The 53,997-nt window shown below is 61.2% G+C and carries 57 protein-coding genes, 3 tRNA genes and 4 pseudogenes (1 of these 64 only partly in view); 23 read left to right on the top strand and 41 right to left on the bottom strand.

The window, feature by feature from the left end; all coding sequences use genetic code 11:
* The 14 genes and pseudogenes from AMM33_RS13375 to lexA all read right to left on the bottom strand — a co-directional run.
* Window positions 1–825 carry the 5' portion of an ABC transporter substrate-binding protein gene (locus AMM33_RS13375; RefSeq protein ID WP_090141857.1) on the bottom strand. Its footprint begins 360 nt before the window's first position, so the window shows 825 of its 1,185 coding nt (coding positions 1–825); its start codon is at window positions 823–825; its stop codon lies beyond the left edge, outside the window.
* Between the two features lie 294 nt (window positions 826–1,119).
* Window positions 1,120–1,196: transfer RNA gene (locus AMM33_RS13370), tRNA-Arg, on the bottom strand.
* A 45-nt stretch (window positions 1,197–1,241) separates the two neighbouring features.
* Window positions 1,242–1,318: transfer RNA gene (locus AMM33_RS13365), tRNA-Pro, on the bottom strand.
* Window positions 1,319–1,383: 65 nt separating this feature from the next.
* Window positions 1,384–2,024: pseudogene (locus AMM33_RS13360) on the bottom strand (glutathione S-transferase family protein).
* Window positions 2,025–2,161: 137 nt separating this feature from the next.
* On the bottom strand, window positions 2,162–3,421 hold the full coding sequence (locus tag AMM33_RS13355; protein WP_090141808.1) for an acyl-CoA dehydrogenase family protein: 1,260 nt from the start codon (window positions 3,419–3,421) through the stop codon (window positions 2,162–2,164).
* Window positions 3,422–3,461: 40 nt separating this feature from the next.
* Window positions 3,462–4,547 carry a phosphotransferase gene (locus AMM33_RS13350; protein ID WP_090141807.1) on the bottom strand — a complete coding sequence of 362 codons (1,086 nt, stop codon included), beginning with the start codon at window positions 4,545–4,547 and terminating at the stop codon, window positions 3,462–3,464.
* Window positions 4,548–4,611: 64 nt separating this feature from the next.
* Window positions 4,612–5,331 carry a Crp/Fnr family transcriptional regulator gene (locus AMM33_RS13345; protein WP_062405217.1) on the bottom strand — a complete coding sequence of 240 codons (720 nt, stop codon included), beginning with the start codon at window positions 5,329–5,331 and terminating at the stop codon, window positions 4,612–4,614.
* A gap of 57 nt (window positions 5,332–5,388) precedes the next feature.
* The gene (locus AMM33_RS13340) at window positions 5,389–6,168 is read right to left on the bottom strand and encodes an oxepin-CoA hydrolase, alternative type (RefSeq protein WP_090141806.1); all 780 of its coding nucleotides are present in this window, start codon (window positions 6,166–6,168) and stop codon (window positions 5,389–5,391) included.
* 90 nt (window positions 6,169–6,258) lie between these two features.
* Window positions 6,259–7,779, bottom strand: a complete 1,521-nt coding sequence (locus AMM33_RS13335) for a 3-hydroxyacyl-CoA dehydrogenase (RefSeq protein WP_090141856.1) — start codon at window positions 7,777–7,779, stop codon at window positions 6,259–6,261.
* 118 nt (window positions 7,780–7,897) lie between these two features.
* Window positions 7,898–8,188, bottom strand: coding sequence for an MFS transporter (locus AMM33_RS13330; RefSeq protein WP_090141805.1), 291 nt, complete (start codon window positions 8,186–8,188; stop codon window positions 7,898–7,900).
* An 18-nt stretch (window positions 8,189–8,206) separates the two neighbouring features.
* A complete protein-coding gene (locus AMM33_RS22675) occupies window positions 8,207–8,341 on the bottom strand; it encodes a hypothetical protein (RefSeq protein WP_255350694.1) in 135 nt (44 codons plus the stop codon).
* A gap of 9 nt (window positions 8,342–8,350) precedes the next feature.
* Window positions 8,351–9,001 carry an MFS transporter gene (locus tag AMM33_RS13325; protein WP_090141804.1) on the bottom strand — a complete coding sequence of 217 codons (651 nt, stop codon included), beginning with the start codon at window positions 8,999–9,001 and terminating at the stop codon, window positions 8,351–8,353.
* A 263-nt stretch (window positions 9,002–9,264) separates the two neighbouring features.
* A complete protein-coding gene (locus AMM33_RS13320) occupies window positions 9,265–10,272 on the bottom strand; it encodes a D-2-hydroxyacid dehydrogenase family protein (protein WP_090141803.1) in 1,008 nt (335 codons plus the stop codon).
* A gap of 582 nt (window positions 10,273–10,854) precedes the next feature.
* Window positions 10,855–11,526: a transcriptional repressor LexA gene (gene lexA, locus AMM33_RS13310; RefSeq protein WP_090141801.1), complete on the bottom strand. Its 672-nt coding sequence runs from the start codon at window positions 11,524–11,526 to the stop codon at window positions 10,855–10,857.
* A 74-nt stretch (window positions 11,527–11,600) separates the two neighbouring features.
* On the opposite strand from lexA, the gene AMM33_RS13305 reads away from it, so the two are divergent.
* Window positions 11,601–12,566 carry an asparaginase gene (locus AMM33_RS13305; RefSeq protein WP_090141800.1) on the top strand — a complete coding sequence of 322 codons (966 nt, stop codon included), beginning with the start codon at window positions 11,601–11,603 and terminating at the stop codon, window positions 12,564–12,566.
* Window positions 12,567–12,630: 64 nt separating this feature from the next.
* Here AMM33_RS13305 and adk read toward each other — a convergent pair whose 3' ends face one another.
* From adk to AMM33_RS13275, 6 genes are all read right to left on the bottom strand, one after another.
* Window positions 12,631–13,287 carry an adenylate kinase gene (gene adk, locus AMM33_RS13300; RefSeq protein ID WP_090141799.1) on the bottom strand — a complete coding sequence of 219 codons (657 nt, stop codon included), beginning with the start codon at window positions 13,285–13,287 and terminating at the stop codon, window positions 12,631–12,633.
* 113 nt (window positions 13,288–13,400) lie between these two features.
* On the bottom strand, window positions 13,401–14,177 hold the full coding sequence (gene kdsB, locus AMM33_RS13295; protein ID WP_090141798.1) for a 3-deoxy-manno-octulosonate cytidylyltransferase: 777 nt from the start codon (window positions 14,175–14,177) through the stop codon (window positions 13,401–13,403).
* Between the two features lie 9 nt (window positions 14,178–14,186).
* Window positions 14,187–14,393, bottom strand: coding sequence for a Trm112 family protein (locus AMM33_RS13290; RefSeq protein ID WP_090141797.1), 207 nt, complete (start codon window positions 14,391–14,393; stop codon window positions 14,187–14,189).
* Window positions 14,394–14,445: 52 nt separating this feature from the next.
* Window positions 14,446–15,444, bottom strand: coding sequence for a tetraacyldisaccharide 4'-kinase (lpxK, locus tag AMM33_RS13285; RefSeq protein WP_090141796.1), 999 nt, complete (start codon window positions 15,442–15,444; stop codon window positions 14,446–14,448).
* Window positions 15,445–15,450: 6 nt separating this feature from the next.
* The gene (locus tag AMM33_RS13280; protein ID WP_090141795.1) at window positions 15,451–15,873 is read right to left on the bottom strand and encodes an ExbD/TolR family protein; all 423 of its coding nucleotides are present in this window, start codon (window positions 15,871–15,873) and stop codon (window positions 15,451–15,453) included.
* An 11-nt stretch (window positions 15,874–15,884) separates the two neighbouring features.
* Window positions 15,885–16,502 (bottom strand): MotA/TolQ/ExbB proton channel family protein, encoded by a 618-nt coding sequence (locus tag AMM33_RS13275; RefSeq protein WP_090141855.1) that lies wholly within the window; start codon window positions 16,500–16,502, stop codon window positions 15,885–15,887.
* Window positions 16,503–16,859: 357 nt separating this feature from the next.
* Between AMM33_RS13275 and xseA the strand changes: the two genes are divergently transcribed.
* The 3 genes from xseA to AMM33_RS13260 all read left to right on the top strand — a co-directional run bounded on the left by xseA (window position 16,860) and on the right by AMM33_RS13260 (window position 20,387).
* A complete protein-coding gene (gene xseA / locus AMM33_RS13270) occupies window positions 16,860–18,284 on the top strand; it encodes an exodeoxyribonuclease VII large subunit (protein ID WP_090141794.1) in 1,425 nt (474 codons plus the stop codon).
* Between the two features lie 134 nt (window positions 18,285–18,418).
* Complete coding sequence (locus AMM33_RS13265) at window positions 18,419–19,000, top strand: superoxide dismutase (RefSeq protein WP_090141793.1); 582 nt, start codon at window positions 18,419–18,421, stop codon at window positions 18,998–19,000.
* Window positions 19,001–19,103: 103 nt separating this feature from the next.
* Window positions 19,104–20,387: a branched-chain amino acid ABC transporter substrate-binding protein gene (locus AMM33_RS13260; protein WP_090141792.1), complete on the top strand. Its 1,284-nt coding sequence runs from the start codon at window positions 19,104–19,106 to the stop codon at window positions 20,385–20,387.
* 21 nt (window positions 20,388–20,408) lie between these two features.
* On the opposite strand, the gene AMM33_RS13255 is transcribed toward AMM33_RS13260, so the two are convergent.
* A complete protein-coding gene (locus tag AMM33_RS13255; RefSeq protein ID WP_090141791.1) occupies window positions 20,409–20,657 on the bottom strand; it encodes a hypothetical protein in 249 nt (82 codons plus the stop codon).
* 435 nt (window positions 20,658–21,092) lie between these two features.
* A complete protein-coding gene (locus AMM33_RS13250) occupies window positions 21,093–22,595 on the bottom strand; it encodes a M81 family metallopeptidase (RefSeq protein ID WP_090141790.1) in 1,503 nt (500 codons plus the stop codon).
* Between the two features lie 229 nt (window positions 22,596–22,824).
* Here AMM33_RS13250 and AMM33_RS13245 point away from each other — a divergent pair, with 229 nt between their 5' ends.
* From AMM33_RS13245 to AMM33_RS13235, 3 genes are read left to right on the top strand one after another with little or no spacing between them, the layout of a single operon-like run.
* Window positions 22,825–23,265, top strand: a complete 441-nt coding sequence (locus AMM33_RS13245) for an antitoxin PaaA2 family protein (protein ID WP_090141789.1) — start codon at window positions 22,825–22,827, stop codon at window positions 23,263–23,265.
* Window positions 23,262–23,585 carry a type II toxin-antitoxin system RelE/ParE family toxin gene (locus AMM33_RS13240; protein ID WP_090141788.1) on the top strand — a complete coding sequence of 108 codons (324 nt, stop codon included), beginning with the start codon at window positions 23,262–23,264 and terminating at the stop codon, window positions 23,583–23,585. The genes AMM33_RS13245 and AMM33_RS13240 overlap by 4 nt, the downstream gene beginning before the upstream one ends.
* 50 nt (window positions 23,586–23,635) lie before the next feature.
* Window positions 23,636–24,838 (top strand): C45 family autoproteolytic acyltransferase/hydolase, encoded by a 1,203-nt coding sequence (locus AMM33_RS13235; protein WP_090141787.1) that lies wholly within the window; start codon window positions 23,636–23,638, stop codon window positions 24,836–24,838.
* Window positions 24,839–25,083: 245 nt separating this feature from the next.
* Here AMM33_RS13235 and AMM33_RS13230 read toward each other — a convergent pair whose 3' ends face one another.
* Both AMM33_RS13230 and AMM33_RS13225 read right to left on the bottom strand, forming a co-directional pair.
* Window positions 25,084–25,347 carry a hypothetical protein gene (locus AMM33_RS13230; RefSeq protein ID WP_090141786.1) on the bottom strand — a complete coding sequence of 88 codons (264 nt, stop codon included), beginning with the start codon at window positions 25,345–25,347 and terminating at the stop codon, window positions 25,084–25,086.
* Window positions 25,348–25,454: 107 nt separating this feature from the next.
* On the bottom strand, window positions 25,455–26,132 hold the full coding sequence (locus tag AMM33_RS13225; protein ID WP_090141785.1) for a transglutaminase domain-containing protein: 678 nt from the start codon (window positions 26,130–26,132) through the stop codon (window positions 25,455–25,457).
* Window positions 26,133–26,228: 96 nt separating this feature from the next.
* On the opposite strand from AMM33_RS13225, the gene AMM33_RS13220 reads away from it, so the two are divergent.
* Together AMM33_RS13220 and cho are read left to right on the top strand one after the other, a co-directional pair.
* Window positions 26,229–27,122 carry an MBL fold metallo-hydrolase gene (locus AMM33_RS13220; RefSeq protein WP_090141784.1) on the top strand — a complete coding sequence of 298 codons (894 nt, stop codon included), beginning with the start codon at window positions 26,229–26,231 and terminating at the stop codon, window positions 27,120–27,122.
* Window positions 27,123–27,417: 295 nt separating this feature from the next.
* Complete coding sequence (gene cho, locus AMM33_RS13215; protein WP_090141783.1) at window positions 27,418–28,287, top strand: excinuclease Cho; 870 nt, start codon at window positions 27,418–27,420, stop codon at window positions 28,285–28,287.
* Window positions 28,288–28,337: 50 nt separating this feature from the next.
* Here cho and AMM33_RS13210 read toward each other — a convergent pair.
* The 4 genes and pseudogenes from AMM33_RS13210 to AMM33_RS13195 all read right to left on the bottom strand — a co-directional run.
* Window positions 28,338–28,520: pseudogene (locus AMM33_RS13210) on the bottom strand (BrnA antitoxin family protein); the annotation flags it as partial.
* Window positions 28,521–28,524: 4 nt separating this feature from the next.
* Window positions 28,525–29,052: an SOUL family heme-binding protein gene (locus tag AMM33_RS13205; protein ID WP_194945450.1), complete on the bottom strand. Its 528-nt coding sequence runs from the start codon at window positions 29,050–29,052 to the stop codon at window positions 28,525–28,527.
* Between the two features lie 268 nt (window positions 29,053–29,320).
* A complete protein-coding gene (locus AMM33_RS13200; protein WP_090141780.1) occupies window positions 29,321–29,623 on the bottom strand; it encodes a type II toxin-antitoxin system RelE/ParE family toxin in 303 nt (100 codons plus the stop codon).
* Entirely contained in the window at window positions 29,620–30,078 is a 459-nt protein-coding gene (locus tag AMM33_RS13195) for an antitoxin PaaA2 family protein (protein WP_090141779.1), read from the bottom strand. The genes AMM33_RS13200 and AMM33_RS13195 overlap by 4 nt, the downstream gene beginning before the upstream one ends.
* 140 nt (window positions 30,079–30,218) lie before the next feature.
* Between AMM33_RS13195 and AMM33_RS22480 the strand changes: the two are divergent.
* The 3 genes and pseudogenes from AMM33_RS22480 to AMM33_RS13185 form a co-directional block, all read left to right on the top strand.
* Window positions 30,219–30,311: pseudogene (locus AMM33_RS22480) on the top strand (hypothetical protein); the annotation flags it as partial.
* A gap of 15 nt (window positions 30,312–30,326) precedes the next feature.
* Window positions 30,327–30,644 carry a DUF4113 domain-containing protein gene (locus AMM33_RS13190; protein WP_228768126.1) on the top strand — a complete coding sequence of 106 codons (318 nt, stop codon included), beginning with the start codon at window positions 30,327–30,329 and terminating at the stop codon, window positions 30,642–30,644.
* A gap of 99 nt (window positions 30,645–30,743) precedes the next feature.
* A complete protein-coding gene (locus tag AMM33_RS13185; RefSeq protein ID WP_228768125.1) occupies window positions 30,744–31,862 on the top strand; it encodes a stealth family protein in 1,119 nt (372 codons plus the stop codon).
* A 6-nt stretch (window positions 31,863–31,868) separates the two neighbouring features.
* Here the strand turns inward: AMM33_RS13185 and AMM33_RS13180 are convergent, their stop codons facing one another.
* Together AMM33_RS13180 and AMM33_RS13175 are read right to left on the bottom strand one after the other, a co-directional pair.
* Complete coding sequence (locus AMM33_RS13180) at window positions 31,869–32,219, bottom strand: TIGR03643 family protein (protein ID WP_228768124.1); 351 nt, start codon at window positions 32,217–32,219, stop codon at window positions 31,869–31,871.
* Complete coding sequence (locus tag AMM33_RS13175) at window positions 32,206–32,607, bottom strand: hypothetical protein (protein ID WP_228768123.1); 402 nt, start codon at window positions 32,605–32,607, stop codon at window positions 32,206–32,208. Before AMM33_RS13175 ends, AMM33_RS13180 begins: the two co-directional genes overlap by 14 nt.
* Before the next feature lie 385 nt (window positions 32,608–32,992).
* Here AMM33_RS13175 and AMM33_RS13170 point away from each other — a divergent pair, with 385 nt between their 5' ends.
* The 5 genes from AMM33_RS13170 to AMM33_RS13150 all read left to right on the top strand — a co-directional run bounded on the left by AMM33_RS13170 (window position 32,993) and on the right by AMM33_RS13150 (window position 36,353).
* Window positions 32,993–33,946, top strand: coding sequence for a 3-hydroxyacyl-CoA dehydrogenase family protein (locus AMM33_RS13170; protein ID WP_090141778.1), 954 nt, complete (start codon window positions 32,993–32,995; stop codon window positions 33,944–33,946).
* 32 nt (window positions 33,947–33,978) lie between these two features.
* Window positions 33,979–34,806: a beta-keto acid cleavage family enzyme gene (locus AMM33_RS13165; protein WP_090141777.1), complete on the top strand. Its 828-nt coding sequence runs from the start codon at window positions 33,979–33,981 to the stop codon at window positions 34,804–34,806.
* Window positions 34,807–35,000: 194 nt separating this feature from the next.
* Complete coding sequence (locus AMM33_RS13160) at window positions 35,001–35,588, top strand: restriction endonuclease (protein ID WP_090141776.1); 588 nt, start codon at window positions 35,001–35,003, stop codon at window positions 35,586–35,588.
* Between the two features lie 37 nt (window positions 35,589–35,625).
* Window positions 35,626–35,994 (top strand): glutaredoxin domain-containing protein, encoded by a 369-nt coding sequence (locus AMM33_RS13155; protein WP_090141775.1) that lies wholly within the window; start codon window positions 35,626–35,628, stop codon window positions 35,992–35,994.
* Between the two features lie 5 nt (window positions 35,995–35,999).
* On the top strand, window positions 36,000–36,353 hold the full coding sequence (locus AMM33_RS13150) for a hypothetical protein (protein ID WP_090141774.1): 354 nt from the start codon (window positions 36,000–36,002) through the stop codon (window positions 36,351–36,353).
* A 2-nt stretch (window positions 36,354–36,355) separates the two neighbouring features.
* Here the strand turns inward: AMM33_RS13150 and AMM33_RS13145 are convergent, their stop codons facing one another.
* From AMM33_RS13145 to AMM33_RS13120, 6 genes are all read right to left on the bottom strand, one after another.
* Window positions 36,356–37,525 carry an NAD(P)/FAD-dependent oxidoreductase gene (locus AMM33_RS13145; RefSeq protein WP_090141773.1) on the bottom strand — a complete coding sequence of 390 codons (1,170 nt, stop codon included), beginning with the start codon at window positions 37,523–37,525 and terminating at the stop codon, window positions 36,356–36,358.
* Window positions 37,522–38,445, bottom strand: a complete 924-nt coding sequence (locus AMM33_RS13140; protein WP_090141772.1) for an ornithine cyclodeaminase family protein — start codon at window positions 38,443–38,445, stop codon at window positions 37,522–37,524. The genes AMM33_RS13145 and AMM33_RS13140 overlap by 4 nt, the downstream gene beginning before the upstream one ends.
* 137 nt (window positions 38,446–38,582) lie before the next feature.
* The gene (locus AMM33_RS13135) at window positions 38,583–39,644 is read right to left on the bottom strand and encodes a cyclase family protein (protein ID WP_090141771.1); all 1,062 of its coding nucleotides are present in this window, start codon (window positions 39,642–39,644) and stop codon (window positions 38,583–38,585) included.
* A gap of 349 nt (window positions 39,645–39,993) precedes the next feature.
* Window positions 39,994–40,884, bottom strand: coding sequence for a DMT family transporter (locus AMM33_RS13130; protein WP_090141770.1), 891 nt, complete (start codon window positions 40,882–40,884; stop codon window positions 39,994–39,996).
* Window positions 40,885–40,908: 24 nt separating this feature from the next.
* The gene (locus AMM33_RS13125) at window positions 40,909–41,676 is read right to left on the bottom strand and encodes an SDR family oxidoreductase (protein ID WP_090141852.1); all 768 of its coding nucleotides are present in this window, start codon (window positions 41,674–41,676) and stop codon (window positions 40,909–40,911) included.
* A 151-nt stretch (window positions 41,677–41,827) separates the two neighbouring features.
* Entirely contained in the window at window positions 41,828–42,463 is a 636-nt protein-coding gene (locus tag AMM33_RS13120; protein WP_090141769.1) for a flavin reductase family protein, read from the bottom strand.
* 154 nt (window positions 42,464–42,617) lie between these two features.
* Here AMM33_RS13120 and AMM33_RS13115 point away from each other — a divergent pair, with 154 nt between their 5' ends.
* Entirely contained in the window at window positions 42,618–43,289 is a 672-nt protein-coding gene (locus AMM33_RS13115) for a nitroreductase (protein ID WP_090141768.1), read from the top strand.
* A 166-nt stretch (window positions 43,290–43,455) separates the two neighbouring features.
* Window positions 43,456–45,777 carry an acyl-CoA dehydrogenase family protein gene (locus AMM33_RS13110; RefSeq protein ID WP_090141767.1) on the top strand — a complete coding sequence of 774 codons (2,322 nt, stop codon included), beginning with the start codon at window positions 43,456–43,458 and terminating at the stop codon, window positions 45,775–45,777.
* Between the two features lie 341 nt (window positions 45,778–46,118).
* On the opposite strand, the gene AMM33_RS13105 is transcribed toward AMM33_RS13110, so the two are convergent.
* Window positions 46,119–46,679: a LuxR C-terminal-related transcriptional regulator gene (locus tag AMM33_RS13105; RefSeq protein WP_090141851.1), complete on the bottom strand. Its 561-nt coding sequence runs from the start codon at window positions 46,677–46,679 to the stop codon at window positions 46,119–46,121.
* A 184-nt stretch (window positions 46,680–46,863) separates the two neighbouring features.
* Between AMM33_RS13105 and AMM33_RS13100 the strand changes: the two genes are divergently transcribed.
* From AMM33_RS13100 to AMM33_RS13090, 3 genes are all read left to right on the top strand, one after another.
* Window positions 46,864–47,571, top strand: a complete 708-nt coding sequence (locus AMM33_RS13100) for a CoA transferase subunit A (protein WP_090141850.1) — start codon at window positions 46,864–46,866, stop codon at window positions 47,569–47,571.
* 33 nt (window positions 47,572–47,604) lie between these two features.
* The gene (locus tag AMM33_RS13095; RefSeq protein ID WP_090141766.1) at window positions 47,605–48,246 is read left to right on the top strand and encodes a CoA transferase subunit B; all 642 of its coding nucleotides are present in this window, start codon (window positions 47,605–47,607) and stop codon (window positions 48,244–48,246) included.
* 166 nt (window positions 48,247–48,412) lie between these two features.
* Window positions 48,413–49,408 carry a helix-turn-helix domain-containing protein gene (locus tag AMM33_RS13090; protein WP_090141765.1) on the top strand — a complete coding sequence of 332 codons (996 nt, stop codon included), beginning with the start codon at window positions 48,413–48,415 and terminating at the stop codon, window positions 49,406–49,408.
* Between the two features lie 136 nt (window positions 49,409–49,544).
* Here the strand turns inward: AMM33_RS13090 and AMM33_RS13085 are convergent, their stop codons facing one another.
* From AMM33_RS13085 to AMM33_RS13075, 3 genes are all read right to left on the bottom strand, one after another.
* Entirely contained in the window at window positions 49,545–50,372 is an 828-nt protein-coding gene (locus tag AMM33_RS13085) for a ParB N-terminal domain-containing protein (RefSeq protein ID WP_090141764.1), read from the bottom strand.
* Between the two features lie 241 nt (window positions 50,373–50,613).
* On the bottom strand, window positions 50,614–52,245 hold the full coding sequence (gene ltrA, locus AMM33_RS13080; RefSeq protein ID WP_090141763.1) for a group II intron reverse transcriptase/maturase: 1,632 nt from the start codon (window positions 52,243–52,245) through the stop codon (window positions 50,614–50,616).
* A gap of 18 nt (window positions 52,246–52,263) precedes the next feature.
* Window positions 52,264–52,337 (bottom strand) — tRNA-Gly (locus AMM33_RS13075).
* A 323-nt stretch (window positions 52,338–52,660) separates the two neighbouring features.
* On the opposite strand from AMM33_RS13075, the pseudogene AMM33_RS13070 reads away from it, so the two are divergent.
* Window positions 52,661–52,906: pseudogene (locus AMM33_RS13070) on the top strand (transposase); the annotation flags it as partial.
* A 27-nt stretch (window positions 52,907–52,933) separates the two neighbouring features.
* On the opposite strand, the gene AMM33_RS13065 reads toward AMM33_RS13070, so the two are convergent.
* The gene (locus tag AMM33_RS13065; RefSeq protein WP_194945449.1) at window positions 52,934–53,986 is read right to left on the bottom strand and encodes a DDE-type integrase/transposase/recombinase; all 1,053 of its coding nucleotides are present in this window, start codon (window positions 53,984–53,986) and stop codon (window positions 52,934–52,936) included.
* Between the last annotated feature and the right edge of the window lie 11 nt (window positions 53,987–53,997).

Raw genomic sequence — 53,997 nt, 5'->3', positions numbered from 1 at the left:
GCCATCGGCTGCGGGGCCTGCGGCTTCGAGCACGCCCTCGGTCAAAAAGCCCGAGCCATACAGCGGAATCTTGCCCTTGAGGCCCGCAGCAGCGTAGTCGCGCAAGAACTTGGCCGCGCCGCCGCCTGCAAAGAAGCAAGCCACAGCGTCGGGCTTTAGCGCGGCGATTTCGGTCAGCAGCGCCTGGAACTCGACGTTGGGGAAGGGCAGGCCCAACTCCTTGATGATGGTGCCACCGGCTTTGGTATAGCTTTCTTTGAAGCCCTCGAAGGCTTCGTCGCCAGCGGCGTATTTCCAGGTGATCCAGACCGCCTTTTTGTGGCCGCGCTTGACCATGGCCTCGCCCAGCGCCATGGTGGGCTGGCTGTTGGAGAAACTGGTGCGGAACACGTTGGGGGCGCACTGGGCGCGGGTGGCGATGTGCACACCGGCGTTGGGGATCAGGTTGATCACGCCGCTTTCGCGGGCCACGCGGTGGATGCCCATTTGCACGCCGGAGTGCACGGTGCCGATCAGCACATCGACCTTGTCGCGTTGCACCAGCTTGTTCGCGTTTTCGATGGCTTTGGAGGGCTCGGACTCGTCGTCCACTTTGAACCACTCGATCTCACGGCCGCCGAGCTTGCCGCCTTGTTCGTTGATGGCCATGCGCACCCCGTTTTCAATGGCCACGCCCAGTTGGGCAAAGGTGCCGGTGTAGGGCAGCATAAAGCCCACACGGATCTTGCCGCTTTGGGCCAGAGCAGTTTCAGGCAGCAGCAAGCTGGCGGTACTGGCGCTCATCAAAGCAGCGCCCTGGGTCAGCATCTGGCGACGGGAGGTCAATGAATGGGTCATGTTGGTTTGCTCCTGAGGTGCAATTGGAAGTGTCGAATGCCAAGATCTTTCCAGAAGAATCTGGTCAAAGCATACTGAATAATCATGGCACTTTAAGTGCGGAATTTGACTTGGAGCGGCAGATTTTTTCTAAGTGCATACCCTGAAAACATTCAGGTGAATGCATGAAAAAGCATGTTGTTTGAGGATGCGTGGCCTTTGAGAGAGCCAGCTTGGCTGGAGCTGTGGCTGCTTTTCAAACAAGACAATTTTGGGATGATCGCCGGACACCCTTGAGGTGGGTGGCCTGCCCGCCTGGGATCGAACCAGGGACCCACAGCTTAGAAGGCTGTTGCTCTATCCAACTGAGCTACGGACAGATGCTGCAAAAACAAAAGGCCCTTGCGGGCCAATGTTTTTTGGAATGGTCGGAGCGGCGGGATTCGAACTCGCGACCCTCTGCTCCCAAAGCAGATGCGCTACCAGGCTGCGCTACGCTCCGACTGCACGTATTCTAACCAGCAAAACTTGGTTTTTTGACGCGCTGCACAAACAACTGCAAATCTTTCAGCGTTTTTTGTACTGTGCCGGACCAAACAGCGCTTGTTTGGCCTTGTCATCCAGCAGCGGTTTGCGAGCATCGGCCAGCACAAGCACGGCTTTTTGCACGGCAGGGCGCTCAGCGATGCGGTCAAACCAGGCTTTAAGTCGTGGATAGTCTGCCCAGTCGAGGCCCTGGTTTTGCCAGCTGCGCAGCCACGGAAAGATGGCCATGTCGGCGATGGAGTACTCGCCGCCCGCGATCCAGTCCTTGCCCTTGAGCTGTTTGTCCAGCACGCCATACAGGCGCTTGGCCTCGTTGGTGTAGCGCTGCACGGCGTAGTCGATTTTTTCAGGGGCGTAGATGCGAAAGTGGTGGGCTTGCCCGAGCATGGGTCCAAGCCCCCCATCTGGAACATCAGCCATTGCAGCACATCGTATTTGGCGCGGTCGGATGTTGGCAAAAACCGTCCCGTCTTGGCGGACAGATACAACAAAATGGCACCCGACTCGAACAAGGAGATGGGCGTTCCGTCCGGTCCCTGCGAATCCACCAAGGGGGGAATTTTGTTGTTGGGGCTGATTTTGAGGAAGGCGGGTTTGAACTGGTCGCCTTGACCAATGTTCACGACGTGTACCCGATAGGGCAAGCCACATTCTTCCAGCATGATGTGAATTTTGTGGCCGTTGGGTGTGGGCTAGTTGTAAAGGTCGATCATCGGCAAATCCATCAAGGCAAGAGACAGACATCATCGCAAAAAAACGGCCTGCATATGCAGGCCGTTTCGGGTGGGCGGTGCAGCGATCAGCTGCCGCGTGTCACGGGCATGCGGACGTCGCCCGGCATGGCCAGTTGCTTGGCCAGTTCCAGCTTGGCCAGCGAGTTGCGGTGCACCTCGTCCGGACCGTCGGCCAAGCGCAGGGTGCGCTGGTGGGCGTAGGCATAGGCCAGCGGGAAGTCTTGCGACACGCCACCACCGCCGTGGGCCTGAATGGCCCAGTCGATGATCTGGCAGGCCATGTTGGGGGCCACGATCTTGATCATCGCGATCTCGGCCTTGGCGACCTTGTTGCCCACGGTGTCCATCATGTGCGCAGCTTTGAGCGTGAGCAGGCGGGCCTGCTCGATCATGCAACGCGACTCGGCGATGCGCTCTTGCCACACGGTCTGGCGGGCCACTTCGCGGCCAAAGGCCACGCGCTCGTTCAGGCGTTTGCACATCAGCTCCAGGGCGCGCTCGGCAATGCCGATGGTGCGCATGCAGTGGTGGATGCGGCCAGGGCCCAAGCGGCCTTGGGCGATTTCAAAGCCACGGCCTTCGCCCAGCAAAATGTTTTCGGCTGGCACACGCACGTTCTTGAGCACCACCTCCATGTGGCCGTGTGGCGCATCGTCGTAACCAAACACCGACAGGGCGCGCACCACGGTGATGCCGGGCGAGTTGGCGGGCACCACGATCATGGACTGCTGCTCGTGACGGCCAGCGTCAGGGTTGGTTTTGCCCATGACGATGTAAACCGCGCAACGTGGGTCACCCGCGCCGGACGACCACCACTTGCGGCCGTTGATGACGTAGTCGTTGCCGTCGCGGCGGATCTCGCACTCGATGTTGGTGGCGTCTGAAGAGGCCACATCGGGCTCGGTCATCAAAAAGGCCGAGCGGATTTCGCCGCGCAGCAATGGCTCAAGCCATGTGTCTTTCAGTTCTTCGCTGGCGTAGCGCTCCAGGGTTTCCATGTTGCCGGTGTCGGGTGCCGAGCAGTTGAAGATTTCTGCGGCAAAGGGCACGCGTCCCATGATCTCGCACAGCGGCGCGTATTCGAGGTTGGACAGGCCTTGGGGTGCGCGGGTGGACTTGGGCAAAAACAGGTTCCACAATCCGGCGGCCAAGGCCTTGGGCTTGAGTTCCTCGACGATTTTGGTGGGGACCCAGGCATTGCCTTTGGCACGGTTTTCAGCGATCTCTTCAAAGAACCGCGCCTCGTTGGGGTAAATGTGCTCGTCCATAAAGGCCAACAAACGGGCCTGCATGTCTTTGACCTTGGGGGTGTATTCAAAATCCATGGTCTCTCTCCTGGGGTTGTGGTTCGGGGGGTAAAAAAGTTCAGGCTTTGCAGGCAAAACGCCAGGCCAACTCGGCCATGGGTTTGGCACCCGCACCCGATGTTTTGGCTTGTTCACTGGACGCGGTGCCGTCTTCGACACGTTTGGCAATGCCTTGCAAAATGGCCGCGATGCGGAACATGTTGTAGGCGAGGTAAAAGTTCCAGTCTTTGGCCAAAGCCTCGGGCGTGGTGAAGCCGGTGCGCTCGCAATAGCGGCGGATGTACTCGGCTTCAGAAGGGATGCCCAAAGCGGCCAGGTCCAGCCCACCAATGCCCCGGAATGTGCCGGGGCTGATGTGCCAGGCCATGCAGTGGTAGCTGAAGTCGGCCAACGGGTGGCCCAGGGTGGACAGCTCCCAGTCCAGCACCGCCAGCACGCGCGCTTCGTTGGGATGGAACATCAGGTTGTCCAGGCGGTAGTCGCCGTGCACGATGCCGACCAGCGACTCGTCCTTGGCGCTGTCCGGGATGTTTTGGGGCAGCCACTCGATCAGCTGGTCCATCTCGGGGATGGGCTGGGTGACGGACGCCGCGTACTGCTTGCTCCAGCGGCCGATTTGGCGCTCGATGTAGTTGCCCGGCTTGCCGTAGCTGGACAGGCCTTGCTTGGCCACATCGACCTTGTGCAGCGCGGCCAGCACCCGGTTCATTTCGTCGTAAATCGCGCCGCGCTCGGCAGGGGTCATGCCGGGCAGGGACTGGTCCCAGAGCACACGACCTTGCACGAATTCCATGACGTAAAACGCACGACCGATCACCGATTCGTCGTCGCACAGCACATGCATTTGGGCCACGGGGACGCCCGTGCCGTGCAGGCCTTGCATGACGGCAAATTCGCGCTCAATGGCATGCGCCGAGGGCAGCAGCTTGGCCACCGGGCCGGGCTTGGCCCGCATCACGTATTGGCGCGAGGGGGTGATGAGCTTGTAGGTGGGGTTGGATTGCCCGCCCTTGAACATTTCCACGCTCAAGGGGCCCACAAAACCAGGCAGCCGGGCGCTGAGCCAGGCCTCCAGGGCAGGGATGTCGAAGGCGTGGGTGCCGGTGACAGGCCGGGTCCCCACAAAATGATCAAAAGCACTCATGGGTGGACCCGTCGGAAATCAGTGGCCGCCGCAGACAGCGGCGAGAGGGTGGAAATGGGGTGTGTCAGTGGTCCGCGTTCACGATCAGCAGCAGCGCGTCGCGGTCCAGCACCACCAGGCCACCGGGCTCGATGCGGATGATTTGCTCGCGCTCCATCTGCTTGAGTTCCTGGTTGACCCGCTGGCGCGATGCACCCAGCAGCTGGGCCAGTTCTTCCTGGGCCAGCTGCAAGCTGATGCGAATCGCCTTGGCGTCCGACAAGCTGGGCACGCCGTAGCTGCGCAGCAAGTGGTTGAGCTGTTTGGCCAGCCGGGCCCGCAAGGGCAGGGTGTTGAGGTCTTCCACCAAGCCGTAGAGCTGGCGAATGCGCCTGGCATGCAGGCGCAGCATGGCGTCGTAAAACTCGACGTGCTGCGTGAGAATTTTCTTGAAGTCGGCCTTGGCCACGTTCAGTGTGGTGGTTTCGCCGTGTGCGTAGCAGTCGTGCGTGCGCCGATCCCCGTCGAAGATCGACACGTCGCCGAACCAGATGCCCGGCTCCACATAGGTCAAGGTGATCTGCTTGCCCGACACCGAGGTCGAGCTCACACGCACCGCGCCCTTGGCGCAGGCGATCCACTGCTCGGGCGGATCTCCCCGCGCAGCGAGCATATCGCCGTCCTTGTGACGTTTGACGTAAGCGCATCGAAGTATGTCGTGTCGAAGTGAAGGTGAAAGACTGGAGAACCAGCGACCACTGTTGATCGCCTCTCGTTCCTCCATTGTCAGAATCGGTTCGTCCATGCTCTGTCCTTTGAGTGACTGATGATCGGATTTTTGTCGCCTGGGGGACCAGTCGCTTTATTCGTACTCGGGTTTTTGCTTGTTCAAAAACGCCCCAATGCCAATACCTGCGTTGGGGTGGTGCAGATTTTTGACAAATTCATTGCGCTCACGCGCCAGTTGCGCGTTCAAGCTGCTGCCATCCGCGTCGCTGAGCAGCTCCTTGATGCTGGCCAGTGCGTTGGGGGCGCGGGCGTTGAGTTGTTCGCACAGATCCAAAGCTTGCTGCAAGGCTTGGCCTGCATCCGCGAGGCGATTGACCACGCCCAGCTGCTGCAGGCGCTCGGCGCTGATGCGCTCGCCGCACATCAGCAGTTCGGTGGCCAACTGGCGTGGCACGGTGCGCGACAGGCTCCAGCTGCCGCCGCCATCGGGCGACAAAGCAATCGAGCTGTAGGCCATCACAAACACGCTGTTGCGCGCGGCCACGATCATGTCGCAGGCCAGGGCCAGCGAAAAACCGGCACCGGCCGCCGGGCCTTCCACAGCCGCGATCACGGGCTTGGGGAAGGTGCGGATGGCTTCGATCCAGTTGTGCAGGCCTTCGATGCTTTGCGCTTGGTGCTTGGGCGGCAACTGGCGGTTGTTTTGCAGGCGCTGCAAATTGCCGCCTGCGCTGAAGATGCCATTCGCCCCGGTGATCACCACGCTGCGCACATCGGCGCTCGATTCGGCCACGCTCAGGGCTTCAACGCCTGCGGCGTACATCTCGGGGCCGAGGGCGTTGCGAAACTCCGGGTTGCTGAGGGTCAGGACCAGGGTCCGGCCTTCGCTGGTGCTGAGCAGTTGGGCGGTCATATTTCTTAATCAGTTGGGGACAGAGCTAAAGATCTGTCCCGCAAAGCCATTCAGATGGGGACAGAGCCGAAGATCTGTCCCGCAAAGTCATTATTCTTCCGTGTGCATCAAGGACAGGCCAATCGCACCCCGGCGGCGCAACCAGGGGCTGGGGCGATAACGGGGGTCACCATAAACGGTTTGCAGGTTGAACAAGACTTCCAGGATGCTGTCCGGTCCCAGTCGGTTGCCCATGGCCAGTGGGCCCATGGGGTAGGCCAGGCCCAAGGTGACGGCGGTCTCCAGGTCTTGTGGGCTGCAGATGCGCTGCTGGCAAATGTCGGAGGCGATGTTGACTATTGTTGCAACCACGCGCTGCGTGACAAAGCCGCCGCCGTCCCGGATCACCGACACCGCCTTGCCGTCGCGGGCAAACAGGGCATGGGCCGCATCGCGCATGTCGGCGCGCGTGGCGGGGTTGGTGGCGAGCACACGGCGTTTGGTAGACGCATCCACAAACAGCATGTCAATGCCCACGGTGCGGGCCGGGTCCAGGCGCTCAACCACGGCCACGGTGGTGATGTCAAAACCCAGCGGGGCCACGAGGGTCAGTGCTTCGGGTGAAGGCGATGCGCCGGTTTCGATTTTCGCGCCCAGGTCCTTGAGCAGTTGCAGCAGCTCCATGCGGCGGGTGGCGCGGGGCGAGACCCAGACGGGCGGGATGTTTTCCACCACGGGCACGGGTGGTTCGGCGGGCACTTGCGCTGCGCCGTCCACGTATTTGTAGAAGCCTTCGCCGACCTTTTTGCCCACCACGCCACCGGCCAGACGCTGTGCGGTGATGACGTTGGGCCGGTAGCGCGGCTCTTCATAGTACTGGTGGTAAATCGCTTCGATAACGTGGTGCGACACGTCCAAAGCCGTCAGGTCAAACAGCTCGAAGGGGCCGAGTTTGAAGCCGACCTGGTCGCGAAGGATGCGGTCAATCGTCGCGAAATCGGCCACGCCTTCGCTCACGATGCGCAGGGCTTCGGTGCCATAGCCGCGGCCCGCGTGGTTGACGATGAAGCCGGGCGTGTCCTGCGCTTGCACGGGCGTGTGGCCCATCTGGCGGGCAAACTCGGTCAGCCGCTCACACACAGCCGGATCGGTTTTGAGGCCCGCGATCACCTCGACCACCTTCATGAGGGGCACGGGGTTGAAGAAGTGGTAGCCCGCAAACTGGGCGGGGCGCTGCAAGGCGGCGGCAATGGCGGTCACAGACAATGACGAGGTGTTGGTTACCAGCACGGCCGTGGGGGTCAGCACTTTTTCGAGTTCGGTGAACAAGCTTTTCTTGATCTCGAGCTTTTCAACAATGGCTTCGACGACCAGCTCGCATTCGGCCAGGTCTTGCAGGCTGGTGGCGCCCAGCAGGCGGCTTTTGTGGCCCGCCACGGCTTCTGCTGTCAGGCGCCCTTTTTCCTGCAACTTGTCCCATTGCTGGAACACGGCATCGCGCGCTTTTTGAATGGCTTCGGCTTGTGTGTCATACAGCCAGACCTGGCTGCCTGCTTGCGCGGCGATTTGGGCGATGCCTCGGCCCATGGCGCCGGCGCCGATGATGGCGACTTTGGAAAATGCAAGGGTCATGTCGAAAAATGAAAAGTCATGGTCCAAAAGACCAGTTGCGAAAAGCACGGGGATTACTTTCAGGTGCCCAAGGCGGTAACCGGCAAGTAACAGGGCATTATCGCCTCAGATTCAGGCCTCAGACGGGGCGCGGTAGCGGGTGAAGCCGGGCGTAACGCGTGGCCAGTGCGCTCAGACCCAGGGCCAGCATCATGCCGATCAGGCTGAAATGTGGCAGCGCGGTCAAATCTTGGTGAACGATCACGGCAGCGCCAACAGTCGCTCCCAGCGCCTGCCCTGCGTAGATGGCCGAGGTGTTCAAGGCGACGGATGCCGAGGCCAACCAAGGCGCTTGCACGACCAGACGGGCCTGTTGGGCCGAATTGGACGCAAAGACGCCCCAACCCCAAGGCAGCAGGGCCAGGCCCATGGCGATCCAGTGGGTGGTCTAGGGTGTCAGCAACATGCCGATGGCAATGCTCATCAGGGCCATGAATACAGCGCGGGAGGCGCCCTCCCGCTCAATGTGGCGCGACAGCAAGGCATTGCCCACAAATCCCATGGCCCCATAGCCCAGCAGCATGGCGCTGAGCTACCCCGGGCTGGTGGCAAATCTCTCGGTCACGTAAGGCGCCAGGTAACTGAACAAAATGATTTGACCCGCCCCAGACATCACCGTCACGCTGAGCGTGACCATCAAAGGGCGCGATGACAAAGTCTGCAGCCAGGCAGCGGCCGACAGGGCGGTCGGCACCACCCGCTCGGGCATGTGGCGCCACAGCCAAGCTGCGCCCAACAGCGGCAATGCGGCAATGAGCGCCATGGACCAGCGCCAACCCCAGACGCCGCCAATCCAGGCCCCGAGGGGGCTGCCGTTCACCGATGTCACCGACCATCCCAAAAACACGAAAGTGATGGCCCGGCCGCGCTGATGCTCATGCACCAGCAGGGCAATGCACGAAGCCGCTTGGGGTGTAAAAACGGCGGCTGCCAGCATGGCCAGCACGCGACAGGCCAGCAAACTCGAAAAACCGGGGGCCAAAGCCGCCAGGGCATGCCACAGCCCGTACCAGACCAGGCTCCAGCTGAGGAGTTTTTTGCGGTCCCACCCGGCCACCCAAGCCGCCAGAAATGGGGCGCCCAGGCAAACGACCAAGGCACATACGGAGATATAGATTCGGCCCGATGAAGCCTGAGCCGTGTGTTGCCCGTTGTGAGGATTTTGTGGGAGCTTGCCAGCCAAGCGAAAAGCCTGTGCTCCAAAAGCGTCTGATCGCCAGCAGGGCTAGCTCCCACAAGGTGCAAGATTGAAGTCACCCTTCAGACTTCAAAGGGCCGGATCAATAAGTTACCCGGCCTCGGCCACCGAGACGTTCAAAGAGGCGATGACGTCGTTCAATATGCCGGAGGCGATTATCATGCCAATGAACACATTGCCAAACATCATGGGCCACAAGACCGATGGCAGACCTTGGCTAGGTGAAGATGCCGGGGCAGGCCTCACCTTCAGCGCCGCACTTGCAAGGCACCGGGATTGACGATGTTGGTCGGCGTGCCTTTGATGTAGTTCAACACATTGTCAAAGGCCGCGCCCAAATACATCTCGTAGCTGTCTTTTTCAACATAGCCAATGTGTGGTGTGCAAATGCAGTTTTCCAGCCGCAGTAAAGCCGTGCCTTGCAAAATGGGCTCGGATTCAAACACGTCAATGGCGGCCATGCCGGGGCGACTTCGGTTTAAGGCGCCAATGAGGGCATTGGCTTCGACTAACTCTGCACGCGAGGTGTTCACAAACAGGGCCGTGGGTTTCATGCGCCCCAAGTCTTCTGATCGCACGACGCCTTCAGTGGCTTCGTTCAGACGCAAGTGAATGCTCAGCACATCAGCCTCTGCAAAAAATGATTCGCGACTGGTGGCGGCCTGATAACCATCCCGCACGGCGCGTATTCGTGATTCATCGCTGCCCCAGATGTGCACCTCCATGCCAAATGCTTTGCCGTAAGCGGCAACCAGCTGGCCAATGCGGCCATAACCCCAGATGCCCAACGTCCGGCCTTTGAGGACAGTACCCAGGCAAAAATTGGGCGGCATGGAACTTGATTTGAGTCCGGACTGCTGCCAAGCGCCGTGTTTGAGGCTGCTGATGTATTGGGGCAGTCGCCGCGAAGCGGCCATGATCAAGGCCCAAGTCAGCTCGGCTGGTGCGACGGGAGAACCCACGCCTTCTGCCACCGCAATGCCGCGTTCTGTGCAAGCGGCCAGATCAATGTGACTGCCCGCGCGACCCGTTTGAGAGATTAGCTTCAAACGGGGGAGCTTTTCAATCAGGGCCTTGGTCAGTTGGGTGCGTTCACGGATGAGCACAATGATGTCTGCATCCCTGAGTCGAACGGACAATTGCCCAATGCCCTTGACGGTGTTGGTGTAGACCTTGGCGGGATAGCTCTCGAGCTTGCTGGCGCAGTCGAGTTTGCGCACGGCATCCTGATAGTCGTCGAGGATCACAATATTCATTCCCTGATTGTGCCTTGCCAAGGCGCAGATCAGGTGGATGTGAATGAATTTTCGATACTTTGTGATGCCAGTGGGAGGCCAGAGACAGGCCTGGCCGTGCTCTGCACAGCCATTTCAGTGGGGCGTTGACATGGCTTCTATGGCTGCCAATCTATCTAATTCGGCGCAGACATCGGCCATGCGACCCGAAATGACCATGCGCCCGGCACCAGAAATTCGGTGATCTGATTCAGTCAAGCGCGTCACCCGCAAAGGTCGAGCGGCAGGCATGGCCGGTGCTGCAGCAGGTAAAGCTGTTCGCGACATGGGCACGTTGGTCGAAGGTGCGCATTTGGCGTAGCGACTGGGCCATGTGGGGCGCAAGCGGGTGGAGCTTAACGGCCCTGTGATGGCCACCGATGTGCGTCGTTGGAAAGCAGAAACGCCTTGAAAAAGACCCGAAAAAGCAAGCAGAGCGATTCCCATGTGAAACCTTTCAAAAAGTGGAGGTTGGACACAGGCAGGATTGCAAAGAAAGCTTTTTGCACCAGGGCCGACAAAGTGATTTGTCTGCGCCCGCCACCTGGTGCAAAAAGCGGGGATTTACATGAGCAAGGTGTTGCGGATCAGGCCCACGGCCAGGCCTTCGATGTCGAAAGGCTCTTCGGGGTTGACCACAATGGTTTGGTAGTCTGGGTTTTCGGGCAGCAACTCGATGCCGGTGGCGGTTTTGCGCAGGCGCTTCACGGTAACTTCATCACCCAGGCGGGCCACCACAATCTGGCCGTTGCGCACGTCTTTGGTGGATTTGACGGCCAGCAGGTCGCCGTCCATGATGCCTGCATCGCGCATGGACATGCCGCGCACACGCAGCAGGTAGTCGGGTTGCTCAGTGAACAGGCTGCTTTCGACCTGGTAGGTTCGGTCGACATGTTCTTGCGCCAGAATGGGCGAACCGGCTGCCACACGTCCCACCAGTGGCAAACTAAGCTGGCCAAGGCCGGGCAGGGTCAGGCTGAACAGATCGGAGGGGGCGCGCAAATTGCTGCGTGTGCTGCCTTTGAGGCGGATGCCGCGTGAGGTGCCGCTGACCAGTTCGATGGCGCCTTTGCGGGCCAGGGCCTTGAGGTGTTCTTCTGCCGCGTTGGCCGACTTGAAGCCCAGCACACTGGCGATTTCGGCACGTGTGGGAGGCGCACCGGTGTTGGCGATGGTGTTCTGGATCAGTTCCAGAATTTCTTGCTGCCGGGCGGTGAGTTTGGGGCTGTAGATCATGGCGGTCTCCTTGTGAAGGATTGGATGGCTGTTTTTTCATCCAGTTACTGTATTTTTAACCAGTTTTTAAGGCTGTGCAAGTGTTTGAGGCAAAAAAAATCGGAAAAATTGTGGTTTTGGGAACAGGCGGCACCATTGCTGGAACCGCAGCCAGTGCCAGTGACCACACCGGCTACACCGCCGGACAGCTGGGTGTGCAGCACCTGCTGGATGCTGTTCCTGGCCTGAATGACACGCTGCAAGGCGCCACCCTGGTGGGGGAACAGGTGGCCCAGCTCGACAGCAAGGACATGGACCACGCCACCTGGCAAACCCTGGCGCAGCGCTGCATCCACTGGCTGGCCCAGCCTGATGTGGGCGGCCTTGTCATCACCCACGGCACCGACACGCTCGAAGAAACCGCCTGGTTTTTGCAACAGGTGCTGCACAGTACCAAGCCGGTGGTGCTGACCTGCGCCATGCGCCCGGCCACAGCCCTGGCGCCGGACGGCCCGCAAAACCTGCTGGACGCCATGGCCGTGGTCCTTGACCCGATGGCGCGGGACGTTCTGGTTGTCTGCGCCGGCCGCATCCACAGCGCCCGCGATGTGGAAAAAATCCACCCTTACCGGCTCGATGCCTTCAACTCGGGTGAAGCCGGTCCGCGTGGCTGGATTGAACAAGGCCGTGTGCGCTGGGCCGACCCCGGCAGCTGGCCGGTGGTGCATGTGCATGCCCGCCAGGCGCTGGCGCTGCCCCCCGCCGACTGGCCCTGGGTGGCGGTGCTGCACAGCCACGCGGGCGCCGATGCGCGCCAGGTGCATGCCTTGGTGGCCGCTGGTGTGAAGGGCTTGGTGGTGGCGGGCACGGGCAATGGCACGGTGCACCAAGATCTGTTGAACGCACTGGCTCAAGCGCAAGCGCAAGGCGTGGCCTTGCGCCTGACCACCCGCTGCGAAGAAGGCCAAATCGTGGGTCAAGCCGCAGCGTTGCAGACGGCGCCCTTGGGGCTCAATGTTTACAAGGCGCGGATCAGCCTGATGCTGGATTTGATGAAGTGAGGCCAGAAACCACAAAGCCCCGCACAGCGGGGCTTTTTGGTTGGGCTGAGGCGCCGAAAAAAAATCAGTCAGCCAGCGCCGCAAAGGCGCGTGCGGTGATGTCTTCCACGCTGCCGGTGCCTTGAATGGCTCGGTACTTGGGGGCGGAGGCGGGATCGGTCTTGGCCCAGCCTGAGTAGTAGTCCACCAAGGGGCGGGTCTGGTCGCTGTAGACCTGCAAGCGCTTCTTGACGGTTTCTTCCTGGTCATCGGCGCGTTGCACCAAGGCCTCACCGGTCACGTCATCCACGCCTTCCACCTTGGGTGGGTTGAATTTGACGTGGTAGGTGCGGCCCGAGGCGGGGTGTGAGCGGCGGCCGCTCATGCGTTCGATGATGGCGTCAAAGGGCACGTCGATTTCGAGCACGTAGTCGAGCTTGACGCCTGCGGCCTTCATGGCGTCGGCTTGCGGGATGGTGCGGGGGAAGCCGTCAAACAGGAAGCCGTTGGCGCAGTCGGCCTGGGCGATGCGCTCTTTGACCAGGTTGATGATCAGGTCATCGCTGACCAGACCGCCGGACTCCATGACGGCTTTGGCTTGCAGGCCCAGTGGGGTGCCCGCCTTGACGGCAGCGCGCAGCATGTCGCCGGTGGAGATTTGGGGGATGTTGTATTTCTGGCAAATGAAGGTGGCTTGTGTGCCTTTGCCGGCGCCGGGTGCGCCCAACAGAATCAGTCTCATGGGAGGTCCTTATCGTTTGAAATCGTTTCGTTCAGGCAAGCCTGACAGCTCATTTGAGAATATCACGCTTGGCTCTAAGCAGGCTTACGGTCCTGGTCTGCCCGTTGGGAGGATCAGCGAGCCAGCAGTTGGCGCACGCGTTGGAGGTCTTCGGGGGTGTCTACGCCAGGGCCGGGCGCTTCGTTTGTGACATGCACCGCGATGCGGTGACCGTGCCACAGGGCGCGCAATTGTTCGAGTGACTCCAGGGTTTCGATGGGGGCGGGCGGCAGTTGCGGAAACAGGGCCAGAAACCCGGCACGGTAGCCGTAAATGCCGATGTGGCGCAGCGGAGCGGGGCTGGGCAGGGCACTGAAGGACGTGCCCGACTGTCCGTCACGCCACCAGGGAATGGGGGCACGGCTGAAATACAGGGCCATCTGGCGCGCATCCATGACCACTTTGACCACATTGGGGTTGGTGAATTCCTGCAGCGTGCTGATGGCGTGGGCCGCTGTGCTCATGCTGGCGTCAGGGCGTTCGCTCAGCAGGCGGGCCACCTCGTTGATGAGTGCCGGGGGAATCACGGGCTCGTCGCCCTGCACATTGACCACCACGGCGTCATCGGGCAGACCCAGCAGTTGGCAAGCTTCGGCCAGGCGGTCGCTGCCGCTGACGTGGTCCTGGCGGGTCAGCAGGGCTTCAATGCCGTGCGCCTGGCAGGCCTGAACGATGCGTGCATCATCGGCGGCCACCACCACACGGCTGGCCTGCGACTGCAGCGCTCTTTGCGCCACGCGCACCACCATGGGGGTGCCTGCAATGTCGGCGATGGGTTTGTTGGGCAGGCGGCTCGAAGCCATGCGCGCCGGAATCAGGACCGTGAAGCCCTTGGAAGCAGATGTGCTCATGGGCGGGGCTCAGAGTGCAGGACGCAGGGCGGCGAGTTTGTCGATTTCTTCATCGCTCAGGGTGCGGGCTTCGTTTTCCAGCAGGATCGGGATGCCGTTGCGCACGGGATAGGCCAGCCGGGCACTGCGCGAGAGCAGTTCCTGACGTTCGCGGTCATAGTTGAGGGGGCCCTTGGTGACCGGGCAAACCAGCAGTTCAAGCAATTTGGTGTCCATGATCCGATGATACCGGGCGCAGGCGGGGGGGCATCTCTTGCGCCAGCCCAAGTCAGGCGTGGGCCTGCATTTTTTGCGCGATGAGGGCGTCCAGGGCCTGCCAGAAACCCTCTTCGGGCGTCAGTTGCAGAGGCACGGCCAGTGCATGCGGTGCGTGCGGCCACAGCTTGGCGGCATCTTTTTCGGTGCAGAGCAGGGGCTTGTCTGTGTTGGATGGATGCCACTGCGCATAGTCATGGTGATCGGGCAAGGCGGTGGTTTGTGCCAAAGTCAGGCCAGACTGCCTGAGCATGTCAAAAAACGCCTGAGGCCGGGCCAGGCCCGCCACGGCGTCAACGGCCTGGTGTTTCAAGTCTTGCAGCGGCACAAGGCGGCCATAGGCCGTGCGGGCATGCGAGGCCAACTGCCTGCGGGCCTGAAACCCACCCGTCGCGCCCGATGCGCCAGTGTGCAGCAGTACATCCACCGTGCGCGGCCATGGCTCACGCAGGGGGCCTGCAGGCAGCAGCCATCCATTGCCCACGCCGCGTTCGTCCATCACGCAAATTTCAATGTCCCGTGCCAGCGCCAGGTGCTGCAGGCCATCGTCGCAGACGATGATGCGCACCTCGGGGTGGGCTTGCAGCAGCGCTTTGGCGGCATCGGCCCGCGCGGCCCCCACCCACAGGGGCACGCCGGTGGCTTGGTGAATCAACAGGGGTTCGTCCCCCACGTCCTGGGGCAGGCTGTTCAGCGCCACAGGCCGGGTGTCACGGTTCTTTCGCCCATGGCCGCGAGAAATCACCCCGACCCCCAGGCCTTGCGACTGCAGGTGCTTGACCAAGGCGATGGTCGTGGGGGTTTTGCCTGCGCCGCCCGCCACCACATTGCCCACCACGATGACCAGCGCTGGTACGCGCTCGGATTTGAAGAGGCTCGCGCCATAGGCCCAGCTGCGCAGCGCCACCAGAGCACCATAGGCCCAGGCCACTGGCAGCAAGAGCCTGGCGACCAAACCGCGCTGCAACCAGACTTGGGGCAAATGCTGGTGGAGGAAGGCGCTGGGCGACATGGCCGCTCAGGATCCGGGCACTTCGGCCGACTGGGTGGCGAAAGTGATTTGCGACAAGCCGCTGCGGCGCGCCGCTTCCATGGCGTTGACGACCGCCTGGTGCGTGGCCGAGGCATCGGCGCTGATGATCAAGGTCACGTCTTTGGCCGCCATAGGGGTCAGCACTGCAGCCAGGGCGCTCACCGACGTCCCGCCCACAGGCGATTTGTTGACGGCGTATTGCCCCTGAGAGGTGACCGTCAGGATGATGTGACGTGGGCGCTCGGTCTGCTTTTGCGCGTCGGCCACCGGCAAGGTGAGGTTGATCTCCGTCAGGCGTGACCAGGTGGTGGTCAGCATCAGGAAAATCAGGATCACCAGCAGCAAATCAATGAAGGGGACAAGGTTGATTTCGGGCTCGGGAGAGCCTTGGGTTTTTCTGAACTTCACAGCACACCCACTCAGTCGCGCAGGTGGGCCAGGTGGCGGGCAAAGCGCTCAGAGACCTGTTCCATGGCCAGCAGGTGGCCATCGACCACCCCCCTGAAATAGCGCCAGAACATCAAGGCCGGAATGGCCACAATCAAACCCAGCGCCGTGTTGTACAGGGCCACCGAGATGCCGTGTGCCAGTTGCGCTGGCTGGTTGTTGCCAGCGGTGTGGGCGCCAAAAATCTCGATCATGCCCACCACCGTGCCCAACAGGCCCAGCAAAGGCGCAGCCGAGGCGATGGTGGCCAAGGTGGGCAAATAGCGCTCGAGCTCTTGCGCTGCAACGCGACCGGCCATTTCCATGCTCGAATGCACGTCTTCGTTGGTGGCCTGGGGGTTCATTTGCAAAGCGCGCAGGCCGCTGGCCAGCACAGTGCCCGTCAGGCCGGTGTTTTCCAGTTTGACAATCACGTCTTCGCTGGGAAAGCCCCGGCGCGTGGCGTCCAGGGCTTGCTCCATCAATTTGGCCGGCAAAATTTTGCTTGTTCGCAACTGAAAAAGGCGTTCAACGATCAGTGCCAAGGCCAAAATGGAGCACAAAATCAGCGGCCAAATTGGCCATCCTGCGGCTTGTATGATAGATAACAAAGCAATTTCTCCCAGTTTCATAAGGGTCACAAACGGCTGTGATTATGGACGAAGGCTGATGGTGATTTGCCCCTCGCCTTTGCCGACCTCAGACTGCGTTTATCTGTGGATAACTTTGTGAAGAACTTGAAGATACGGGTTTTTGGGTACTTGTGTTTGTCGCGATCCAGATCCAAACCCTACGATTCATTAAATTAAAAAATTGTGTCAAATCAAGGACTTAAAGTGATTTTGATTTTCCTGTTTCCTTGCCTTGGGGGTTTAGGTCACAGCGCATGCGCCTGTGGAGTACTTGACACACGTCGCATGTGGTTTTGCGCAGAAAATCGGTTCGAAACCCTTGAGAAATAAGGTCCCATGGCTCATTTTGATGATTTGACGCCCCGCGCGTGGACGGTTTCGGCGCTGTGCCGCGCTGTGGCTGACACGCTGGATGCGCAATTCAATCCCGTCACGGTGCGGGGAGAGATTTCGGGCTTCTCGCGCGCAGCAAGCGGGCATTGTTACTTCTCGATCAAGGACGATACAGGTCAGATCCGCTGCGCCATGTTCCGGCGGGCCGCCAGCCTGGTGAACTTTTCGCCCCGAGACGGTGAACTCGTCGAGGTTCGGGGTCGATTGAGCGTGTACGAGGCCCGGGGCGATTTGCAACTGGTGGTCGAATCTATGGAGCGGGCCGGGCAGGGGGCCTTGTTCGAGCAGTTTTTGCGCCTCAAAGCCAAGCTCGAAGCCGAAGGCCTGTTCGATCCGGCCCACAAACGCGCGCTGCCCGTTCAGCCCCGCGCCATTGGTGTGGTCACCTCGCTGGGCGCAGCGGCTTGGCACGACGTGGTCACCGCCTTGCAGCGGCGCGTGCCGCACATTCCGGTGCTCATGGCCCCCGCCCTGGTGCAAGGCGCCGGGGCCGCCGCCACGCTGGTGCAAGCCCTGCAAAACATGTATGTCCTCACGGCAGAGGACAACCCCATGAGTGCGCCTGTGGACGTGATCTTGCTGGTGCGCGGCGGCGGGTCCATGGAGGACTTGTGGGCCTTCAACGACGAAACCCTGGCCCGCGTGGTGGCTCAAAGTCCTGTGCCGCTCATCTGCGGCGTGGGGCACGAAACCGACTTCACCATCGCCGACTTTGTGGCCGATGTGCGGGCGCCCACACCCACTGCCGCCGCCGAAATGGCCGCGCCTGACCGGGGTGTGGGGCTGGAGAGTCTGTCCGTGCTCGAACACCGCCTCAGCCGTGGCCTGCTGCGCCAGCAAGACCGCCAGGCCCAGCGGCTCGACGGCATCGCCTCGCGTCTGGGGCACGGCTTGCAACGTCAGCAAGACCGGCATGCGCAGCGTCTGGACAGCGTGGCTGCCCGTTGGGGCGTCGGCCTGCAACGCCAGCAAGAGCGCCAAGCGCAGCGCCTGAGCACCATCGCCGCCCGCCTGAGCCGCCCACAAGCCCTGCTGGGGCAGCACAGCCAGTGGCTTGACCGGCTGACGCACCGATTGCAAGCCGGAGTGCAAAGCGGCCTGAGTGACAGCCGCCACCAACTCGATCGCCTGAACGATCGCCTGGGCTTCAGTCAGGGCCAAGTGGCGCAGCGCAGTCAGCGCCTTGAACGTGCCGCACTTCGCCTGTCTTCGGTCGATCCTCACCGCGTGCTCGAGCGCGGCTATGCCTGGCTCAGCGATGAAAACGGCCAGGCCCTGACCCAGGTGGCTCAGTTTCAGCCAGGTCAAAATGTGCGGGCCACCTTGGCCGATGGCGACGTGCCGCTCACGGTTCGGCCGCATCGGTGATTCCGACAACTGTGCGCTGACTCACAGTGTGTTTGCAGTCTCATGAGGTCAAATACCTTGAATGCGAAGGGGGGCCACTCAGCCTCTAAAATGCACGGGTTAACTTTCAACCTGCAACAACAAGAGGACCCACCATGGAACACACCTTGCCCGCACTGCCTTACGCGATTGACGCGCTGGCCCCTCACTACAGCCAGGAAACCCTGGAGTTCCACCACGGCAAGCACCACAACGCTTATGTCGTGAACCTGAACAACCTGCAAAAAGGCACCGAATTCGAGAGCATGCCTCTGGAAGACATCATCAAGAAGTCCAGCGGCGGCATCTACAACAACTCGGCCCAAATCTGGAACCACACCTTCTTCTGGAACTGCATGAAGCCCAATGGCGGCGGCGAGCCTGCAGGCGCGCTGGCTGATGCCATCAACGCCAAGTTCGGCAGCTACGCCGCTTTCAAGGAAGCCTTTGTCAAGAGCGCCGTGGGCAATTTCGGCTCCGGCTGGACATGGCTGGTCAAGAAAGCCGACGGCTCGGTGGACATCGTCAACATGGGCGCTGCTGGCACCCCCCTGACCACTGCCGACAAAGCCCTGCTGACGGTGGACGTGTGGGAACACGCCTACTACATCGATTACCGCAACCTGCGTCCCAAGTTCGTGGAGACTTTCCTCGACAAGTTGGTGAACTGGTCTTTTGCGGAAGCCAATTTCGCCTGATTGAAGTTCACCCTTCAGCCCAAAGCCCGGCTAGTCCGGGCTTTTTTTCTACCCATTGCACCGCTATGAACTCCATACAGCGGCGCTGAAAGGAATTTGTTTGATGCGTTTATTGGCCCCATTCCAAGCTTTGTCCCGCCGTGGTTTGCTGACGACAGCTTTGTCCTTGTTGGCCTTGAGCGCAGGAGCCCAAACACCTGCCCCCATCAAACTGGCCCTCATTGAAGGCCTGAGCGGCCCCTTTGCCAACACCGGCGAAGCCGTGGTGCGCAACATCGCCTGGGCCGTTGAGCGGGTCAATGCGCGGGGGGGTGTCAAAACTGCGCAAGGTCTGCGACCCCTGGCACTGGAGCGCTACGACAGCAAAGGGCAAAGTGAAGAAGCCCTGTCGGCCCTCAAGTCGGCCATTGACGACGGCGCACTGGTTGTCATGCAAGGCAATTCATCCGCCAATGCCGCCGCCTTGATCGATGCCATCAACAAACACAATGAGCGCGAACCGGGCAAGCGCGTGCTGTTTTTGAACTATGCCGCCGTCGATCCGGCACTGACCAACGAAAAATGCAGCTTCTGGCACTTTCGCTTCGATGCCCATGCAGACATGCGCATGACCGCCTTGATGCAAGTCCTGGGTGAAGACAAGTCCGTCAAATCGGCCTACCTGATCGGGCAGGATTACAGCTTTGGTCAAGCCGTGCTGCGCGAAGCCAAGCGTCAACTGGCCGACCAGCGCCCCGATGTGAAGATCGTGGGGGAAGAGTTGCACCCCATGGGCCGGGTGAAAGACTTCTTGCCCTACGCCGCCAAAATCAAGGCCAGCGGGGCACAGGCCGTCATCACGGGCAACTGGGGCAACGACCTCACTCTCTTGGTCAAGGCCGCGCGAGAGGCGGGCTACGAAGGCAAGTTCTACACCTTTTACGGCAATGCACTGGGCGCACCCGCAGCCATCGGCGAGGCGGGCGTTGGCCGGGTGATTGCGGTGGCCGACTGGCTGCCCAATGTGCCGGGCAAAACCAGCGCGCAGTTTTATCAGGCCTTCCGTCAGCGTTTTCCCAAACCGAGTGAAGACTATGCGCACCTGCGCATGCAACTCATGATCGAGGCTCTGGCGCAGGCGATAGAGCGTGCGGGCAGCACCGAAGCGGTGGCTCTGGCCTTGGCACTTGAAAAAGCCCAGGTCAGCTTGGCCGGGCAAACCGGCAGCATGCGCGCTGAAGACCACCAGTTTCAGCAACCCTTGGCCGTGGGCGTGATGGCTCGCCAGGGCGAGCAGGGCGTGCCGTTTGATGTGGAAGGCTCGGGCTACGGCTTCAAGGTGGTGCGCCAGATCAAGGCCGAACAGGCCCGCATGCCCACCAGCTGCAAGATGGTGCGCCCCGGCTGAAGGGGCTGCACTCAGGCCTGTTTATGCGGTTTCGCCCACAGCCTCTTTGACACATTTTTTGATGTTGCTGGTTTTGGCAGCGCCTGCCAGCTTGCGTTCGGCAGCTGCCGCTTCGCATTTGGCGGTGGCGTCGGCTTCACACTTTTTCAGGAACGACGTCTTGGCTGCGCCTGCCAGTTTCTTTTCGCCCACGGCGGCGGTGCATGTGGCGTCTTGGGCCCAAACCGAGGTGCTGAGCAAAGCGATAAAAATAAATGATAATTTTTTCATGATGATAATTTTCGTGTTTAAAAAGCAAAAATTATCACATTGCAAGACTATATTGGCAAATTCTCTTCGTTTGGGGAAAAATTGCCCTTCATGGATTCAGCCCTGTCAAGTATTCAATGGGCAAAGATTTTGTAGGTCGGTAGCTTGATTGATCCGGACCTGTGAAGTTTGCAGGGTGACTTCAACCTTGCACCTTGTGGGCGCTAGCCCTGCTGGCGATCAGACGCTTGTGGAGCACTGGCTTTTCGCTTGGCTGGCAAGCTCCCACAAAATCCTCCCAACTGGCAACACACGGCTCAGACATCTTCGGGCCGAATCTATAAGCAGTGACGGTGCAAAAAATTCAAACTTCAGCGTGCCGGATCAATGAGCGTGAACCCCGTGCGCGATGGTCCCGCAGACCCTCCATCGGAGAGGGGGGAATCAGCTTGGCGCTTACTGATTGGCCGCTGACCAGTTCACGCCAGCGTCCAATGGGTAGATGGGGCGGCGCAGGTTTTTGAACTTCAACTCGGTGTAGTCCGAAGTGCAGGCCCCCGCGCCTGCGCACTCTACGGTGGCGCGGGCCAGGTGGCCCAGGCCAGCGCGCCAGTGCACCCGGCTTTTGAGCACCACAAAATCCTTTTGTGTCGGGTCGATGCCCAGGCACAGCAGGGCGTTCACGTCAAAGGGCTCGACATGGCGCGAGATCAGAGCCACCTCCACATCGCCCGTGTCGATCACCACCGACTGGCCCATGTTCTGCCGGGCACCTTGGCTCATGGGGCCTTTGTTGCGGTATTTGCCGTTCGAGATCAGCTTGACCACGCCGTTCAACTCAACAGGTTCGCTGCGGTGCGGCATGAGCGGCATGGCCATCTTGCCGCCCACTTGCAGGCGCACCTGCGCCCCGATGCCTGCGGCCATGGCTTCTTGCACCGCCTGTGGGTCAAAAATCGCAAACACGGCCACGTTGCGCAAGCCCTGGCGCAGCACCTCGGCCAGCACGACGGTGGTGTCCATGGTGCCGCCCGATGCCGCGTTGTCGTAATGGTCGAGCAGCATGACCGGAAACTCGGTCAGCGTTTTGGCACGGGCCACCGACGCGGCCAGCGGCTCCAGCTCGTACACCCATTGGGCGCGGCTGTTCCACGCCATTTGCATCAGCTCGTCGCGCAGGCGCTGCGCCAGCGCCGGGTCCTTGTCGGTCACCACGACCACCGACAGACCCGCGTTTTCGATGTCGGCATGCGGGAAACCGGTGAACACGCTGGCGCACAAAGCACCTTCTTTTTCCATTTGCCGGGCGCGGGCCTGGATGGACCGGTTGGGCTCGTCCAGCGAGCTTTGCCGCATGATGTGCGGAATCATGGGCAAGCGCCCCCAAGCGGTGGTGGGCTTGGCCTGGCCCTGAATCATCTGGAGCAAGGCCGAGCCCGCCCGCACCCCGGTGTCGTACATGTCCACATGCGGGTAGGTTTGGTAGCCCGCCACGGTTTGTGCCAGCTCGACCATGTCGGCGTACACGTTGGCGTGCATGTCGTAGGCCACGCCGATGGGGGTGTGGGGGTCGATGGCGCGGATGCGGCGCAGCAATTCGCCTTCGCCGTCTTCGTGGCTTTGGCTCACCATGGCGCCGTGCAGGTCGAGCAAGATGCCGTCAAAGCCGCCGCGCGCCACGGCCTGCAATATCGCCTCGCTCATGGCCTCGTAGGCCGCATCCAACACCAGCCCGCTGGGCGCAGCGTGCGCACCCAGGGCCAGCTCGAACTCGGCCCCTATTTGCTCGGCCAGGTCGATGAACGCCCCGGTGGCCGTGCCCGTGCCGCGAAACGCTGCAATCGCGGCCTCGCCACGCGGCGGCGCTTCGCCCGGACCGAGCGCAAAGCGCTCCAAGTCGGTGGGCACCGGCGAGAAGGTGTTGGTCTCGTGCATCATCATTGCGATCAGCAAACGCATAGGGCCTCCAGTTATTGAAGCGTCATGATGGGCCGCAGACCCGGCAGCGCACAGTCACCGAAGTGCCAGTGCAAGGCGCGTGGCCTATCAGCATTTGCCCTGTGCGCCGCAGCGGTCCATCCACTCAGGCAGACATGGCCAGTTCGGCCGCGTGTGGGGGCAGGGGGTGTGACGATGTGGTGTGTTTTTAACATATAGAATGCGCAGGATTAACGTTAACTGTTCCATCATGCTGACCCTGACCCAAACCCAATTTCAAGCCGCATTGGCGCACGGTGCCATCAAGTCGGTAGAGCTGGTGCCCCAAGGCCCCCGTTTTTGTGTGAAGTTGGTGACCCGCACGGGCGAGGCCTTGTTGGTGCAGGCGCGCAGCGCGGTGCCACGCCTGTTTGGCACGACTGACAGTGCTTTGAAGTTGCTGCACAAGCTGGGTGTACAACGCATCGTGCTGGACCATTTGGATGAATGGCAGCCCGAGCAAGCGGCTTTGCAAAAGCGCTCGCGGCCCGACAGGGCTCAGGCCTTGACCCGTGCTGCCGAATACGACCGCTGGGTGGCAGCCAAAGTCGAGGCCAGCCGAGATGACCCGCGCCCTGACGTGAGCCACGAAGAATGGCAAGCCCTTCGTGCCGCCAAGCTCGCCCAGCGGCAAGCCCTGCACCAGCCATGAGCTGTGCCCACTGGCAAATCATCCGTCGCCCGGAATACCAAGAGGATCTGGATGCGATAGAAGCCTGGGTTGCCAAAGACAACCCCCTCGCAGCGCTTGATTTGTGGCTTTTGATCGACACCCAAGTCGATCGTCTCAGTGATCCCAGTTTCCCGCGCAGGGCCAGCCAGCGTGTCGCTGGCGCGCATGAATTGGTGGCCCATCCAAACTACATCGTGTACTTTGATCAGGACCCTGTCCGTTGTACCGCCACCGTGCGTGCGGTGGTGCATGTGGCCAGGCAGTTTCCGGCCATTGCTTCGGGTTCCGTTGGCGGGTAACCGCTGAGAACACCCTCAGGCACTTTCTCAAAATTTCAGGAGACCTTCCCATGTTCCCTTGCATCGACACCCTGGGTGCCGCCTCGGCCCATGAACGCGGCCACATTTATGGCCGCCAGGCCCAGGACCGCATCCAGCACAGCGTGGTCACTTACGCCCGTTTGTTTGCCGCCTGTGGCATCGACTGGGCCAGCGCTTGCGATCGGGCCATGCGCTTTGAGCCGGTGATCGAACAGGTTGACGCCGACCTCATGGCCGAGCTGCGCGGCATGGCCCAAAGCAGCGGCCAGAGCTTGGGCAGCCTGATGGCGCTGAACTGCCGCACTGAAATTTTGCCGCCCACGTTTTTGGCGGATGCGCCGCACCTGAAAGACGCCGCCCAAGCGGCCCTGGCCGCCAACCGCGCAGCAGGCCTGCCCGACTGGCTGGAGCAAGCCGCTTGGGACAGTGCCTTGCGCCACGGCGAATGCACTGCCATGGGCGTCACCGCCGCTGCCAGCCGCACGGGCCAAGCCTGGCTCGCGCAAAACTGGGACTGGATGGGTCGCCAGCGCGAAGCCCTGGTGGTGCTGCACACCCAAGGCCCCAGCGGCCAAAGCATCACCACCCTGACCGAAGCGGGCATGCTGGCCAAGATCGGCATCAACCAATCGGGCTTTGCGCTGGGCCTGAACATCTTGCGCTCGGTGCGCGACGGCAGTCGCCTGGGTGTGCCGGTGCATTTGCTGCTGCGCCATTTGCTGGACTGCCGTTCGGTGGCGTACGCCCGCGAGCGTTTGCAGGCTTTGCAGACTGATCTGGGCTTGGGCTTTGGGGCGGCCTCCAACGTGCCTTGCGCCGACGCCCAGGGCCAGGCCGCCTGCTTTGAGGTCTCGCCCGCTGGCTGGGCCGAGGTTGCGCCCACCGATGGCGTAGTGGTGCACACCAACCATTTCGTATGCGAATCGCTGCTGGCCGAGCAAGCCCCCATGGGCCCAGGCTTGTCAAGTCAAAGCCGCTTGGGCACCGCCCATCAACACGCGCTGCAAACGCCCATCGGGCAAGCCGAACTGGAACGTTTTTTGCGCGACGAGTCTGACGGCTTTTTGTCCATCTGCCGCAGCCCCGACCCCAGCGTGCCGCCCGAAAGCCGTGTCGAAAGCGTGGCCGGCATCGTCATGCACACCCAGCCACCCGCCATGTGGGTGGCCTGCGATGTGCCCAGCCGTGTGGCGTTTGAGGCCGTGCCTTTGGCCAAGCCAGCGCAGCTTTGAAACAGGCAATCCGAAAAGTCGTTTTGTAGGAGCCCACCCCGTGGGCGATGCCCGGCGCAGGTGCTCGACGTGAAATCGCCCACAGGGGTGAGCTCCTACAGGGAGACGCCGGTTTTTTGCAGGAACTCACCTCATGGGCGATGGCCAGCGCAGGTGCTTGGCGTGAAATCGCCCGCAGGGGTGACGCGTACAGGCAGATGCTGGTTTTTTGTAGGAGCCCACCCTGTGGGCGATGGTTTGCGGTCTCAGGCCCCCAAATGCCGCACGGCGTCTGACACACGCATCCCCAGCTGCAGCCCCTGCGCCTGCGCCAAAGCGTTCAGGCCGTTGACCACGCCGTTGTCCAGCCCGTCTTGTGCCTCGCCAATGCGGGCCGAAGTGTGCGCGTACAAAATGGCCAGCACACCCACGGCCTGTAACTCGCGCAGCGCCACGCGGCCTGCATCGTCCTTGCCGCCACCGGCATCGTTGAAGGCCACCGCAAAAGGTTTGTGGGTTTGTGCCGTCACGAAATGCTAGGCCGACAAGCCCCCGTGCGAGCCGGACACGATCACCGAGCCGGCATGGCTGGTGTTGACCAGCGCAATCGAATCCAACAAAACCAGTGTGCGCTGCATCAACGCGTTTCCTTCTCCACGTCTTGCGCAAAACTCGCGTTTTGCAGCGGGTCGTTCTCGGCCATCCAGCCTCGGTAAACGGTTTTGAAGTCGGCCACGATCTGCGCCAGCGGCATGTCGTCAAAGGTGCCGCGCTGGTTCACGTACTCCATGTGCCGGTTGCCTGCCTTGTCAAACGGGTGGTAGATCGAATCGTTGCGCCCATCAAACTCCAGCGGCAGCAGGCCGAATTTGTCGCACAGCTCGATGTTGAAGGCCGGTGTGGCCTTGATCCATTGGCCGTCCAGCCAGATGTCGGCGTAGCCGTGCCAGATGAAGACATCGGTCTGCATGGTCTGGCGCAAGCGCTCGGTGCTCAGGTGGTTGCGCACATCGGCATAGCCCAGCCGGGCGTGCAAGCCCGCCGCCCGGCAGGCGGCGGCCATCAGGGCCGCTTTGGGCACGCACCAGCCCGAGCCTTGGGCAATCACCGAGCTGGCCCGCATGCCTTGGGGCGACAGGTCGATGCGGTAGGGGTCATAGCGAAAGCGGTCGCGCACCGCCAGGTACAGCGCCACGGCGCGTTCGCGGTCGGTGGCGCCTTGCGCATGTTCGCGGGCCAAGGCGATCACGTCCGGGTGGTCGCTGTCGATCAGGGCTGTGGCAGCCAGGGTGGCGGGGGAGGGCAGGTCGGTCATGCGGTTCACTGTAGCGCGCGCGGCAGCATTGGGGTGTCACGCTGGCTATAGTGGCCTGTCGCGCCCTGGATGGGGCGCTGTTCAGGAAGGGCCCCCATGGCATCGGTGTTGAATTTCGGAGCGGTTCGTATGCACCTGGGCGAGAAGTCCGGCAAATACCCCGACGGCAACCAGCTCATCGTGCAAGGGGCAGACATGCGGGTGGCCTTTGACACGCCCGAGGTGGCCAACCGCATCGGCCCCGAGCTGGACACGGTGGACCTGGTCATCCTGGGCCATGTCCACGAAGACCACATGGCCGGGCTGCACCGCCTGCCGCATGCCCGTGTGCAGGTGCACGAGGCCGACCTGGCCGCCGCCCAGTCGTGGGACGGCATGTGCCGTCACTACGGCTACCCGCAAGACGTGCTGGACGCGATGCTGGCCATCGTGCAAAAGGATTTTCATTACCAACCCCGACCCGACGCCACCGGCTACAGCGACGGCGCGGTCTGGGACCTGGGCGGTGGCGTGCGGGTGCGGGCGCATCACCTGCCGGGCCACACCGCAGGGCACTGTGCCCTGGTGGTGGAAAGCGAAGGCCTGGCCTTCATTGGCGACATTGACCTGAGCAGTTTTGGTCCGTATTACGGCGACGCCACCTCCAGCCTGAGCGACTTCCGGCAAACCTTGAAAAAAGTGGCCGAGCTGGACGCCCGCATCTGGGCCACCTCGCACCACAAAGCGGTCATCACCGAGCGGGCGCAATTTGTGGCCGACCTGGCCCGCTTTGCCAGCAAAATCGACGAGCGCAGCGCGCAGTTGCTGGGCTATTTACAAGCCCCGCACAGCCTGGACGAACTGGTGAGCCGCCGCTTGCTTTACCCCGCAGGCTACGACGTGCCTTTTGTGGCCTGCGCCGAGCGCAACACCATCGCCATGCACCTGGATGAACTGCTGGCGCAGGGGCAAATTGCCCGTCAAGGCGATGGACGCTATGTGGTGGCATAAGGCATGGGCGGAACAGGCCAAAAAAAACGCCCCAAGCCGAAAGGCAAGGGGCGAAAATCAGCAAAAATGTCAGGCAACTGCTAGAAGCGAGACCTGTTCAGTATACTGTAAATAAAAACAGTCCAAAGGCGTTCTGGACTTTAGCCGCGAGAATTTGTGACCATCGCGCACCCCATACATCACCCGCGACCGCACTGCCCTCCAGCCATCCCAAGCCCATAAAACACCGCCTCACCAGAGCTACTTTGCCTTCTCCTTGCCGCCCTGCTAATCCCCATCACCGAACCCTGACGCCATGCCCTTGCCACGCCGCCGCCGCGACGACTTTGAAGACAGCCGGCTCTACGAATACCCGCAGCATTTGCGCAAGGCCATTGATGGCGCGCCCACCGGGGCAGGCGTCTACACCTTCCATGGCCAGGAGGGCGATTTGCCGCTGTACATCGGCAAAAGCATCAACATCCGCGCCCGCCTGATGTCGCACCTGCGCACGCCCGACGAAGCGCGCATGCTGCGCCAGACCCAGCGCATCAGCCACATCCGCACGGCCGGTGAGATCGGGGCGTTGCTGCTGGAGGCGCAAATGATCAAGGCCCAGCACCCGCTGTTCAACCAGAAACTGCGCCGCAACCAACAGCTGTGCAGTCTGCAACTGACTGGCGATGTGCCGCAAGTGGTCTACGCCCGCGACATCGACTTTGCCAGCCAGCCTGAGCTGTATGGCCTGTACGCCAGCCGCCACGCCGCACTGGGTGCGCTGCGGGCCATCGCTGACCAGAACCGGCTGTGCTATGGCCCGCTGGGCCTGGAAAAAATGCTCCCCGGTAAAGCCTGTTTCAGGGCCGCGATCCGCCAATGCGCAGGCGTGTGTCGGGGCGACGAAAGCCCGACCGCTCACCGCGAGCGCTTGTTCAGCAGCCTGCTGGCGCTGCGTGTGGAGTGCTGGCCCTTCCCGGGGGCGGTGGGCCTGGTCGAGCGCGATGGGGAATTCACGCAAATCCATGTTGTCAAGCACTGGTGCTATCTGGGCAGCGCCCCCAGCGTCGAAGCGGCCCGTCAACTGAGCCAAACAGCCAGCCAAGTGGCCGCTCATTTTGATGCCGACGGCTACAAGATTTTGTGCCGCCCGGTGCTCACGGGGAGCGTGGAGATTTTGGCGCTGTAGGGCGCTGTGCCAGCCTCTGATGGGCTGCCTGTCTCAGGGCTTGGGCTGGCTCAATGCCCTGCTTCAGCCGAGGGGGAATGCGTGCGCAGCCAATCTTTGAGCGCAGCATCGATGCGGGTCTGCCAACCATGACCGGTGGCACGAAAAGCCGACGAGACCTCGGGCGACAAACGGATGGTGGTGGGCACTTTGCGGTCTGGCTTGACGCTGCCGACGGGGCGGCCTGCACCTCGCGCCTCAAGGCAGCAAGTCGATCAAGATCTCGTTGCGCCGATTCCACGGCAGGGTGAACGGGTCGTCGTAGCGGGCGATTTGGGCCGTGGGGCTGAGCTTGAGTTGGCGGGTCTGCGCCCAAGCCCGCAGGCGCTCGGTCTGCTCCTGGATGCTCGCTTGCGTGGTGAAGCCGCTAAAGCGCACCGCCACCGTCTCGTGCTCGGGCACGGGGCGCAGCTGGATTTGCGGGTTGAGGGGCAGGGGCAGGGTCTGCAGGCTTTCGGCGGATGGCATCACAAAATGCATGCGCCAGCCTTCGTTCTCGGGCACCACGGTGACGGGCGCGGTCATGGAAATTTTGCGCTGCGCACCCAGCCCGGCTTGCAGGTTGTCACCAAAGATGTAGGACGCAATGCGCCGAAACCCGCTGCGGCTGGCGGCATCAAAGTCGCCACTGATTTGCGTTTGGGCCACGGTGAAGGCGGCGTAGCGTCGCACCTCAAATGGCGGGTCTGAGACGAGCACGGTGTAACGCGGTTCTTCAACGGCCATGGCAGCCTCGCAAAAAAGAAACAAGAGGGGAGACAAGATGGAAAAAAGCCAGCGCATCGGGGTCTTTCATGTGGCGTGTGCCGCCATTAAAGCAAATTCAGACATTCACCCCGTTCCGCTGGATGTTCGCAGCGGTGGCCTTGCACCCACTCAGTCCCCGACCATGCGCATGACCTCGCCCGCGTCCAGGGCAAGACGCTGACTGGGTCGCGTTGTCAGTGAACATTGCGGTGAAAGGCGACATGAGCGACCGCACAGGGTTTGCCCATCAATGCATCTGTTGCGCCGCGTGTTTGACTCTCAAAATCTCGACGGTTCGGGTCTCGGCCAATACACGGTAAAAAACGATGTAGTTCGAGTGCACGACCAGTTCTCGTAGCCATTCAGGCAAGCCTGGCCGACCCTGCCGACCCAATTGTGGGTGCTGTGCCAGCGGCGCGGTTTTGTCGCGCAGTTCTTGGCCGAAGCTCCTGGCCCGCGTCGGGTTGTCCTGGCCGATGTAGCGCACGATGGCGCGCAAGTCCTCGCGGGCCATAGGACGCCATTCAATGCGGTAAGGCTGGTCCGTCATACCTGCTTGGACTGAGCCAAGGCGGCTGTGTTGGCGCTGATGTGCGCGTCCATGTCGGCCATGACTTCTTCGTGCGCCATGTTCGGCCGTGGGTCGTCCAAAGAAGCCTGAATTTCGCTGGCCAGCCACTGGTTGTAGGCGGCGGCTTCGTGCGCGCCGCGCATGGCCTTGGCCCGACCTCGGTTGCCCGCGTCCGGCGCTTTGTCGGCCGGGTCATAGTCGGTCGCGTCGAACTGGCCTACTGTGATGCCAATCTCTCGCAACACATTGAACGCCGCCAAAGGGTTGCCAAAGCGACGTGGCTCGCTGCTGCGCGCCTTGGACAGCAGGGCGCCGGAGCCGCTGCGGGTGTCGATCTGAATGAGGAACGCCCCGCCTTGCCCCTTCAAGGTCACGCCTGACACACCACCGGCATGGCTGGCAGCACGCAGCTGCTCCAGGTTCATGGTTTGCATGCTTAATTCCTTGTATGTTGACCTCAAAAATAAGGATCATTGTGTCTTCATTCAAGGAGACGTGCAAGTGGTCATGACCCAAACCCGGGCGGCTCGAAGACTTCCGACAACAAGACCCGCAATACAGCCGCAGCGCAAGCATCCCCCTGCCCAGCCCCACCAGCGACAGCGCCCACATCACCCAGGCGGCCAACGCCATCGTCAAACGCCTGTACAAGCCCGGCTACAAATACGCCAAAGCAGGCGTGATGCTGATGGACCTGCAACCGGCCACCCGCGAACAACTGACACTGGACTTTGACGAGACCATGCCCGAAAACCGCGTGCGCCTGATGCTGGCCATGGACGCCATGAACCAGCGTTATGGGCGCGGCACCCTGAAGCTGGCCTGTGTGGGGCCCCGGGGGCGATCAAATTGTGGGCTATGCGGCAAGAGAACAAGACCAGCGCTTTCACCAACGACTGGACAGGCCTGCTCTCGGTGCATCTGGATGCTTAACGCTCCTGCAGGCCGCAGGCACCCGCCGCACAAAGTCAAGGCGGGCGGGCATTCATACAATCCCTGAATCGTCTGTGCATTGGCCCACAGGCCAAGGTGGGTTTTGACAAGGTTTGCAAAGCCGCTGCTAGACTTTGCCACTTTTTTTAAAAAATCCAACGCCAAAATGACCAGAGATTCGCCCATTGATATTGTCTATTTGTGGGTTGACGGGAACGATTCGAACTGGCGGGCCAAGCGCCAGGCGGCCTTGCAGCAACTTCCCACCGATTCCAGTGCCGCCATGGCCCGCTACAGCAATGTGGAAGGGCGTTTTCGGGACAACCACGAGTTGCGTTACAGCCTGCGTGCGCTGGAGAAATTTTTTCCTGACCATGGCCACGTTTACATCGTCACCGATGCCCAGGCCCCCGACTGGCTTTGCCCATCGGACCGCCTGACCCTGGTGGACCATCGTGATTTGATGCCTGAAGCCTCTTTGCCCACCTTTGACTCAGGGCACATCGAGTCCTGGATTCACCGCATTCCGGGTCTGTCCGAGCGCTACTTTTACTTCAACGATGACGTGTTCTTTGGCGCCCCCGTGCGGCTGGACGAATGGTTTCTTCCCAATGGGTTTCATGTGACCTGGTCGGATGACCCCGAGGTCAGCGACGAGGCCATGCGCATGGATGCGACCTCGCTGGAGAATGCCTGCCGCTTGTCCATCCAGTGGCTGCGCGACAAAGCCCAATCGGGCACGCCCGCGCTGCGCGAGCAAGACCCTTTGTACCAAAGCACCTTTCGCACGTTTGCGCATTCGCCCCGGCCCATGCTCAAGTCCATCTTGATGGAGCTCGAAGACACGGCCCCCGAGCTGTTTGCCGCCGTTCGGTCCACCGTGTTTCGCAGCTGGGACAAGCCCACCATCGTGTCGGACTTTGTGCTGCGTTGGGCCTTGGCGCATGGCATGGCCAGCATCCGGACTTATCGCCATCGATATGTCTCGACGGGCGAAGCGGATCAACACGCGCAGCTGCAAGCGCTGGTGGCCGAGTTCGGTTCGCTCGAATTTTTCTGCATCAACGACACGACGGACGACGCGCAGACCAATGACCCGCGTTTGCAGAATGTGCTGGCGGTGTTGCAGTCGATCCTGCCGACGCCTTCGGGTTTTGAAAACCCGGCTGCTGGGGCGCATTCCGCTTCGCCTTTAGCCTCCGAGCCCTCGACCTTTCAGGCGCATGCCAGCCGGGACGACGCACAGCAGCCCACCAACGCGGCAGGGCTTCAACAAAGGGCCTGAAGGCCTTCAGCGCAAGGAATCGCGCGTGATGGGTGAGGGCGGCAGAGGAAAGTCTTCGGCCGTCTGCGTGGCAGCCGATTCTGCGGGACCGTCAGCGCTGCTTTGGCGCGGCTTACGGCCTTGCTGCAAGGCCAGGTGCTTGCCCGCTCGGCCCCGCACCCGCATGCGCCAGACCTTGAACGAGCGGGCTTTCAGCTGCCCCCGCATCAAGGCGATCACGTCGGACTCGGTCAAGCCAAACTGCGAGGCAATCGCTTCAAATGGGGTGTCGTCTTGCCAGCCCATGGCGATGATGCCCGAGACGTCAGCCTCTGACAAACAAGCGGCCAGGCCGGAGTGCGGGTCAGTTTTTGTCACGCATGTCGTCCAGTGTCGGGCTGCCGGGTTGGTCGGTGTGCTGCACCTCAAAGCCATCGGCCACAAAGGCCGGGCCTTTCATCAGCATCACGATCACGCAACCGATGGCCGCTGTCAGCACCAGCGTCCAGTGCAGCACCACCACGCCGATGGCGATGTAAAACCATTGGGTCAGCGCCCGCTCGGAGGCGGGCGTGGGGGGGGCTGGAGCCGTCAGATAAGCCAAGCCCACCAAGGCCAAGGGCAAGGCAGTGCCCGCCAGCGCGATCCAGGGCAGCTTTTTCCACAGCGCCCATTCCAGGCCGGGTGCAGACCGGGTAAAGCCCGGCAATCTCTGGAGCCAGTTCACGGTGTGCTTTCTTGTGCAGTGGCAGATGCGTTGGATCATGCCAGAGCTGCTGAAAGTGCCTGCACTTGAGGTGCTTTGGGGGCTTGTTCAGTGACCAAGGCATGATGGACCTAGGCCGGATCAGCCCAGTTGACAGATACGGCTGGACGAAAGCCTTGGCGCTTTCTATAAATCCGGCCCTGTGAAGTTTGCAGGGTGACTTCAATCGTGCAACTTGTGGGAGCTAGCCCTGCTGGCGATCAGACGCTTGTGGACCACAGGCTTTTCGCTTGGCTGGAAGCTCCCACAAAATCTTCCCAAGGGGCAACACACGACTCAGACTTCATCGGGCCGAATCTATAAGCAGTGACGGCGCAAAAAATTCAAACTTCAGCGTGCCGAATCAATAGACTCAGAGCACCTTGACTCACAGCGACCCCGATTCATGATTTCTTCACATCCTTCAAAAGCGCGCACCGTGGTGGTGGGCGGCGGCACCATGGGCATGGACGTGGCCATCGTGCTGGCCCGCGGCGGCTGTCAGGTCACCGTGGTCGAGCCCGATGCCGTCAAGCGTCAGGCGCTCGCCGCCCATGTGCGCCACAACCTCGAACCGCTGGGCATGGCCCACCGCACCGAGCGCGTGCAGGCCGTAGCCGACTTGAGCAATGTGACCTGGCCCGGTGTGAGCGTGTTGATCGAGTGCATCCCGGAAAAATTGCCCCTCAAGCAGGCCTTGTTTGCGCAACTGGCACAGCTGGCTGACCCTGACACCTTGCTGTGCAGCAACAGCTCCAGCTTCCCGATCAGCGCCATCGCCCAAGGCCTGCCTATGGCAGAGCGCATGCTGGGCCTGCACTTTTTCATGCCCGCGCATCTGGTGCCGCTGGTCGAGGTGGTGCTGGGTCCTCAGTCGAATGTGCAAGAGGCCGAGCAGCTGTGCGACTTCATGCGCGGCTGCGGCAGTGTGCCGGTGCTGGTGCGCAAGTACAAGCCCGGCTTTTTGGCCAACCGCATGCAGCACGCCTTGGCGCGTGAGGCCTTTGCCCTGATCGACGAAGGCGTGGCCTCGCCCGAAGACGTGGACGCGGCCGTGCGCTTTGGTTTTGGTTTCCGTTTTCTGGCCGCAGGCCCGGTCATGCAGCGCGACCATGCGGGCCTGGAGGTGCACACCGCCGCCGCCGCCAGCATGTACCCGAGCCTGGCGGTGAACGCAGAGCCTGCACGCGTGCTGCAAGAGCGCGTGGCCCGGGGTGACTTGGGCATGAAGACCGGGCAGGGCTTTTTCAACTGGACACCCGAAACGCAAAAGGCTGAGCGCGAACGCTACGACCGCTTGCTGCGCCAAGGGCTGGATTTGCTGGCGTCTGAATTGCCGCCCCTCAATCCTCTCGATTGATTCCTTCACGACTGATTTTCAAAAGGCACCCCATGGCTGTTTTTCCCCATCCCTTGTTAATCACCGTTGCGCCCAACGGCGCCTACAAGCAGCGGCCCGACCACCCGGCTTTGCCCATCAATGCGTCTGAGTTGGGCCAGACCGCCAAGCTCTGCCTCGATGCCGGTGCGGCCATGATCCACATGCACATCCGCGACGCCGAAGGTCGCCACAGCCTGGACGTGCAGGGTTACCGCGACGCGCAGCAAGCGGTCAAGGCGGCAGTAGGCGACGCGATGATCATCCAGGTCACCAGCGAAGCCGCCCGCGTGTACAAAGCGCCCGAGCAAATCGCCATGGTCACGGCGCTCAAACCCGAAGCCGTGTCGGTCGGCCTGCGCGAAGTGGATCAGCCGAAAATCGGCGACGCGGGGTTGGCGCAGTTCTTTGGCTGGCTGGCCAAAGAGCGCGTGATGACCCAGGTCATCGTGTACGACGTGGCCGACCTGCAGCGCTGGCAAGCCCTGCGTGCGCAAGGCGTGATCCCGGATGCGCCCTGGTCGCTCTTGTTTGTGCTCGGCCGTTATTCGGTGGGCCAAACCTCCGAGCCCAAAGACCTGCTGCCTTTTGTCATGGCCCATACCGGCAAGGAGCCCTGGTCCATGTGCGCCTTTGGTGCGGGCGAACACGCCTGCGCGACCACCGCAGCTGCATTGGGCGGGCATGTGCGCGTGGGTTTTGAAAACAACCTTTTGCTGAACAACGGTCAGGTCGCTCCCGACAACGCGGCGCTGGTGCGCCAGGTGGCTGACTCGGCCCGCGTGCTGGGCCGCAGCCTCTGCACAGCGCAGCAGGCGCGTGAAGCCTTTTTTGCGGCTTGAGTATTTCTGGTTTCACAGAGGACAAGTGCCACGCCCATCTGCCCCGCTGAAAATTCGCGGCGGTATTTCAGGGGAAAGGGGCGCCGAGGCTCGTGCCCGGTCATGGGAGCCGCTACACTGGCGAGCCGCTGCCAATGGCGGCCTGTTGACACGCCCACAGAAGTCTGTGGCGCACCTCTTTTCCCTGATTGCCCATGAAATTCAAAATGTCCGAAAAGTCGCTGTTTGCGACTTTGCTACGCGCCCCGTGGTGGGTGAGCTTTTTGGTGATGTTCGGTGTGGCCTTGGTGGCCGGGGCTTTGCTGCCTGAGGCTTACAAAACAGCGGGCATGTTGGGGGCCTTTCCATTCTTTGTGATCGGTGTCATGGCGGCTTGGCGACAAAGAAACGCCATCTCGGCCAGCCGTATCGAAGAACTGGTTGAGCAGGCCCGAGGCATGGGCTGGCGTGATTTTTCGGTGTTGATCGAAGAGGCGCTCAGGCAGCAGGGCTTCGTGGTGAACCGATTGAACGAGGGCCCGGCCGATTTCCAGATCGAAAAAAACGGCCGCGTTACCTTGGTCAGTGCCAAACGCTGGAAAGCGGCCACCGTGGGTGCCGAACATTTGCGCGAACTGCTGGCAGTCCGCGAAAGCCGTGATGCTTTTTCTTGCACCTGCATGAGCCTGGGTGTCTTCAGTCAGGCAGCCATTGATTTGGCCAACGACAGCCCCATGCAGTTGTTGGGGGCGTCCAACATCGCGCAACTCATGCACGACGGGGCCAACGCCCTCAAGGCCTGACAACTCAGCATCTCTTTTTCGGCCTCCAAGGATTTTCATGACCAGACCTCTTCTCGATGAATCGGCCATCCATCCGGCCATCCGCCAACGCATTGCCGAGCACCACCTGCCCGTGATCCAGCGGGTGCAAACCGCCATGGCCCAGCACGCAGTGGTGGTGGTGGGCTTGTCGGGCAACCCTTTTGTGAGCAAAGCCCGCAAGGCGCTGGCCGCAGCAGGCGTGGCGCACGAGTACATCGAATTCGGCAGTTATTTTTCGCAGTGGCGTTTGCGCAATGCGCTGAAGATGTGGACCGGCTGGCCCACTTTTCCGATGGTCTTTGTGCGCGGCACCTTGGTCGGTGGGGCCGATGACCTGCGCCGCCTGATTGACAGCGGCGAACTCCAGACCTTGCTGCACGCCTGAAGGCCATGGCGTCCAGCGCAAAACCCGAGTTGTGGCGCACCGAGACGGCCGATGCGGTGGCCGTGCTGAACATTCCCGGCGCATTGAAGCGGCCACGCACATTTGACATCGATGTCAGCCTGCTGGTGCGCGTGCCCGAAGACCCTGCCGAGGCTTGGCACGCATTGACCCTGGAGATCGACGGCAAGCAGCAATGGCACCGCCGCATTGCCAGCAACTGCCCGGGCCAGACCGATAGCCTCGATTACCACTGCCGCGTGGTGCTCGAAGCCGGTCCATCCCTGCGCGTGCGCGCTGTGGCGGGCACTCGGGGCTCGGTGGTGCAGCGCTTGCAGATCGAAGCGCGCGAAGACCTTTAGCCTTAGCCGATCACCGCCAACTCGCGCAGCGGGCGGTTTTGCCGCAGGCGTTCAAAGCCCAGTTCATCGACGGCAATGGTGATGGGCTTTCCCTGCAGCATCCACTCGGCCAGCGCCAAACCAGCGCCTGCCGCATGTTGCATGCCGTGGCCTGAAAAACCGTTGATGAAATACAGGTTGCGCAGATCGGGGTGCGGGCCGATCACGGCGTTGTGATCGAAGGTGTTCATCTCGTAGTACCCCGCCCAGGCCCGTTCCACCCGCAAAGCCGCCAGCGCCGGAATGCGGTGCGCGAGTGACGCCCATTGTTCGTCGTTCCATTCGGCCCAATCGGGCTCCAGCGGCAGGCCAGGTTCGGTGTGCATGGGCTCTGCGCCGCTGATCAAAAACCGGCCCTCGGGCCGCAGCCACCAGCCGCTCGGATCGATCAGCAAGGGGCATTGCGGCAGCGGGTCGGGGCAGGACAGCACAAACACCGTGCGCCGCGCCGCCTCGATGGGCAGCTGTACCCCCGCCATGGCTGCCACCTCACCGGCCCAAGGCCCTGCGGCATTGACCACTTGGCCGCAGGACAAGCTGTCGCCACTGGCCAGCCGAACAGCGCTCAATTGCGTGTCGGTGTGGTCCAGGCCCACCACCCGGTCGTGCAAGCGCTGCACGCCTTGCGCCATGGCTTTTTTCAAAAACGCTTGGTGTAGGGCTGGGCCGTCAAACCAACCCTCACCGCTCAGGCCCAAGCTGCCCAGCGCCACATCGTCCACATTCAGCCACGGAAAGCGCTGGCGCAGGGCCTCGGGGTCCAGCAAGGCCACATCGGCCCCAGCCTGTTTTTGGATCTGGTGCGCCGTATGCAGGGCGGCAGTTTGCTCGGGCTGGGCCAGGTACAAATAGCCGGGCTCCTGCAAGCCCAGCGCCACGGGGTGATCGGGCAGGCCCAGGTGCTGCTCGACTTCGCGCAAAAACGCGATGCCGAATTGACTCAGCCGGATGTTGACGGGGCAGGTGAACTGCTGGCGGATCGAGCTGGCCGACAGCGATGACGAGGCTTTTTCGTAACGCGTGTCCGACTCGACCAGCGTCACGCGCAGGCCCGGCTGCAAGCGGGTCAACCAATAGGCCGTGGCCGCGCCCATCACGCCGCTGCCCACAATCACCACATCGGCGCGGCTCATGGGCGAGCGCCTTCGGCCAAAGCAGCGCGGTATACCAGGCGTGCTGCCACCGTGTCTTCCACCGCCTGACCCAGCGATTTGAAAATGATGGTGGTGCCTAAAGGTGGCGCAGCCACGCGACCGCACAACACTTCGCCAATTTCGGCCGCGACCCGCGCGCCCGAGAGCATCACATCGCCCGATTCTTTTTCGGCCGCTTCGCGCTGGTCGGCCACCACCCAGTGGGCCATGGCCGCATCGTCCAGCTCGCGCCAAGTGGGGCGGGGCGCACCCACCGCCGCCACAAAGGCACCGGGCTTGAGCCAGGCGCCTTGCAGCACGGGTTCGCTGGCATTGGTCACGGTGCACACGATGTCAGCGCCGCGCACCGCCTCTTCGGCGCTCGCGCAGGCCACACCGCCAATGTCTCGTGCGCACTGCTGCGCGTTGGCAGCGTTGGGGCTCCACACCCGAATTTCGGACACCTCGCGCACGGCCCGCAGCATTTGCGCGTGGCTGCGGGCCAGCACGCCGCTGCCCAGCATGGCCACCACTTGCGGTGTGCGTGGCACCAGCGCATCGGCCGCCACGGCAGAGGCCGCTGCTGTGCGCATCGCGGTGATGGTGTTGCCCTCCATCACGGCCAGCGTCTGGCCCGTGGCCGGGTCCATCAGCACGATCGTGCTCAGCAGTGTGGGCAAGCCCTTTTGCGCATTGCCCGGCACCAGGGTGATGAGCTTGGTGCTCAAGGCATCGCCCAGCTGAGCGGGTTTTAAAAACAGCAGGCCATCGTGAGAGGCCTCGCCAATGGGCATGACCATGCGCAGCGGCTGTACCACCTGGCCCAGCGTCAAGGCCACCAAGGCTTCTCGCACCCCTTGCAGCAGGTCGGGTACGCTCAGCAGTTGCTGCACGCGGGCTTCGTCAAAATAGTGAACCATGGCTTGTCTCCAGGGATGGCTTGTGCAAGGCCAATTCAAGCATGCCCAGCCGATCACGGCAGTCACCTGCAGGATTTACTAGCGCAAACCCAGATGGATGGCGGTCAGTGGCCAGGGCTCCTCACGCCGGGGGGCGATCACACGGTGGCAATGGGCGTGGCCGGTGAGCCAATGGCTCCGGGCAGGCGCAGGGGTGGCGCAGTCAGCAAAAAGCGGTGGCGGCCGTGCTCGCGCAGCCAGTTGGCCAAGGGCGTGAGGTGCCAGATCTCGCCCAGGTGCACGCCCAGCTTGAACAGGCAATGTTCGTGCAAGGGCAAAGCCGCGCAGCTGCCGGGGCGGGGTGTGGCGGGCAAGCCTTCGACCGCGTAGTTGTCGGCGATCAGCGCCACCAGGCCTGAATCGGTGATCCACTGCAGCAGCCGCTCGTCGCGTCCTTCCAGCACGGCACACGAGTTTTCCACCACATGCGGGTCGGGCTGTTTGTTCATCTCCAGCAGCATCTGCGCAAAGCCGGTGTGCAAGCACACCATGTCACCGGGCTCCACCACCACGCTGTCCTTGCGCATGATGTCCATCAGGAGGTCGTGACCCACCCGCACCCGCTCACGGCCCAGGTGGGCATGCAGGTCGATCATGACTGCGCGGCCTTGCACGCAGCGCTCGGACATCTTCTCGATGCCCAAGGCTTTGGCAGAAGAGGTCGATTCGCGGGCGATCTCCGGAAAACCAAAAATGCCAGCCCCCGATCCACTGCTGGGCCCCACCACATCGGTGCCTGCGCGAAAGCCGTTGTAATACACCGGCTCGGGCACACCGTCGCCATTGGCATCGAACATCGAGCCCACATGCGCCAGGCTGTCCCACTGGGTGCTGTACTGCAAGTGCATGATCACCAGGTCGTCGCACACCACATCGGTGCAAACCGGGTCGTCACACCACAGCTGGTAGTTCATGTTGGGCTTGTCGCCGCGCAAGGTGGGGCGCAGCACAGGTGGCTGCCTGCGGGGGTTGAGCACGTTGCCGCCTGGAAAATCCAGCGGCAGGCTCAGGTTGAAGGTTTGCCCCGTGCGCACCTCTTGCATGCCTTGCAGCACTTTGTCGGGCGTCAAAAGGTTCATGCGACCGCACTGGTCATCGGGCCCAAAGTCGCCCCAGTTCGAGCCCGGCGGGCGGTGTTTCCAGCGGGGGGATGAAGACATGCAGAACTCCTGTGATGAGCGCCCTAGCGCCAAAAATGGTGCATGCCATCTTGGGCGCTGGGTGGCTGCTGGTGTGTCACCGAGCTGACTGAGGGCCCAAGCGCTTAGCAGTTGGCTCACACCCGTTAAGCGTTATTGATCCGGCCCGATGAGGTTTGAATGGCCCATGTTTTGTCGCTCATGTGGATATTTTTGCCTTTGTAGGAGCCCACCCTGTGGGCGAAGGCATGCAGGGCCAAGTCAAGGGCGTGTTCCACGCCCATCGCCCACAGGGGTGGGCTCCTACAAAAAAGCTATCCCCTGCATAGGGTTCAAGACTCCAAGGGGCCGGATCAATAAGTTAAGGTACTCATTTGGGACCTGCGCCCTGAAACTCGCGCCACAACAAATACAGGCCGCTGGCCACCACCACCATGGCGCCCAGCACCACGGCCAGGTCGGGCACTTGGCCAAAGACCAGCCAGCCGAGCACCGTCATGTAAAGGATCTGCTGGTACAAAAACGGACCCAGCACCGCCGCCGAAGCGTAGCGGTGCGCCACGGCCACAAAGTAGTGGCCAATGCCACCGCACAAACCGGCCAAGGCCATCACGAACCACTCCAGCAGCGTGGCCGGTTGTTGCCATTGCCACAGCGCCACGGGCGTCAGCGCCAAAGTGGCCACCACCGCCGAGGTCATTTGCGTGGTGGCCGGGTTTTCGCTGCTGGCCAGGTAGCGCGTCATCATGTTGAAGAGCGCATACAAAATGGCGTTGAGGGCTGACAGCAAGATGGCCGGGTGAAAGCCCTGGCTGCCAGGGCGGATGATGACCAGCACCCCCGCGAAGCCCACTGCAATGGCCAGCCAACGCTTGGCATCCAGCCGCTCGCCCAGCCACCAGGCCGACAGCAGCGCAATCAAAATCGGCACGGAAAACTGCATCGCTCCGGTCTCGGCCAGCTGCAAATACTGCAAAGCCCAGAAGTTCAGGCCGGTCATGGCCGCCAGCATCAAGCCGCGCAGCAGCTGCAAGCGCGGGTGCCGCCAGCGCAGCAAATCGCCTTTGACCGAGGGCGCAAACACCGCGATGGAAAACAGCGAATGCGTGAGAAAGCGCATCCACACCACCTGCATCACGGGCAGGGTGAGGACCAGCCACTTGGCCGAGGCGTCGAGCACCGCAAACATCAAGGTGGTGACCGTCACCAGCGCAATGCCGATGCGGCGGTGCCGGGCACTGTCGCTGAAAAGTTGGCTCATGGGCTGGGTGAGATGCCGCCGGGCTCAGCGTTTGGGCGGCGTTTCCAGCCCGCCTGTGTAGAAGCGGTTGAAGGTGGGGGAGATGACAAATTCGTTGATGCAGGTGCGAGCGGGCATCTGCGCCACAAACAGGATGGCTTGCCCCATGTCCTCGGCCTGCACCATCAATTCGCGTTGCTCGGCAGACGGCGGCACGGGCCGCTTGTCCAGAATGGGCGTGGCCACTTCGCCGGGCAAGAGCGAGGTGGCGCGGATGCCGTGTGTGCACTCTTCCATGTTGATGGACTCGGTCAGGGCCAGCACGGCGCGTTTGGTGGCGTTGTAAGCAGGGCCGGTGAGCTTGGACGCGTAAAGCCCCGCCCAAGACGACACGTTGATGATCAAGCCGCCTTGTTGCTGACGCATGGCGGGCAGGACCGCGTGCACGCAATAAAACAGGCCCGACAGGTTGATGGCCACCACATCGTCCCAGGCCTCGGGCGTGACCACGTCTAAATTGCGCTGCGTGGCATTGGTGCCCGCGCTGGTCACCAGGATGTCGATGCGCCCATGTTTGTCCAAAATTTGCTGGGCGGCTGCTTTGACGGCGTGCTTGTCGGCCACGTCCAGCAGCAAGGCCTCGGCACTGCCCAGGGCCTGCAGCGAAGCCAAAGCGCTGGCATTGGTGGCCGCGTTGCGGCCCGAAATCACAACATGCGCTCCGGCTTGGGCCAAGGCCATGGCGCCGGCCAGCCCGATGCCGCTGCCCCCGCCTGTGATCCATGCAACTTGTCCTTTGAGTGGTGCGGTCATGTGTTTGTCCTGAGCTTGGGTTGGAGGGCCCACAGCAGCCAAGTGGCAGCAAGCAAAGGCCCGTGGCCAGATTAACGCAGCCGCTGCCGCACGGCCTGCGCCTCAGGTGACACCCGCTGGCGCTGCCCGTGCGCCGGGAGGGTGCAAGGCCTCACTTGGGCAGATCGCGTGCACCGCTTTCGGGGCGGTGCATTTTGAACAGCTGCTCCGGCCCGATGCTGAAGTAATCCGCTGCGCCGCCGCCACGCAAAATGTGCCCGGCATTGGCGGTGTCGTACACCCCGTCTTTGAGCAAGCGCTGGTCAATGTGGATGCCCACCACTTGGCCAAACACCATCCAGGTGTCGACTTTCTGGCCTTGCAGGTCTTGCAACTGCAAAATTTGCGTGCACCGACATTCAAAGCTCACCGGGCTTTGCGCCACACGCGGCACACCCACCACCTTCGATGCCTCGGGTGTCAGGCCTGCCAGATCAAACTCGCTCACCTCGGGCGGCACGGCTTCGCAAGTTTGGTTCATCACCTCGGCCAGATCGCGAGTGACCAGGTTCCAGACAAACTCGCCCGTCGCCTCGATGTTGTTGAGCGAATCCTTGCGCCCGATGCTTGAAAACCCAATCACGGGTGGCACGTAGTTGAAGGCGTTGAAAAAGCTGTAGGGGGCCAGATTGAGCACACCGCTGGGGCTTTGGCTGGACACCCAGCCTATGGGGCGAGGGCCCACGATGGCGTTGAACGGGTCATGCTTGAGGCCGTGACCGAGGTGAGGTTCATAAAAATGCATCATGGCCACACTGTAAAGTGCCCCAGCTGGCAGGCACAGTCATGCGCAAGACAAGCATGTCTTGCTGAAAACGTTTTAATGCAGCCATGTCTGAGTCTTCGTTGCTCAGATCAAAGCCTCAGGCGAGCCGCCTGTTCAAACGCATCGAGACAAGTCCATGGAATTTTCAGAACTCATCAAGGCCCGCAAAAGCATTCGCGGTTACCAGCAAAAAACCGTGCCACGCGAAGTGATCGAAGAGATCCTCTCAGTGGCCAAATGGTCGCCCTCGTCCATGAACACACAGCCCTGGCATGTGCATGTGGTCACGGGCGAGCCGCTGGAGCGCATTCGCCGGGGCAATACCGACAATATGGTCAAGGGCGTGCCACCCAAGCGCGACTTCCCGATGAAAGAGGCCTACGAGGGCATCCACCGCAAGCGTCAGGTGGACATCGCCATTCAGCTGTTCGACGCCATGGGCATTGCCCGCGATGACAAAGAGCGCCGCACCGATTGGGTGATGCGCGGTTTTCGGCAGTTTGATGCGCCGGTGTCGCTGGTGCTGACCTATGACAAATACCTCGAACCTGCAGCCATCAGCCAGTTTGATTTGGGGGCTTTGTCGCACGCCATCGTGCTGGCCGCCTGGGAGCGGGGCCTGGGCACCGTGATCAACGGGCAGGGCATCATGCAGTCGGCCGTGGTGCGCGAACACGCGGGCATCCCCGACGACCAGAACATCATGATCTGCATCGCCTTGGGCTACCCGGACGAAGACTTTGTGGCCAACAGCGTCAAGTCGGTGCGCGAGGATGAAGCCAATTTCGTGCGTTATGTGGGTTTTTGACCGGTCGGCCCGGCATGGCGCATTTCCCTGTAGGAGTTTGCCCTGCAAGCGAAAAGCCAGCGGTCCACATGCGCCGCATAGCCAGCAGGGCTGGCTCCTGCAAAAACCATGGCCTCGCAAAACGCCTTTCCTTGTGATTATTTTTTCTTTTTGAGCGAAGACCACCATGACCGATTCATTGACGAGCGACGAACTGGCTTTTCGTGATGAAGTGCGCGCCTTTTTGGCCGCTGAGCTGACCGATGAGATCCGCTTGGGCGGGCATCGTACCTCGGGCATTTTTGCGGACTACGAGGTCGGTATTCCGTGGCAGCGGATTTTGGCCAAGCGCGGCTGGGCGGCGCCGCACTGGCCAGTCGAGTGGGGCGGTTGCGCCTGGACCCCAAAGCAGCATGACATTTTTGCCAGCGAGATTGCAGCGGCTGATGCCCCCAAGGTCTCGCCCCTGGGGCTGGTGATGGCTGCGCCCGTGCTGGTGGCGTTTGGCACGCAGGCCCAAAAAGAGCGCTGGCTGCCCGATTTGCGCAATGGCGTGAGTTACTGGTGTCAGGGCTACAGCGAGCCGGGCTCGGGCTCCGACCTGGCATCGCTGCAATGCCGCGCCCGCCGCGAAGGCAACGAGTGGGTGATCAACGGCTCCAAAATCTGGACCACCCACGCCCACCGCGCCACGCACATGTTTTGTCTGGTGCGCACCGACAGCAGCGGTAAACCGCAGCAAGGCATCAGCTTTTTGATGTTCGAGTTGAACAACCCGGGCATCCAGATCCGGCCGATCATCAGCATCTCGGGCGACCATGAGTTCAACCAGGTCTTTTTTGACGAGGCCCGCGTGCCCGCTGATGCGCTGATCGGCGAAGAAAACCAGGGCTGGACGATTGCCAAATTTTTGCTGGAACACGAGCGGGGCGGCTCGTCTGCGCCGTTCTTGCGGGGGCGGTTGGCCCGGTTGAAAGAGTCCCTGAACGAAGCGTTTGCCTCATCAGGACCTTCTGACCAAGAGCAAGAAGACATCGCCTTGACCTTGGCCAACGCGCAGTGCCGCATCGACGCCTTGCACGCTTGGGAACAGCAGGTGCTGACCGCTCGCATCGGTGGCGGCACGCAGCCTTGCTGGATGCCGGCTGCGCCGTCCATGGGCAAGGTGCTGGCGACCGAGCTCAAGCAGCACTTGACCGAGCTGGGTCTGGACATTGCAGGCCCCTATGGTTCCAGCAGCCTGACCATTGAGGAGGCATCTGCCCACGCGCTGCCTGTGCCCGAAGAGTCGGTTTTCGCCACCCGTGCGTATTTGAATGACCGCGCAGCCTCGATTTATGGCGGCACCAATGAAGTGCAGCGCAACCTGATTGCGCGGCACATTCTGGGGGCCGAGGTGGTGGAGTCTGTGCTGCCTCTGGACGAGACGCAGACCATGCTCGTGGCCAGTCTGCAAGGCTGGCTGCAAGACAAATTGCCCTTTGACAAACGCGCTCAGATGATCGCCACGCCGCAAGCGATTGAGCCGCTGTGGCAAGGCCTGGCGCACGAGCTGGGCCTCTTGGGTGCCGCGCTGCCTGAACACCTGGGGGGCATGGGCGGTGGATTGCCCGAGCAGATGCTGATTTGCCAGGCCCTCGGGGCGGCTTTGGTGGCCGAGCCTTACAGCAGCTCGGCCGTCTTGGGCGCGACCTTGCTGCAAGCGTTGAATGACCCGGCGGCTGATGCTTTGCTCCAAGGCCTGGCCGATGGCCAAGTGCGCTTGGCCGTGGCGGCTTTGGAGCCCTCCGGGCGCACCGACCTGAGCCGGGTGCAGACCCGCTTGCACAACTCGAACGGCCAGCTGCACATCAGCGGGCGCAAAGCCCTGGTGCGAGGCGCAACCGGGGCCACGCATTGGCTGGTGAGCGCGCGAGACGAGGCTGGCCAGCTGCGCATCTGCTTGATTGACCCTTCAGCCACTGGCGTGCAGCAGCGTGATGTTCGACTGATCGACGGTGCCTGGGCGGCTGAGCTGGCATTTGACCAAACGCCCGTGCAAGCCATCATCGGCCAAGGCGATGCGCTGGCTGCGCTCTCGCAAGCATGGGATGCGGCCACGCTGGCCGCAGGTGCCGAAGCGGTTGGCGTGATGCAGACCCTGATGCGCGACACGCTCAACTACACCAGCCAGCGCAAGCAGTTCGGTCAACCCTTGGCGGCCTTTCAGGCCCTGCAACACCGCATGGCCGACATGTACATGGCCCTGGTGCAAGCCGCTGCGGCGGTGGGTGCTTGTGCCGATGTGCTGGGTGACAGCCCCGAGCGCCGCGCCGAGCGGGTGTCATCGGCCCATGTGACGGTGCTGCGTGCTGCGCGCTTGGTGGGGCAGGGCGCGGTGCAGTTGCACGGCGGCATGGGCATGACCGACGAGCTGGCCGTGGGCCATGGCTTCAAGCGGCTGACGGTGATCGAGCAGCAGTTTGGCGGGGTGACGTTGCATCTGCGGCGGGTGTTTGGCGTGGATTGACGACCTCAAGCCTCAAGAGGCCGAAGTCACCGACCCATGCATGTCGAAGGTCGGCACTCGAAGAGTCCGACGTCTGAGCAATGAACCGCATCGAATGCGTCGGCATGAACGCTTAACCCAACAACGTCGGGGTCTTCGACCACCGACCTACGGATATTGCCTTCGTTGTAGGTCGGTACTCGAAGAGTCCGACGTCTGAGCAATGAACCGCATCGAATGCATCGGCACGGCACGAACGCTCAACCCAACAGCGTCGGGGTCTTCGACCACCGACCTACGGATATCGCGTTCGTTGTAGGTCGGCACTCGAAGAGTCCGACGTGATGGTGTTTGGCGTCTTCTTACCCGCGCATTAACTTCTGAATCAAATCCGCAGCCCCTGATGCCTGGTATTTGCGCATGAGCTTGACGCGGTAAATCTCCACCGTGCGGTGGCTGATGCCCAAGGCTTTGCCGATTTCCTTGCTGGTTTGGCCGTCCATCAGGTGGGCGGCGACTTCGCGTTCGCGGGCGGTGAGTTCGGCCTTGACGGGTTTGCGGGCCGACAGGTCTTCAAAGGTCCAGATGCCTGCTTCGTGTGGGGCATCGCGGTTGAGCGCACGGCCGGTCACATGGCACCAAAAGGTCTCGCCTTTAAAGCGGCCGTCCACGCGCTTCATCACGCGGTCGTCGGCGTACACGCCTTTGGCGTTCAGTATGGGCGCGATGCGCTGGCCGGTGCGTTCGTATTCGTCGGCGCTGGGGTAGAGCAGCTGGAAGGTCTGGCCGATCAGTTGTTCGCGTGGGGCGCCAAACATTTCGCACATGCGCTGGTTGCAGTCGACCATGGTGCGGTTGCGCGAGAGCACCATGCCGATGGGGGCGAGGTCAAAGGCGAGGCGGTAGTCGATGTCCTGTGTCATGGGGACGCTTTTTGTAGGAGCCAGCCTGCTGGCCATGGATTGGGGTGAGCGCGTTATCGCTTGCAGGCAAGCTCCCACAGAACCCCCCATGCCGGCTGGGTTTCTCTAAGGGCCGCCCTCTACGAAAAACTACGTAGTTGATTACGTAGTATCGTAGCGTTCTCTTTCCTGAATGGAGTTTGGCGTGAACAAGATTTTTCCTTCCGCAGCCGAGGCCCTCAAGGGCATCGTGGCTGACGGGCAACTCATTGGCGTGGGCGGCTTTGGCCTGTGCGGTATTCCTGAGGCTTTGATTGCGGCGCTGCGTGACAGCGGCGTGCAAAACCTGACGGCCATTTCCAACAACGCGGGCGTGGACGATTTCGGTTTGGGCTTGTTGCTGCAAACCCGCCAGATCAAGAAAATGATTTCGTCTTACGTGGGCGAGAACAAAGAGTTTGAACGCCAGTACCTGGCGGGCGAGTTGGCTTTGGAGTTCACGCCACAAGGCACCTTGGCCGAAAAGCTGCGTGCGGGCGGCGCGGGCATCCCGGCTTTTTTCACCAAGACCGGTGTGGGCACTTTGGTGGCCGAGGGCAAAGAGCTGCGCGAGTTCGATGGCGAGACCTATGTGATGGAGCGTTCGCTTGTGCCCGATGTGTCGCTGGTTAAAGCGCACCGCGCCGACAAGTCCGGCAACCTGCAGTTCCGCTACACCTCGCGCAACTTCAACCCGGCTGTGGCCATGGCCGGCAGGATTTGTGTGGTCGAGGTCGAAGAGATTGTGGAAACCGGTGCCATGCACCCGGACAGCGTTCACTTGCCCGGCATTTATGTACACCGCATCGTGCTGAACACGAAGCCGGAAAAGCGCATCGAGAAACGCACCATTACAGAAAAGGCGGGCGTATGAAGCCCGCCGTGACAGAAAAAACAGGAGCCTGATATGAGCTGGAGTCAAGACCAAATGGCCGCGCGTGCGGCCCACGAACTGGAAGACGGTTTCTATGTGAACCTGGGCATCGGCATTCCCACGCTGGTGGCCAACTTTGTGCCGGCCGACAAGGAAGTCTGGCTGCAAAGCGAAAACGGCATGCTGGGCATTGGCCCGTTCCCGACCGAAGACGAGGTCGATGCTGACCTGATCAACGCGGGCAAGCAGACGGTGACCACCATCAAGGGCTCGTCCATCTTTGGCAGCGAGCAGTCGTTTGCCATGATCCGCGGCGGCAAGATCAACCTGTCCATCCTGGGCGCGATGCAGGTGAGCGAAAAGGGCGATCTGGCCAATTGGATGATCCCCGGCAAGATGGTCAAGGGCATGGGTGGCGCGATGGACCTGGTGGCAGGCGTCAAGCGCGTGATCATCTTGATGGAACATGTGGCCAAGAAGAAAGACGGCACCGAAGACCTGAAAATTTTGCCCAGCTGTACACTGCCCCTGACGGGTGTGGGCGTGGTCGACCGCATCATCACCGACCTGGCTGTGATGGATGTGACCGACGCGGGCCTCAAAGTGGTGGAGCTGGCCCCGGGCGTGACGCCAGAATTGCTGCAAAGCAAGACGGGTGTGACGCTGATTTTTTGAAGCTGGACGTTTTGATTATTTTTAAAAGCCACGAATTTCGTGGCTTTTTTCATTAATTTTGCTAAATTTAACTGAATATTAAAATAATCCGAATTTTAAAATTGAATCTGTGTATTCCCAAGTGATTAAATTTGGTACAAAATAGTGATTTTTGACGGTTTTTGGAATGTCAACACCCAATTCGGACCGCGTTCGCGGTGAGCTGTTGCGCGAATGGCGCCTTGCGCAGCAAATAGAGCTGAGCGATCTTGCACGCCGCGTGAATTTGTCGGCTGCACAGGTTCAACAACTGGAGTCGGGTGGCTCCTCCTTGTTCTATTCCGAACCGATCAAGTACAGTGCAGCCCGAAAAGTCGCCAAGGCTTTAGGGCAAGACCCCGAAAGCGTGATCCGCACCATCGCCAACGAGGGTGTCAGTGCTGACCCGGCCATGATATCTGTGCAGGTTTTGGACGACTTGATCCAGTTATCCGAACAACGCAAGAGTGCCCAACAGGAATCATCCGGTGGTGCTCGGCGATTTGTCCGCTGGTTTCTGTGGTGGTCAGGCCTGCTCGTTTTGGGTGCCTTGGCGACGGGCTTGTATTTGCAGCCCGAGCCGATCACCCATTGGGCGACTGAACAATGGGCGCGTGTGCAGTCTTACCTGGCGCCCGCGCCCGCAACACAACTGCCTGCGCCTGCCGTATTGACCGAAGCCTCTGACGCGCAGTTGGCAGCCGAGGCTGCCGTGCCTGAAGCATCCGTTTCAACTCCAGCGGACATGGCTGCCCTTGCCAGTGCGGTGCCCGTCAATTCAGCTTCCACCCCTGCCTTGCCTGTCAGTGTGGCCGCGCCTGCAGTCGCGCTTGCCTTGCCCGAATCGCTTTGCCAAAGCACGGAGCAGGGAACCTTGCTGACCTCCAAGATTCCCAGCAAGGCCGGTGACATGGTTTACATCGTCCCGCTCAAGGCCGGTTCGGTGTGCGCCAAGGACGGCACGGGCAAGAGCACGGTGCTCACCTTGCAGGCCAAAGAGGGCCGAAGTGTTTACGGGCCACCCCCTTGGCGTGTGTATTTTGAACACACGGATCAGGCGCAGGTTTACTTCCAGGGTGAGCGCTTGCGCTGGCCTGAGGTGCCCACACGCGCCATCGTGCTGCGTGAGGTCAAGCCTCAATAAGTTGCAGGGCGTCTTCCTGCGGGCACCCTCATACCTTTGTGCTGCCCCCCAGGTGACTTGCTTTGGGCGTTAGCGGTCATTTGTGGGCCGCTGCCCTGCCTGCCATGGGGCTTGGGTCGCCCAGTTTGTCTGGGGCTCAGTGGGGGGCGTTTGAGGCTTGCAAACGGGCCTCAAGTTCAGCCACATGCTGGCGCAGGCGCTGGTTTTCATCGGTCAGGGCCTGTACCTGTTGGCGCAAAGTCTGGATCGTCTCGGGTGTGTCGTTCTCGGCGGTGAGGGTGTCTTCCTTGGGGGCTTTGCGGTTCACTTCACGCACGCGTTTGGCCGCTTGTTTGAGTTCATCCTTGCCGCCCAATGCGGCTGTTTTTTGTTCTTCTGCGGGCAAGCTGGCCACGGCAGCTGCGGCATTGATGGAGATCGTCCCAGCTTTGACTGCTGCCACCAGTTCTGGTGCGGCTTGCTTCTGGATTTTCTCGATCTGCACGACCTGGCTGTTGCTCAATCGGGCCACTTTGGCAATATCGGCGCGGCTTTTGAGCGGGTTGGGGCCGCTGGCCGCGATGTCTTGAGGCGTCTCTTGCGATGCGTGTTCAGACAGCGTGGCGTCCCTGTTGGCCGTGGCGGCGATGGTCTGGGTGCGCTGCTCGGCCAAAATCGCGCGTTTGCGCAAGGCCAGCACGCCGCGCTGAAAATCCGACACGCTGCGCCGCCCCAGGTGCTGGTCGATCATCCACAGGTGCACGTCCTCCATCGATTGGAATCTCGTGTTTTGCACCGTCTGAAAGGGCAGGCCATGCTTTTGGCAAATGCCGTAGCGGTTGTGTCCGTCCACCAGAACATCGCCCCACAACACCAAGGCATCGCGGCAGCCCTCGGCCAGGATGCTGCGCTCCAGCGAGGCGTGCTCATCGGGCGTGAGTGGGTCGATGTAGGCTTTGAGTTCTTCGTTGACGGTGATGTGCATGGGGCGGATACAAAAGCCGAAGGCCCCTTGCGGGGCCTTCATGGAATGATCAGGAGACTGGAGCGGGTGATGGGAATCGAACCCACGTTATTTATCGGGTAAGGAACACACCTCGCGGTGTGTCCCTCCCCTCAGAACCGGACTTGCAAGTTTCCCCGCATCCGGCTCAAGCAGTCATGACTGTACCATCGTTTGATGGAGCAGCAGTTTCGAATTACCTCAGAGTCGAGAGACTCTGCTGTCAACGACTATTGACATGGTGCTGTACATGACAGTCAGGATGAAGCAACTCAAGATTGCTCAGTTTGTTCGAGCCGCCGTCTACACGCCGGACGATGTGATGTAAGTGCCACTTGGTTTCCCAGGTGATCTTTTCACCGCACCGAGAACAACTTCCGTCTTGCCAATTCCAGATCCAAATCAGTTTTCGGCGACCCGCCAGTGAGGAGTTCATTCGCATAGCCAAACGCTTTGCGAAATAGGCCTCATCGTTAGGGTCGTAGGGGTTTGCATCTGACTTGATTTTGATGTGGACTTGCTTTGTAAATCCACTCAGAGTCAGAAGCATGTTTTGCCCTTCCACGAATCGCCATTCTCGACCATTGATGATCTTGAAGTAACGTTTCTTTATCCATCGTGCCCCCTTGTTTGGGTGCCGACGCTTTGCCCATCGCCAGAGCGCTTCCCAAATGTGATGATCGCACTTGGCGAACGTTCTACTGGACATTTGGCTTCGGTGATAGTTGGCCCAGCCCCGGATGATCGGGTTGAGTTGATAGATCACTTCTGCTTGTCGTTCAGTGCGTAGTTCTTTCAGTTTGATTCTGATCTTGTCCAGGAATGATTTCACGTTTTTCTTGGAAGGTTTCCTGGCCAGCATGTCTCCATGCTTGCGAACAGTCCATCCCAGAAAATCGAAACCATCAGTCACATGTGTGATGAAGGTTTTTGTCTCGGAAAGCTCCAATCCCCGTTGGCTAAGAAAATTCTTAACCAGGGGCTTCACCTGCTGTTCCAAAAGTTCTTTCGAGCTTCCGGTGATGATGAAGTCATCGGCGTATCGGATGAAATTGACTTTGGCGGCTCTTGCTTCGCGCACTGTGCGGAATAATCCTTTCAGTGCTGCTTGCAGCCCATCCAATGCCAGGTTCGATAAGACCGGTGAGATGATGCCGCCCTGAGGTGTGCCACTCTTGGTTGGGAAGAGGGTATTACCCTCAAAATATCCAGCCTTCAGCCATTTTTGGAGCACCTGCTTATTCATAGGAACGTGCTGGAGCAGCCAGTTGTGACTGATGTTGTCAAAGCAACCTTTGATGTCGCCCTCGAGTATCCATTGCGGAGAGTCTTTTCGTGACAGGTCATTTTTGACCTGTTCGATAGCATCTGCTGTGGATCTTTCGCGGCGGAAGCCGTACGAGTTTGTATCTCCAATTGTTTCAGCTACTGGATCAAGCGATAGCAGGTGTAGCGCTTGCGATGCCCGATCTTTCATGGTGGGGATGCCCAGGGGCCGTGTCCCGCCACTCTTTTTCGGTATGTGGATTCTGCGAAGTGGCAGCGGTTTGTATTTCTTGTTTCCAAGAGACGCAATCGCTGTGAATTTCGCTTCAGGGGTGTTCCAAAGAACTTGGTCTACCCCGGGGGTTTTGTGTCCCCTGTTCTCAGTTACTCGACGCACCGCCAAGGCTTTCGCACTGGTACTGTGTGTGAGTAGTCGTTGCAGGCGTTTGACTTGTCGCCATTCACCTGCTTTCGTTGCTTTCGCAATGCGGATTTGCAGCCTTCCAACTACACGATGCACGTCTGGCCAGCTGATGCCGTGCCAGTGTGTCCATGTATCAGAGGCAACATCGCATTGAACTGCGTCCATATCAACCTCCGTTGAGAATGGAGCGGGCGAAGGGAATCGAACCCTCGTCTTAAGCTTGGGAAGCTTCAGCTCTGCCATTGAGCTACGCCCGCTCAGTCCGAAGGATGAGCGCATCCCCGAAGGGATGCATACCCTTCGGGTGGTTGGAGCAAATCTATCTTGCGATAGACCACCTTGCAGAAGTCAGCACTCTTTCGAGTCAGGGGATTTCACCCGTATCTTCGTCGTTACAACGCAGCGTTCGCTTTTTCTGCAATCTTTTACCCGCAACAGATTCGCTTTATCTTGCGATAAAGTTTGTCCGGCTATTGTAGCTGGACCCTGCTACGGGCTTACCCTGTTCCGTACCCCCTGTGTCAGACTAGTTGTCGCCTCGATAGAACCTAGAACCTGGGGGCGGCGATGAAAGAACAAAATGGCTCGATATGGACAAGCATTCAGAGACAAAGCGGTAGCCAAGTTGCTGCCACCGGAGAGCGCACCGCTGCAGGTGGTCTCGCGCGAGATGGGCGTGAGCGAGGCAACCCTGGAGCGTTGGCGCGAAGAAGCACAAACCAGACCTGCCCGAGCTCGGCCCTGGTCTGCGGGTGCCCGGCTTGAGGCCGTGATCACTACAGCTGCGATGAACGAGGCCGCTAAGAGCGCCTGGTGCCGCCGGAACGTGTCAATGACTTTGCTACACCTTGCTTCATAAATTTACGGTGCAGGGTTGTTCTGTTTCAGACGGCTTCCTTTGCGCTGGCGGTGAGTTGATCCAGGCCGCTGTGGGCATGGGTTTTAGGCAAGGGCGGACCCCCTTGAATCGGTTGGGTGTGGCATCGAATGCCGCATTCAGCGTTGCTTGCCTGATCTCCCTCATTGCCTGCGCTAGCCCGTAGTGCACGCTGTGGGGTGTCATATGGCCAATTCCTGAGTGGCAGTGCTGCCCGTTGTACCAGGCAAAGAATGTCTGGCAATGCAATCTGGCGTCCTCAATGCTGCCAAAGCGCTCTGGGAAGTCGGGTCGGTATTTCATGGTCTTGAATTGGGATTCCGAGTAGGGGTTGTCATCCGAGGTGTAGGGACGGCTGTGGCTCTTGGCCACGTCCAGGTCCACCAACAAACTGGCCACCGGTTTGGAGCGCATAGAGGTACCCCGGTCCGCGTGCAGCGTGAGCGCACCGGGCATCACGTCGTGGCGGGCCACGGTATCGGCAATCAGTTGCTGGGCCAGCTCAGCGCTCTCACGCGGCGCAATCAGCCATCCAACGACGTAGCGACTGAAGATGTCCAGGATGACGTAGAGATGGAAGCACGTCCATTTGGCTGGACCCTTGAGTTTGGTGATGTCCCACGACCAGACTTGGTTGGGCCCTGTCGCCAGCAATTCAGGCTTGGCATAGACCGGGTGGCTACGCTGGCGGCGACGCTCGGCACTGCTGGCGTTGGCAGCCAGCAAGCGGTACATGGTGCGCACCGACCCCAGGTAAGTGCCTTCGTCCAGCAATGTGGCGTGGACTGTCGCTGGCGCGGTGTCGGCAAATCGCTCACTGCACAGGGCTTGCAGCACTAAGGCCTGTTCCACCTCACTCAAGGCCAGCGGTGAACGTGGGCGCACAGGCCTTGGCGCTGAGGGTGGCCCCACAAAGGCGGCTCGGTGCGCGTGCGCTTTGTGCCTGGCCGGGGCACCGCGCCACAGTCCCATGGCGCGGCATGCTGCAGCACTGCGCAGCGCTGGGGTGAGTTCAAGGGTTGCAGCCATCAAGGACTCGC

The sequence above is a fragment of the Limnohabitans sp. DM1 genome, from assembly GCF_001269385.1.
GTDB lineage: Bacteria > Pseudomonadota > Gammaproteobacteria > Burkholderiales > Burkholderiaceae_C > Limnohabitans_A.
The sequence above is the reverse complement of the archived record's forward strand: the minus strand, read 5'-3'. Positions and strand labels throughout refer to the sequence as shown.

What these genes read in the sequence shown, in the direction of transcription:
- AMM33_RS13355 (WP_090141808.1), bottom strand. Translation starts at nt 3,421, where the DNA reads ATGGATTTTGAATACACCCCCAAGGTCAAAGACATGCAGGCCCGTTTG.
- AMM33_RS13350 (WP_090141807.1), bottom strand. Translation starts at nt 4,547, where the DNA reads ATGAGTGCTTTTGATCATTTTGTGGGGACCCGGCCTGTCACCGGCACC.
- AMM33_RS13345 (WP_062405217.1), bottom strand. Translation starts at nt 5,331, where the DNA reads ATGGACGAACCGATTCTGACAATGGAGGAACGAGAGGCGATCAACAGT.
- AMM33_RS13340 (WP_090141806.1), bottom strand. Translation starts at nt 6,168, where the DNA reads ATGACCGCCCAACTGCTCAGCACCAGCGAAGGCCGGACCCTGGTCCTG.
- AMM33_RS13335 (WP_090141856.1), bottom strand. Translation starts at nt 7,779, where the DNA reads ATGACCCTTGCATTTTCCAAAGTCGCCATCATCGGCGCCGGCGCCATG.
- AMM33_RS13330 (WP_090141805.1), bottom strand. Translation starts at nt 8,188, where the DNA reads ATGGGCCTGGCCCTGCTGCCTTGGGGTTGGGGCGTCTTTGCGTCCAAT.
- AMM33_RS22675 (WP_255350694.1), bottom strand. Translation starts at nt 8,341, where the DNA reads ATGCTGCTGGGCTATGGGGCCATGGGATTTGTGGGCAATGCCTTGCTG.
- AMM33_RS13320 (WP_090141803.1), bottom strand. Translation starts at nt 10,272, where the DNA reads ATGAATATTGTGATCCTCGACGACTATCAGGATGCCGTGCGCAAACTC.
- lexA (WP_090141801.1), bottom strand. Translation starts at nt 11,526, where the DNA reads ATGATCTACAGCCCCAAACTCACCGCCCGGCAGCAAGAAATTCTGGAA.
- adk (WP_090141799.1), bottom strand. Translation starts at nt 13,287, where the DNA reads ATGAGACTGATTCTGTTGGGCGCACCCGGCGCCGGCAAAGGCACACAA.
- kdsB (WP_090141798.1), bottom strand. Translation starts at nt 14,177, where the DNA reads ATGAGCACATCTGCTTCCAAGGGCTTCACGGTCCTGATTCCGGCGCGC.
- AMM33_RS13290 (WP_090141797.1), bottom strand. Translation starts at nt 14,393, where the DNA reads ATGGACACCAAATTGCTTGAACTGCTGGTTTGCCCGGTCACCAAGGGC.
- lpxK (WP_090141796.1), bottom strand. Translation starts at nt 15,444, where the DNA reads ATGTCGCCCAGCGCCTTCCTCCACCAGCATTTGCCCCAAGTCTGGTTG.
- xseA (WP_090141794.1), top strand. Translation starts at nt 16,860, where the DNA reads ATGGCTCATTTTGATGATTTGACGCCCCGCGCGTGGACGGTTTCGGCG.
- AMM33_RS13265 (WP_090141793.1), top strand. Translation starts at nt 18,419, where the DNA reads ATGGAACACACCTTGCCCGCACTGCCTTACGCGATTGACGCGCTGGCC.
- AMM33_RS13260 (WP_090141792.1), top strand. Translation starts at nt 19,104, where the DNA reads ATGCGTTTATTGGCCCCATTCCAAGCTTTGTCCCGCCGTGGTTTGCTG.
- AMM33_RS13255 (WP_090141791.1), bottom strand. Translation starts at nt 20,657, where the DNA reads ATGAAAAAATTATCATTTATTTTTATCGCTTTGCTCAGCACCTCGGTT.
- AMM33_RS13250 (WP_090141790.1), bottom strand. Translation starts at nt 22,595, where the DNA reads ATGCGTTTGCTGATCGCAATGATGATGCACGAGACCAACACCTTCTCG.
- AMM33_RS13245 (WP_090141789.1), top strand. Translation starts at nt 22,825, where the DNA reads ATGCTGACCCTGACCCAAACCCAATTTCAAGCCGCATTGGCGCACGGT.
- AMM33_RS13240 (WP_090141788.1), top strand. Translation starts at nt 23,262, where the DNA reads ATGAGCTGTGCCCACTGGCAAATCATCCGTCGCCCGGAATACCAAGAG.
- AMM33_RS13235 (WP_090141787.1), top strand. Translation starts at nt 23,636, where the DNA reads ATGTTCCCTTGCATCGACACCCTGGGTGCCGCCTCGGCCCATGAACGC.
- AMM33_RS13225 (WP_090141785.1), bottom strand. Translation starts at nt 26,132, where the DNA reads ATGACCGACCTGCCCTCCCCCGCCACCCTGGCTGCCACAGCCCTGATC.
- AMM33_RS13220 (WP_090141784.1), top strand. Translation starts at nt 26,229, where the DNA reads ATGGCATCGGTGTTGAATTTCGGAGCGGTTCGTATGCACCTGGGCGAG.
- cho (WP_090141783.1), top strand. Translation starts at nt 27,418, where the DNA reads ATGCCCTTGCCACGCCGCCGCCGCGACGACTTTGAAGACAGCCGGCTC.
- AMM33_RS13205 (WP_194945450.1), bottom strand. Translation starts at nt 29,052, where the DNA reads ATGGCCGTTGAAGAACCGCGTTACACCGTGCTCGTCTCAGACCCGCCA.
- AMM33_RS13200 (WP_090141780.1), bottom strand. Translation starts at nt 29,623, where the DNA reads ATGACGGACCAGCCTTACCGCATTGAATGGCGTCCTATGGCCCGCGAG.
- AMM33_RS13195 (WP_090141779.1), bottom strand. Translation starts at nt 30,078, where the DNA reads ATGCAAACCATGAACCTGGAGCAGCTGCGTGCTGCCAGCCATGCCGGT.
- AMM33_RS13190 (WP_228768126.1), top strand. Translation starts at nt 30,327, where the DNA reads ATGCTGATGGACCTGCAACCGGCCACCCGCGAACAACTGACACTGGAC.
- AMM33_RS13185 (WP_228768125.1), top strand. Translation starts at nt 30,744, where the DNA reads ATGACCAGAGATTCGCCCATTGATATTGTCTATTTGTGGGTTGACGGG.
- AMM33_RS13175 (WP_228768123.1), bottom strand. Translation starts at nt 32,607, where the DNA reads ATGATCCAACGCATCTGCCACTGCACAAGAAAGCACACCGTGAACTGG.
- AMM33_RS13170 (WP_090141778.1), top strand. Translation starts at nt 32,993, where the DNA reads ATGATTTCTTCACATCCTTCAAAAGCGCGCACCGTGGTGGTGGGCGGC.
- AMM33_RS13165 (WP_090141777.1), top strand. Translation starts at nt 33,979, where the DNA reads ATGGCTGTTTTTCCCCATCCCTTGTTAATCACCGTTGCGCCCAACGGC.
- AMM33_RS13160 (WP_090141776.1), top strand. Translation starts at nt 35,001, where the DNA reads ATGAAATTCAAAATGTCCGAAAAGTCGCTGTTTGCGACTTTGCTACGC.
- AMM33_RS13155 (WP_090141775.1), top strand. Translation starts at nt 35,626, where the DNA reads ATGACCAGACCTCTTCTCGATGAATCGGCCATCCATCCGGCCATCCGC.
- AMM33_RS13150 (WP_090141774.1), top strand. Translation starts at nt 36,000, where the DNA reads ATGGCGTCCAGCGCAAAACCCGAGTTGTGGCGCACCGAGACGGCCGAT.
- AMM33_RS13145 (WP_090141773.1), bottom strand. Translation starts at nt 37,525, where the DNA reads ATGAGCCGCGCCGATGTGGTGATTGTGGGCAGCGGCGTGATGGGCGCG.
- AMM33_RS13140 (WP_090141772.1), bottom strand. Translation starts at nt 38,445, where the DNA reads ATGGTTCACTATTTTGACGAAGCCCGCGTGCAGCAACTGCTGAGCGTA.
- AMM33_RS13135 (WP_090141771.1), bottom strand. Translation starts at nt 39,644, where the DNA reads ATGTCTTCATCCCCCCGCTGGAAACACCGCCCGCCGGGCTCGAACTGG.
- AMM33_RS13130 (WP_090141770.1), bottom strand. Translation starts at nt 40,884, where the DNA reads ATGAGCCAACTTTTCAGCGACAGTGCCCGGCACCGCCGCATCGGCATT.
- AMM33_RS13125 (WP_090141852.1), bottom strand. Translation starts at nt 41,676, where the DNA reads ATGACCGCACCACTCAAAGGACAAGTTGCATGGATCACAGGCGGGGGC.
- AMM33_RS13120 (WP_090141769.1), bottom strand. Translation starts at nt 42,463, where the DNA reads ATGATGCATTTTTATGAACCTCACCTCGGTCACGGCCTCAAGCATGAC.
- AMM33_RS13115 (WP_090141768.1), top strand. Translation starts at nt 42,618, where the DNA reads ATGGAATTTTCAGAACTCATCAAGGCCCGCAAAAGCATTCGCGGTTAC.
- AMM33_RS13110 (WP_090141767.1), top strand. Translation starts at nt 43,456, where the DNA reads ATGACCGATTCATTGACGAGCGACGAACTGGCTTTTCGTGATGAAGTG.
- AMM33_RS13105 (WP_090141851.1), bottom strand. Translation starts at nt 46,679, where the DNA reads ATGACACAGGACATCGACTACCGCCTCGCCTTTGACCTCGCCCCCATC.
- AMM33_RS13095 (WP_090141766.1), top strand. Translation starts at nt 47,605, where the DNA reads ATGAGCTGGAGTCAAGACCAAATGGCCGCGCGTGCGGCCCACGAACTG.
- AMM33_RS13090 (WP_090141765.1), top strand. Translation starts at nt 48,413, where the DNA reads ATGTCAACACCCAATTCGGACCGCGTTCGCGGTGAGCTGTTGCGCGAA.
- AMM33_RS13085 (WP_090141764.1), bottom strand. Translation starts at nt 50,372, where the DNA reads ATGCACATCACCGTCAACGAAGAACTCAAAGCCTACATCGACCCACTC.
- ltrA (WP_090141763.1), bottom strand. Translation starts at nt 52,245, where the DNA reads ATGGACGCAGTTCAATGCGATGTTGCCTCTGATACATGGACACACTGG.
- AMM33_RS13065 (WP_194945449.1), bottom strand. Translation starts at nt 53,986, where the DNA reads ATGGCTGCAACCCTTGAACTCACCCCAGCGCTGCGCAGTGCTGCAGCA.